This window comes from Streptomyces sp. NPDC001868 (assembly GCF_040297125.1).
GTDB lineage: Bacteria > Actinomycetota > Actinomycetes > Streptomycetales > Streptomycetaceae > Streptomyces.
On record NZ_JBEOYO010000057.1, the window covers coordinates 1 to 56797 of the forward strand.

Annotated in this window: 52 protein-coding genes and 4 pseudogenes (1 of these 56 cut by a window edge); 20 read left to right on the plus strand and 36 right to left on the minus strand. The window is 70.2% G+C overall.

What is annotated here, in order from left to right:
- The 3 genes from ABT147_RS39160 to ABT147_RS39170 all read right to left on the minus strand — a co-directional run.
- A partial coding sequence (locus tag ABT147_RS39160) for a TetR family transcriptional regulator (protein ID WP_351415607.1) occupies positions 1-150 on the minus strand: 150 nt, incomplete at its 3' end.
- Positions 151-198: 48 nt separating this feature from the next.
- Entirely contained in the window at positions 199-1194 is a 996-nt protein-coding gene (locus ABT147_RS39165; RefSeq protein ID WP_351415499.1) for an NADP-dependent oxidoreductase, read from the minus strand.
- 316 nt (positions 1195-1510) lie between these two features.
- Positions 1511-2437, minus strand: coding sequence for an NADP-dependent oxidoreductase (locus tag ABT147_RS39170; RefSeq protein WP_351415610.1), 927 nt, complete (start codon positions 2435-2437; stop codon positions 1511-1513).
- A 136-nt stretch (positions 2438-2573) separates the two neighbouring features.
- Between ABT147_RS39170 and ABT147_RS39175 the strand changes: the two genes are divergently transcribed.
- The 3 genes from ABT147_RS39175 to ABT147_RS39185 all read left to right on the plus strand — a co-directional run bounded on the left by ABT147_RS39175 (position 2574) and on the right by ABT147_RS39185 (position 4762).
- Complete coding sequence (locus ABT147_RS39175; protein ID WP_351415501.1) at positions 2574-3605, plus strand: GlxA family transcriptional regulator; 1032 nt, start codon at positions 2574-2576, stop codon at positions 3603-3605.
- Between the two features lie 284 nt (positions 3606-3889).
- Entirely contained in the window at positions 3890-4087 is a 198-nt protein-coding gene (locus tag ABT147_RS39180; protein WP_351415503.1) for a hypothetical protein, read from the plus strand.
- A gap of 321 nt (positions 4088-4408) precedes the next feature.
- Positions 4409-4762 carry a hypothetical protein gene (locus ABT147_RS39185; protein ID WP_351415505.1) on the plus strand — a complete coding sequence of 118 codons (354 nt, stop codon included), beginning with the start codon at positions 4409-4411 and terminating at the stop codon, positions 4760-4762.
- Positions 4763-4997: 235 nt separating this feature from the next.
- On the opposite strand, the gene ABT147_RS39190 is transcribed toward ABT147_RS39185, so the two are convergent.
- Positions 4998-7340, minus strand: a complete 2343-nt coding sequence (locus ABT147_RS39190) for an MMPL family transporter (RefSeq protein ID WP_351415507.1) — start codon at positions 7338-7340, stop codon at positions 4998-5000.
- 155 nt (positions 7341-7495) lie between these two features.
- Here ABT147_RS39190 and ABT147_RS39195 point away from each other — a divergent pair, with 155 nt between their 5' ends.
- The gene (locus ABT147_RS39195; protein WP_351415509.1) at positions 7496-8143 is read left to right on the plus strand and encodes a TetR/AcrR family transcriptional regulator; all 648 of its coding nucleotides are present in this window, start codon (positions 7496-7498) and stop codon (positions 8141-8143) included.
- Between the two features lie 166 nt (positions 8144-8309).
- On the opposite strand, the gene ABT147_RS39200 is transcribed toward ABT147_RS39195, so the two are convergent.
- Positions 8310-8669 carry a PaaI family thioesterase gene (locus tag ABT147_RS39200; RefSeq protein WP_351415511.1) on the minus strand — a complete coding sequence of 120 codons (360 nt, stop codon included), beginning with the start codon at positions 8667-8669 and terminating at the stop codon, positions 8310-8312.
- Between the two features lie 363 nt (positions 8670-9032).
- Here ABT147_RS39200 and ABT147_RS39205 point away from each other — a divergent pair.
- A pseudogene (locus ABT147_RS39205) lies at positions 9033-9362 on the plus strand (transposase); the annotation flags it as partial.
- A gap of 306 nt (positions 9363-9668) precedes the next feature.
- Here ABT147_RS39205 and ABT147_RS39210 read toward each other — a convergent pair.
- The 4 genes from ABT147_RS39210 to ABT147_RS39225 form a co-directional block, all read right to left on the minus strand.
- Positions 9669-11228: an MFS transporter gene (locus tag ABT147_RS39210; protein ID WP_351415514.1), complete on the minus strand. Its 1560-nt coding sequence runs from the start codon at positions 11226-11228 to the stop codon at positions 9669-9671.
- Positions 11229-11242: 14 nt separating this feature from the next.
- Entirely contained in the window at positions 11243-12292 is a 1050-nt protein-coding gene (locus tag ABT147_RS39215; RefSeq protein WP_351415516.1) for an amidohydrolase family protein, read from the minus strand.
- Positions 12293-12529: 237 nt separating this feature from the next.
- Positions 12530-13318 carry a 2-keto-4-pentenoate hydratase gene (locus tag ABT147_RS39220; protein ID WP_351415519.1) on the minus strand — a complete coding sequence of 263 codons (789 nt, stop codon included), beginning with the start codon at positions 13316-13318 and terminating at the stop codon, positions 12530-12532.
- Positions 13315-13947, minus strand: coding sequence for a TetR/AcrR family transcriptional regulator (locus ABT147_RS39225; RefSeq protein ID WP_351415521.1), 633 nt, complete (start codon positions 13945-13947; stop codon positions 13315-13317). The genes ABT147_RS39220 and ABT147_RS39225 overlap by 4 nt, the downstream gene beginning before the upstream one ends.
- 149 nt (positions 13948-14096) lie before the next feature.
- Here ABT147_RS39225 and ABT147_RS39230 point away from each other — a divergent pair, with 149 nt between their 5' ends.
- From ABT147_RS39230 to ABT147_RS39240, 3 genes are read left to right on the plus strand one after another with little or no spacing between them, the layout of a single operon-like run.
- Positions 14097-15713 (plus strand): bifunctional 3-(3-hydroxy-phenyl)propionate/3-hydroxycinnamic acid hydroxylase, encoded by a 1617-nt coding sequence (locus ABT147_RS39230; protein ID WP_351415524.1) that lies wholly within the window; start codon positions 14097-14099, stop codon positions 15711-15713.
- Between the two features lie 13 nt (positions 15714-15726).
- Positions 15727-16602, plus strand: coding sequence for an alpha/beta fold hydrolase (locus tag ABT147_RS39235; RefSeq protein ID WP_351415526.1), 876 nt, complete (start codon positions 15727-15729; stop codon positions 16600-16602).
- A complete protein-coding gene (locus tag ABT147_RS39240; protein WP_351415528.1) occupies positions 16599-17618 on the plus strand; it encodes a VOC family protein in 1020 nt (339 codons plus the stop codon). The genes ABT147_RS39235 and ABT147_RS39240 overlap by 4 nt, the downstream gene beginning before the upstream one ends.
- Before the next feature lie 678 nt (positions 17619-18296).
- Here ABT147_RS39240 and ABT147_RS39245 read toward each other — a convergent pair.
- Complete coding sequence (locus tag ABT147_RS39245; RefSeq protein WP_351415612.1) at positions 18297-19043, minus strand: IclR family transcriptional regulator; 747 nt, start codon at positions 19041-19043, stop codon at positions 18297-18299.
- A gap of 185 nt (positions 19044-19228) precedes the next feature.
- Between ABT147_RS39245 and mhpD the strand changes: the two genes are divergently transcribed.
- From mhpD to dmpG, 3 genes are read left to right on the plus strand one after another with little or no spacing between them, the layout of a single operon-like run.
- Positions 19229-20050, plus strand: coding sequence for a 2-keto-4-pentenoate hydratase (gene mhpD / locus ABT147_RS39250; RefSeq protein ID WP_351415531.1), 822 nt, complete (start codon positions 19229-19231; stop codon positions 20048-20050).
- Positions 20047-20994, plus strand: coding sequence for an acetaldehyde dehydrogenase (acetylating) (locus ABT147_RS39255; protein ID WP_351415533.1), 948 nt, complete (start codon positions 20047-20049; stop codon positions 20992-20994). Before mhpD ends, ABT147_RS39255 begins: the two co-directional genes overlap by 4 nt.
- The gene (gene dmpG, locus ABT147_RS39260; protein ID WP_351415536.1) at positions 20991-22034 is read left to right on the plus strand and encodes a 4-hydroxy-2-oxovalerate aldolase; all 1044 of its coding nucleotides are present in this window, start codon (positions 20991-20993) and stop codon (positions 22032-22034) included. The genes ABT147_RS39255 and dmpG overlap by 4 nt, the downstream gene beginning before the upstream one ends.
- Positions 22035-22262: 228 nt before the next feature.
- Here the strand turns inward: dmpG and ABT147_RS39265 are convergent, their stop codons facing one another.
- From ABT147_RS39265 to ABT147_RS39290, 6 genes and pseudogenes are all read right to left on the minus strand, one after another.
- A complete protein-coding gene (locus ABT147_RS39265) occupies positions 22263-23750 on the minus strand; it encodes an FG-GAP and VCBS repeat-containing protein (protein WP_351415538.1) in 1488 nt (495 codons plus the stop codon).
- Positions 23751-23998: 248 nt separating this feature from the next.
- Positions 23999-24082, minus strand: a pseudogene (locus ABT147_RS39270) (transposase); the annotation flags it as partial.
- Positions 24083-24198: 116 nt separating this feature from the next.
- A complete protein-coding gene (fxsT, locus tag ABT147_RS39275; protein WP_351415540.1) occupies positions 24199-26772 on the minus strand; it encodes an FxSxx-COOH system tetratricopeptide repeat protein in 2574 nt (857 codons plus the stop codon).
- Positions 26756-28042: a TIR-like protein FxsC gene (locus ABT147_RS39280; protein WP_351415542.1), complete on the minus strand. Its 1287-nt coding sequence runs from the start codon at positions 28040-28042 to the stop codon at positions 26756-26758. Before ABT147_RS39280 ends, fxsT begins: the two co-directional genes overlap by 17 nt.
- Positions 28043-28077: 35 nt before the next feature.
- On the minus strand, positions 28078-28944 hold the full coding sequence (locus ABT147_RS39285) for a macro domain-containing protein (protein WP_351415545.1): 867 nt from the start codon (positions 28942-28944) through the stop codon (positions 28078-28080).
- Positions 28941-29702, minus strand: coding sequence for a TIR domain-containing protein (locus tag ABT147_RS39290; RefSeq protein ID WP_351415547.1), 762 nt, complete (start codon positions 29700-29702; stop codon positions 28941-28943). Before ABT147_RS39290 ends, ABT147_RS39285 begins: the two co-directional genes overlap by 4 nt.
- Before the next feature lie 156 nt (positions 29703-29858).
- Between ABT147_RS39290 and ABT147_RS39295 the strand changes: the two genes are divergently transcribed.
- Complete coding sequence (locus ABT147_RS39295) at positions 29859-30554, plus strand: IS6 family transposase (RefSeq protein ID WP_351415549.1); 696 nt, start codon at positions 29859-29861, stop codon at positions 30552-30554.
- A 309-nt stretch (positions 30555-30863) separates the two neighbouring features.
- On the plus strand, positions 30864-31832 hold the full coding sequence (locus tag ABT147_RS39300) for a hypothetical protein (RefSeq protein WP_351415552.1): 969 nt from the start codon (positions 30864-30866) through the stop codon (positions 31830-31832).
- 17 nt (positions 31833-31849) lie between these two features.
- On the opposite strand, the pseudogene ABT147_RS39305 reads toward ABT147_RS39300, so the two are convergent.
- The 5 genes and pseudogenes from ABT147_RS39305 to ABT147_RS39325 all read right to left on the minus strand — a co-directional run.
- A pseudogene (locus tag ABT147_RS39305) lies at positions 31850-32023 on the minus strand (transcriptional repressor LexA); the annotation flags it as partial.
- 28 nt (positions 32024-32051) lie between these two features.
- Positions 32052-32291, minus strand: a complete 240-nt coding sequence (locus ABT147_RS39310; protein ID WP_351415554.1) for a hypothetical protein — start codon at positions 32289-32291, stop codon at positions 32052-32054.
- A gap of 130 nt (positions 32292-32421) precedes the next feature.
- Positions 32422-33342, minus strand: a complete 921-nt coding sequence (locus ABT147_RS39315) for an HpcH/HpaI aldolase/citrate lyase family protein (protein ID WP_351415557.1) — start codon at positions 33340-33342, stop codon at positions 32422-32424.
- Between the two features lie 25 nt (positions 33343-33367).
- Complete coding sequence (locus ABT147_RS39320) at positions 33368-34585, minus strand: CaiB/BaiF CoA transferase family protein (RefSeq protein ID WP_351415559.1); 1218 nt, start codon at positions 34583-34585, stop codon at positions 33368-33370.
- A 180-nt stretch (positions 34586-34765) separates the two neighbouring features.
- Positions 34766-35692 carry a LysR family transcriptional regulator gene (locus tag ABT147_RS39325; RefSeq protein WP_351415562.1) on the minus strand — a complete coding sequence of 309 codons (927 nt, stop codon included), beginning with the start codon at positions 35690-35692 and terminating at the stop codon, positions 34766-34768.
- Positions 35693-35876: 184 nt separating this feature from the next.
- On the opposite strand from ABT147_RS39325, the gene ABT147_RS39330 reads away from it, so the two are divergent.
- The 3 genes from ABT147_RS39330 (at position 35877) to ABT147_RS39340 (ending at position 40381) form a co-directional block, all read left to right on the plus strand.
- Complete coding sequence (locus ABT147_RS39330) at positions 35877-37325, plus strand: CitMHS family transporter (RefSeq protein ID WP_351415564.1); 1449 nt, start codon at positions 35877-35879, stop codon at positions 37323-37325.
- A gap of 256 nt (positions 37326-37581) precedes the next feature.
- On the plus strand, positions 37582-38913 hold the full coding sequence (locus ABT147_RS39335; protein WP_351415567.1) for a prolyl oligopeptidase family serine peptidase: 1332 nt from the start codon (positions 37582-37584) through the stop codon (positions 38911-38913).
- Between the two features lie 196 nt (positions 38914-39109).
- Positions 39110-40381 (plus strand): poly(ethylene terephthalate) hydrolase family protein, encoded by a 1272-nt coding sequence (locus ABT147_RS39340; protein ID WP_351415569.1) that lies wholly within the window; start codon positions 39110-39112, stop codon positions 40379-40381.
- A gap of 459 nt (positions 40382-40840) precedes the next feature.
- Here the strand turns inward: ABT147_RS39340 and ABT147_RS39345 are convergent.
- From ABT147_RS39345 to ABT147_RS39360, 4 genes and pseudogenes are all read right to left on the minus strand, one after another.
- Positions 40841-41152 (minus strand): annotated as a pseudogene (locus ABT147_RS39345) (dioxygenase); the annotation flags it as partial.
- Positions 41070-42044 (minus strand): nuclear transport factor 2 family protein, encoded by a 975-nt coding sequence (locus tag ABT147_RS39350; protein WP_351415572.1) that lies wholly within the window; start codon positions 42042-42044, stop codon positions 41070-41072. The gene ABT147_RS39350 and the pseudogene ABT147_RS39345, both read right to left, overlap by 83 nt.
- A gap of 93 nt (positions 42045-42137) precedes the next feature.
- Positions 42138-42848, minus strand: coding sequence for a YceI family protein (locus ABT147_RS39355; RefSeq protein ID WP_351415574.1), 711 nt, complete (start codon positions 42846-42848; stop codon positions 42138-42140).
- Between the two features lie 123 nt (positions 42849-42971).
- Positions 42972-43937 carry an SDR family NAD(P)-dependent oxidoreductase gene (locus ABT147_RS39360; RefSeq protein WP_351415577.1) on the minus strand — a complete coding sequence of 322 codons (966 nt, stop codon included), beginning with the start codon at positions 43935-43937 and terminating at the stop codon, positions 42972-42974.
- A gap of 103 nt (positions 43938-44040) precedes the next feature.
- Here ABT147_RS39360 and ABT147_RS39365 point away from each other — a divergent pair, with 103 nt between their 5' ends.
- Positions 44041-44616, plus strand: coding sequence for a TetR/AcrR family transcriptional regulator (locus ABT147_RS39365; RefSeq protein ID WP_351415579.1), 576 nt, complete (start codon positions 44041-44043; stop codon positions 44614-44616).
- A 34-nt stretch (positions 44617-44650) separates the two neighbouring features.
- On the opposite strand, the gene ABT147_RS39370 is transcribed toward ABT147_RS39365, so the two are convergent.
- The 10 genes from ABT147_RS39370 to ABT147_RS39415 all read right to left on the minus strand — a co-directional run bounded on the left by ABT147_RS39370 (position 44651) and on the right by ABT147_RS39415 (position 52900).
- Entirely contained in the window at positions 44651-45490 is an 840-nt protein-coding gene (locus tag ABT147_RS39370; protein ID WP_351415614.1) for a class III extradiol dioxygenase subunit beta, read from the minus strand.
- A gap of 1 nt (position 45491) precedes the next feature.
- On the minus strand, positions 45492-45848 hold the full coding sequence (gene ligA / locus ABT147_RS39375; RefSeq protein WP_351415581.1) for a protocatechuate 4,5-dioxygenase subunit alpha: 357 nt from the start codon (positions 45846-45848) through the stop codon (positions 45492-45494).
- Between the two features lie 32 nt (positions 45849-45880).
- Entirely contained in the window at positions 45881-46624 is a 744-nt protein-coding gene (locus ABT147_RS39380) for an SDR family NAD(P)-dependent oxidoreductase (protein WP_351415583.1), read from the minus strand.
- On the minus strand, positions 46621-46917 hold the full coding sequence (locus tag ABT147_RS39385; RefSeq protein WP_225877192.1) for a muconolactone Delta-isomerase family protein: 297 nt from the start codon (positions 46915-46917) through the stop codon (positions 46621-46623). Before ABT147_RS39385 ends, ABT147_RS39380 begins: the two co-directional genes overlap by 4 nt.
- A 4-nt stretch (positions 46918-46921) precedes the next feature.
- The gene (locus tag ABT147_RS39390; protein WP_351415586.1) at positions 46922-47638 is read right to left on the minus strand and encodes an alpha/beta fold hydrolase; all 717 of its coding nucleotides are present in this window, start codon (positions 47636-47638) and stop codon (positions 46922-46924) included.
- Entirely contained in the window at positions 47635-48681 is a 1047-nt protein-coding gene (locus ABT147_RS39395; protein WP_351415589.1) for a Rieske 2Fe-2S domain-containing protein, read from the minus strand. Before ABT147_RS39395 ends, ABT147_RS39390 begins: the two co-directional genes overlap by 4 nt.
- Positions 48682-48741: 60 nt before the next feature.
- Positions 48742-49779, minus strand: coding sequence for a PDR/VanB family oxidoreductase (locus ABT147_RS39400; RefSeq protein WP_502983243.1), 1038 nt, complete (start codon positions 49777-49779; stop codon positions 48742-48744).
- A 144-nt stretch (positions 49780-49923) separates the two neighbouring features.
- The gene (locus ABT147_RS39405) at positions 49924-50187 is read right to left on the minus strand and encodes a hypothetical protein (protein ID WP_351415591.1); all 264 of its coding nucleotides are present in this window, start codon (positions 50185-50187) and stop codon (positions 49924-49926) included.
- 71 nt (positions 50188-50258) lie between these two features.
- Positions 50259-51008 carry a PIG-L deacetylase family protein gene (locus tag ABT147_RS39410; RefSeq protein ID WP_351415593.1) on the minus strand — a complete coding sequence of 250 codons (750 nt, stop codon included), beginning with the start codon at positions 51006-51008 and terminating at the stop codon, positions 50259-50261.
- A 251-nt stretch (positions 51009-51259) separates the two neighbouring features.
- On the minus strand, positions 51260-52900 hold the full coding sequence (locus ABT147_RS39415; protein ID WP_351415595.1) for an AMP-binding protein: 1641 nt from the start codon (positions 52898-52900) through the stop codon (positions 51260-51262).
- Positions 52901-53270: 370 nt separating this feature from the next.
- Here ABT147_RS39415 and ABT147_RS39420 point away from each other — a divergent pair, with 370 nt between their 5' ends.
- The 3 genes from ABT147_RS39420 (at position 53271) to ABT147_RS39430 (ending at position 56613) form a co-directional block, all read left to right on the plus strand.
- On the plus strand, positions 53271-54923 hold the full coding sequence (locus tag ABT147_RS39420; protein ID WP_351415598.1) for a sensor histidine kinase: 1653 nt from the start codon (positions 53271-53273) through the stop codon (positions 54921-54923).
- Positions 54872-55558 carry a response regulator gene (locus ABT147_RS39425; RefSeq protein ID WP_351415619.1) on the plus strand — a complete coding sequence of 229 codons (687 nt, stop codon included), beginning with the start codon at positions 54872-54874 and terminating at the stop codon, positions 55556-55558. Before ABT147_RS39420 ends, ABT147_RS39425 begins: the two co-directional genes overlap by 52 nt.
- Before the next feature lie 143 nt (positions 55559-55701).
- Complete coding sequence (locus ABT147_RS39430) at positions 55702-56613, plus strand: SDR family NAD(P)-dependent oxidoreductase (RefSeq protein WP_351415600.1); 912 nt, start codon at positions 55702-55704, stop codon at positions 56611-56613.
- Between the two features lie 54 nt (positions 56614-56667).
- Here the strand turns inward: ABT147_RS39430 and ABT147_RS39435 are convergent, their stop codons facing one another.
- Positions 56668-56797, minus strand: the 3' end of a protein-coding gene (locus ABT147_RS39435; protein WP_351415602.1) for an IclR family transcriptional regulator domain-containing protein. 485 nt of this gene lie beyond the right edge of the window; only the last 130 of its 615 coding nucleotides appear in the window; its start codon lies off the right edge, out of view — the gene reads right to left on this strand; the stop codon is at positions 56668-56670.

Below are 56797 nucleotides of genomic sequence, written 5' to 3' on the forward strand. Positions count from 1 at the left end.
GCCGATGTCGGCCTTGTCGGCGATCTGCTGGGTCGTGACCTCATCGACGCCGTGTTCGGCGAACAGCTCAGTGGCGGCAGCGACGATGCGGTCGAGTTTCTCCTGCTTGTTCCGCTCGCGCCGTCCGACCGACTGGGAGGCGGCAGACATGGGTGGTCTCCTCGTGCGTTCTGTGCCGCCCGTCGCGGTTGCGGCGGGTCAGCTGCTGCCGATGACGGCCTTGCCGCGGATGCCGCCCTGGGACAGGGCCTGCAGCGCCTGCGGTGTCTGGTCGAAGCCGACCACCTTGCCCACGACCGGGCGCATCACGCCCTCGTCGATGAGGGTGGTGATCTGGCGGAGCTGGTCGCCGCTGGCGCGCATGAGCATGAACTCGTACGTCACGCCGAGCTTCTTCGCCTGCTTGCGGATCTTGCGGCTCAGAACGGCGACCCCCAGGCGCAGCACCGGGTTGAGGCCGGCCTCGCGCGCGAAAGTGGGCTCCGGGGGACCAGCGATCTCGATGGCTTTGCCGCCGGGCTTGAGCACCCGCAGGGACTTCTCGAGAGTCTCCCCACCGAGGCTGTCCAGCACCAGGTCGTAGCCGGTCAGGAGCTGCTCGAAGTCCTGGGTGCGGTAATCGATCACCGTGTCCGCGCCGAGCGCGCGCACGAAGTCCGCGTTGGAAGCGCTGACGGTCGTGGCGACGTGCGCACCGAGGTGCGCGGCGAGCTGGATCGCGATCGAACCGACCCCGCCGGCCCCGGCGTGGATGAGAACCTTCTGCCCGGGCCGCACGTTCCCGCGCTCCACCAGCGCCTGCCACGCCGTGAGCGCCACCAGCGGCAGCGAGCCGGCCTCATTCATGCTGATCGAAGCGGGCTTGAGCGCCAGGTCGCCCTCCGCTACGGCGATGCGCTCGGCGAACGTGCCGATGCGGTCCTGGTCGGGCCGACCGTAGACCTCGTCTCCGGGCTTGAAGCCGCGAACCGCTGTCCCGACGCTGATGACGGTGCCCGCGACGTCGTTGCCCAGGATCAGCGGCAGCTTGTAGGGCAGGATCTGCTTCAACTCACCGGCGCGGATCTTCTCGTCCAGCTGGTTCAGCCCGGCAGCCTCCACCCGGACGAGCACGTCGTGCTCCCCGACGGTGGGCTCGGGGACGTCCGCCTCTTGCAGCGGCTCCTTGTACTTGGTGATGACGAACGCTCGCATGGGGCGCTACTCCTTGTCTTCATCCTGCTTATCCAGGCGTGAGGCCAGATCGGCCAATTCGGCGTGGCATGGGGCCTCGCCTCACTCACTCAACCCGAGTGCACTCAATTATGAGTCTACTCAGGATTATTCTCAAACCGAGGACGTCCTGGGCCCGCAACGCGCCCTCCCCGGTGCCACATACCGGCCGCGAGTACCCGCCGGCAGCAGCAGGTCCCGTCCCGTTCGGCCGCGTCCGGAGCCCCGGGACCGGTCGGTCCCGGGGCTGCAGTCCGGCTCCACCTGCCCGCAGCCGACCCGGCCGGGGCGGCCGGCGTCAGGCGACGCTCAGGACGATCTTCCCGGTGGTGCGGCCCTGCTCGCCGATCTCGTGCGCCTTCGCGGCCTCGGCCAGCGGGACGACGGTCTCGACCACGGGCGTGAGCGCGCCCCGCTCGGCCAGGGCGGCGATCTCGCGCAGACCCAGGTGGTCGGGCTCGACCAGAATCCACACCGCCCGCACGTGGTCGGGGACGTCGGCGGGGACGTCGTCGGGGCCGGGCAGGGTGATCAGCCGGCCGCCCGGGCGCAGCACCGTCAGGGACCGCTCGGCGTTCTGGCCGCCGAGTCCGTCCAGCACCACGTCCACGTCCCCGACGGCGTCCTCGAAGCGGACCGTGCGGTAGTCGATCACCTCGTCCGCGCCCAGCTGCCGCAACAGGTCGTGCTTGCCGGCGCTGGCCGTGCCGATGACGTACGCGCCGCGGGCCTTGGCGATCTGCACGGCCAGGTGGCCGACCCCGCCGGCCGCCGCGTGCACCAGCACCCGCTCACCGGCGCGCACCCCGGCGGTGTCCACCAGGGCCTGCCAGGCGGTCAGCGCGGCCAGCGGCAGCGCCGCCGCCTGCACGTGGGTGAGGTTCGCCGGCTTGGGCGCGAGGTGGCGGGCCGGGGCGACGACGTACTCGGCGTAGGCGCCGGCCTGCCGCGGGAACAGCGGCATGCCGTACACCTCGTCCCCGGGGCGGAACATCCCCACGCCCGGTCCGACGGCCTCCACGGTGCCGGAGACGTCCCAGCCGACCGCCGGGACCTCGCCCCACTCGATCAGGGCCCCGCTGGCCCGGGTCTTGAAGTCCACCGGGTTCACACCGGCCGCGTGGACCCGCACCAGGACCTCGTTCACTCCCGGCTCGGGCCGGGCGACCTCACGCTCCACGAGCACTTCCGGTCCGCCCCACTGCTCCACGACCACCGCACGCATGCTGTCCGCCTCACTCTTTTCCGTCTTGATCGGATACCGGCCGCCCGGGCCCTTCCCGGTGCGACGCAGTCCACGATCCGGCATCCGCCCCCACCATGGTGTTGGCCGTCTGGCCACTATGTGACAGGATCTGGCCATGAGTGAGATGCAGTGGCCGTGCACCGACCCGAGCGCCGACGCGGCCGGGCCGCACCGCATCGCCGTCCTCGCCCTGCCGGGCGTCCCGCCCTTCGAACTCGGCATCCCCTCCCGCGTCTTCGGCAGCGTCCTGGACGCCGGCTCACGCCCGCTGTACGAGGTCACCGTCTGCACCGCCGACGGCGCCCCGGTCCTCAGCGACGCCGGGTTCACCGTGCAGCCCGCGGCCGGTCCCGAGGCCCTGGCCGCCGCGGACACCGTGATCGTCCCGCCCACGCACGCCATGCCCGAGCTGGCCCGCGGCGGCCCGCTGCCGCCCGAGGTCACCGCGGCCATCGCCGGCATCCGGCCCGGCACCCGCCTGGTGTCCATCTGCGCCGGCTCCTACGTCCTGGCCGCCGCGGGCCTCCTCGACGGCCGGCCCGCCACCACCCACTGGGGCCTCGCCCCCGAGTTCCGCCGCGCCTTCCCCCGCGTCAAGGTCGACGAGGAGGTCCTCTTCGTCGACGACGGCGACGTGCTGACCTCCGCGGGCGTCGCCGCCGGCGTCGACCTGTGCCTGCACATGATCCGCCGCGACCACGGCACCGCCGCCGCCAACCGCGCCGCCCGCATGTGCGTCGTCCCGCCCTGGCGGGACGGCGGCCAGGCCCAGTACATCGACCGCCCGGTGCCCGAACCCACCGTCGGCACCACCACCGCCACCCGCGCCTGGGCCCTGGAACACCTCGGCGAACCCCTCTCCCTGAACCGCCTGGCCGAACACGCCCGGATGAGCCAGCGCTCCTTCACCCGCCGCTTCCGCGACGAGGTCGGCATGACCCCCGTGCAGTGGCTCACCGCGCAACGCCTGGAACTGGCCAAGCAGTTGCTGGAGACCACCGACCTGTCCATCGACCTGGTCGCCCACCGCTGTGGCTTCGGCTCCGCCAACTCCCTGCGCGCCCACATGCGCACCGCCTTCGGTGTCTCACCCGCCTCCTACCGCCGCACCTTCCATACCGACGACCTGGTGGAAGCGGGCGTCTGAGGACACATCAGCGCCGCACATACCCGCTCCGCGGGTCGGCCGGGATCCGCCTGATCATCCGCTGCCGGTGCCCCCATCGCTGCCATGACCCCTTCTTCTGGCGAACCCGTGCCGACCGCGCGGCCCACCCAGTGGGCAGGCCAGGGTTTTCCACGGCCACGGTGAGCATCGGCTCGGGCAAGGACCAGGTCATGTGGTGATGCCTTCCACGCCGATGGACCGCCGCATCGCGCGCCATCTGCCACAGCCCGGAGAACCTCCGCGACGAGCGAGGCGTCTATCTGATGAGCCTGACCGAGGACGGATCCGCTCTCCCCAAGATGGTGCAGATCTGCCTCTACGCCCTTACAGGCCGTCTGGGCACTGGCACATTGATCGATTCCCGAGGCGTGACCTGTTCCGTAGCGGAGCTGGCGGAGGCCTCCGGCCTGACGGCCTCCGCAGCCGAGGACAGTCTGAACGTTGCCGAAGCCCACGGCTGAATCGCCGAAGTCGGCAGCCAGGAGTACAGGCTGACCGTGCCAGGCGAGGACATCGACATGTACGAGCACTGGCTCCTGAAGCGGAAAGAGCCGGTGGGTGATGCTGCGGCGTATCAACGGATGAGGGACCAGCTCGCTGCCGCAACACGTTGAAGGCGTCATCGTCGACGCAGAGCTTGTTGAGGGCTGATCCCTGCGATTGAGCGGGACTTCCCCAATTGGGGGAGTCCCGCGTCTTTTGACGTGCGCAGCGGCGCCGATGACCGAGAACGCCCGGCTGCTGCGCGAGGTGCTGAAGGAGGAGTGGGGTTTACCGGGCCCGTGGTCAGTGACTGGGCCTCCACCCGCTCGACCGTGGCCTCGGCGGTCGGCGGACTCGACCTGGTGATGCCCGGCCCCGACCCCCTGTGGGGCGAGCCTCTCGTGCACGCCGTCCGTGCGGGCGAGGTGGACGAGCGGCTCATCGACGACAAGGTACTGCGGCTGCTGCACCTGGCCCACCACACCGGCCGGCTCGGCGAACCCGGGCAGAACCCGGTGCCGCCCGCCCCCCCGGCGGGGTTCGGAGAGGACGGGTTCCGCCTCATTCGCGAGGTCGCCGCCCGCGCCGTGGTCGACGCCGTGCGGCAACCGGTGCGAGATATGGGTGCCGTCCCACGCATCCGCCGACGTTAGGCTCGGCAACCTGGTCCCCCGTACGGTCCGCGAGCGCGTGATGCTCACCATCTGGGTCGCGCAGATCTCCGAACAGGCCGACCAGCCGGCACGGGCAGCGCGGAAGTCGACCGCATCCTCGTCGCGGTCGGGCGCACCCCCGTGCCGTGCGCGAAACGATGCGGACGACACGGGCACCGCGGCCGACGACCGCGGGTTCGGCGTTGCCGCGAGGCACATGTTCGCCGACGGAGCGTCAGGTCTTCTGCGCGGTGGCGTGCTGGCGGGGAGTGGCAGGATGGGGGAGCGGGATCTTCTGTGCGAGTTTGTCGCCTTCGACGTCCAGGTCGGGCAGGAGGCGGTCCAGCCACGCGGGAATCCACCAGGCCTTCTCCTGTGCGAGTGCCATGGTGGCCGGGATGAACGTCATGCGGATGACGAACGCGTCGATGAGGATGCCCGCCGCCAGCGCGAATCCCGCCTGTTTGATCATGGGCTGGGCGTTGAAGATGAATCCGGCGAAGACCGAGACCATGATCGTGGCCGCGGCGATCACGACGGCGCTCGCCCGAGCGAAGCCGGAGACGGTCGCGTCGAGCGGGTCGGCGCCGTGCATGCGGGCCTCACGCATCGAGGTGACCAGGAACACCTGGTAGTCCATGGCCAGTCCATAGAGCACGCCGGTGACGATGATGGGCAGCAGGCTCACCACAGGTGCGCTCGCGTCGAGTCCGAACAGCGCCTGCAGCCAGCCCCATTGGAAGACGGCCGTGGTGATGCCGAAGGTGGCGGCGATGCTGAGCAGGAAGCCGAGCGTGGCCATCACCGGGACGACGACCGAGCGGAAGACCAGGAGCAGGACGATCAGCGAGAGCCCGAGAACGGTGGCCACGTAGAGGGGCAGGACGTCCCCGAGGCGGTCGGACACGTCGATCGCGAGGGCGGTGAAGCCGGTGATGCCGATGGTGACGCCGTGGGTTTCGCGGATCTCCCGGCTCTTGTCCCGCACGGAGGTGACGAGGTCCTTGGTGCCGTCGTCGTTCGGTCCGTCGCCGGGAATGAGGCTGAGGACGGCCACGGTGCCGGCGGTGTTCATACCTGCCAGAGAGATCGAAGTGGCGCCCTCGGTGTCCTTCAGGTCGGAGACGACCGCAGCGAGGGCCGTGGGGGTGAGCGCCCGCCCGCTGTCGGAGGAGCGCGCGACGAGCATGAGGGGGCCGTTGAAGCCGGGGCCGAAGCTTTCGCTGACCTCCTCGTAGCTCTGGCGCTGTGCGGTGTCGGGGTTGTAGCTGGCGCCGGACGGCAGACCCATCCTCATGTCGAGGGCGGGCAGCGCCAGAACCAGGGGGATCAGGAACGCCGCCGCGAGAGCGGGGTACTTGTGGCGGACCAGGTGTGATCCCCAGCGGGTGGCCCGTGTCCGTGCGGCGGCGGAGGCCTGCTGCTGGGCCGTGCGTCGGGTTCCGGCCGAGCAGATGCGCTCCTTGACCAGGCCCAGGAGCGCCGGCAGCAGGGTCAGGGCGAGCAGGACGGTGATGGCGATCGTGGCCGCGGCGGCGATGGCCATGGTGCTGAGCAGGGTGATACCGACCACCAGCAGTCCTGCCAGGGCGATGATGACGGTGCTGCCGGCGAAGAAGACCGCGCTGCCGGCGGTGCCGATGGCGCGGCCGGTCGCCTCGTGCGCGTCCAGGCCGGTGTCCAGGATGAGCCGCCGTTGCCGGTTGACGATGAACAGGGCGTAGTCGATGCCGACGGCGAGCCCCAGCATCAGGGCCAGTACGGCGGTGAGCGAGTGGATCTCGAAGACGGTGGAGAGAGTGAAGGCGCCGCCGACGCCCACCGTGACGCCGATCAACGCGATGATCAGGGGCAGGCCCGCAGCCACGACCGATCCCAGGGTGACCAGCAGGACGATGGCCGCCACCACGACGCCGACGATCTCGCCGACGCCCACGATCTCGGGTATCTCCAGCATGGCCGCCGACGGCAGGACCTCGAGGTGGGCTCGTTCGGCCTGCCGCTCGGCGGCCTCGACGGTGCTGTCGATCGTGCCGGAGGGCAGCTCATAGGTCTGCTCGTCGAACTGGAACTGCATCAGGGCGGTGGAGCCGTCGGCCGCGACGACGACCCCGGGCACCGGTCGGCCGTCCTGCAGCAGCGGGGTCGGCGCCTTGCCTCCCGTCGGCTGCCCGGCGGCTTCGGCCACGGCTGTCTGGGCCTGCAGCAGCGGGCTCTTCTCCCCCTTGGACAGTTCGGCGGCGAGGACCTTGCGGGCGTCGATGACGTGGTCGTGGCGGTAGACCGCGTCCACCGCGGCGATGAGGGCGGCGCGGCTGTCCTCGCCGTCGACCCGGGTCCCGTTCTGCGCGCGGAACACCAGCATGCCCTGCCCGCCGGATGCCTCGGGGAGGGACTGCGCCAGATCGTCGATGACCTTCTGGGCGGGGGTGCCGTCGATGCGTACCTCGTTGCTCAGTTTGACGGGGTTGACCGCGAGCAGCGCCACCACGGCGGACACCACCGCCAGCCAGCCGGCGATCACATACCAGGGCCTGGCGTAGGCGAAATGCCCCAGCCGGTACAGCAGCACAGACACAGCCTTCTCCCTTCTCCGGCGCACCCTGACGGGCACGCGCATCCGAACGAAGTGAGAGGGTACTACCAAAACGATAGGTGACTATCAAAACGGTAGGGTGCTATCAACGCACGGGTGATTGAGTAGTCTGCGGTGCAGAAACGGGAGGGTCAGAGATGCCGAACGCCGCACCGAGCACACACCGGCTCCGCAGGGTTGACGCCCGCTCCAGCGCGGAGCGCATCATCGTGGCCGGACGCAACGTTCTCGGCGCGGGTGAGGGCTCTTTGGAGCAGATCGCCGCCGAGGCGGGCGTGGGCATCGCCACGCTCTACCGGCACTTCCCCAACCGGGAGGCCCTGGTCCGGGCCGTCCTCGACGACATCCTCGAGACCGACCTCCTCCCACTGATCAACGACGCCACGGCCTCCCGCCACCCGCGCCAGACCCTCCTGGACATCGCCACCCGGCTACTCGATCTGATCACCGAGGAGCGGGGACTGGTCACCTTCGCCGCCAACTTCGCCGACGTCGCCGTGGACGCCCTCCAGCGCCTCAGCGAGTCCCTCCGCCCCCTCCTCGAGCACGCACAGGAGCAGGGCGAGATCCGTACCGACCTCACCGCGGACGACATTCCGCACTTCCTCGTCATGGGCATCGCAGGCCTCGCGCTCCCCGGCACCACACCATCCATGCGCGCACGCTTCATGGCCCTGCTCTTCGACTCGCTCAACCCCGCCGGCGCCTCCCCTCTCCCACCGGCACGCGCGGAAACGGAAGACGACGACCTCCGCGCCGCGATCAGCAGCGTCGTCCGGGACTGACTCGCGAAGGCCGCGACTGACCCCGACAGCGCCTGATCGCCGCGAGGCCGAGTAGCCGCTCTGCGACGGAGTCCGGACTCCGGGTGGGAGAGGAGGGCGTGTCCAGGTTCGGGCCGCACACCGTCGTTGCCGGAAAGCCGCATCACGGTGGGCGGAGAGGATGCCCTCAGGAAGCGGTGCCATTGAGGAGGCGGGGCTCACCGTCGATCGGCATGGAACCGTGGCACTTCGCGGCCACGTTGCCGTTCCTGTCCCGGAAGGTGACGGTCAGGAAGCCCATCGTCCTGCCACACCGGCCCACGACAGCTTCGCAGGTGAGGGGTGGGAACGCCGGTCGCAGGAAGTCCGTACTCAGGGTCGCGGTGGCCGGCATTGTTCCGAGGTCCAGCTCGGAGATCAGGGCGATGGCCAGGCCCGTACCAGCATCGTTCCCATCACAGTGGCAGAGGTCCGACGGCTCATGGACGCTCTGCGTCCCCTGACCCACCACACGACACGAACGACGCGTCCCCTCGCGTGGTCCCATTGGCGCCGTCAACACCAGGCCAGCGCTCGCCGCTGTCACTACCAACGCCGCACGCGTCCCGATGGAGTGAGTCACGAACCGGGACTCACATGACGGCCCATCAGGCCACTAGGTTCGAGAACAGGCTACTGACCAGGCCGAATGGAGAACCGCAACTGCAGTAAGTTGTCCTGCAACAACCGTGGCATGAGCGGTCCGCGGGTGGTTGAGGTCCTCGCCCGGGAGTGTAAATCTAACGGCGGATCCGACGATCATGGGAGACGTCAAGTCACTGACACCGCCGTGGAGTTGGAGACCGTGAAGCCTGCCGAGAGTGCCCAGTCCGGGCCGTCTGCGCCTGTGTCCGACGAGCAACTGGTCGCGATGCTGGTGGAGCGGGCTCGGTCGGACGGGCTGCAGCTGACCGGGCAAGGTGGGCTACTGCAGCAGCTGACCAAGCGGGTCCTGGAGTCTGCGCTGGAAGGTGAGATCGCCGATCACCTCGGCTACGAGAAGCACGATGCTGCCGGCAGGGGCAGGGGCAGGGGCAGGGGCAGGGGCAGGGGCAGCGGCAACTCCCGCAACGGGGGCCGGGCCAAGACCGTGCTGACCGACGTCGGGCCGGTCGAGGTCAAGGTCCCGCGTGACACCTCGGGCACGTTCGAGCCGCAGATCGTCAAGAAACGGCAACGGCGGCTGACCGGGGTCGACGAGACCCGCCGACCTGCGGACGCGTGCTGTGGACATCCATGTCGTCCAAGCCCGTGGCGACGTCTGCTCGGTCCGTCGGTACCCGGCGGTCGATTCGCCCGCCGGGTGTCGACATCCGCTTCGGCACGCGGCTGACGGATCGGAGCGGTACGCGGGCAGGCCTTGAGCGGCTACGACTTGGCGCGGTCTCGTCGGGAGCCGTGGCGCTGCGGCGTGGCGGCGTGGCCGGGTGGGCTCGTCGCCGGAAGGCCGCCGCGGCGCCCTGGGTGTGCGGATCCGCGGGATGCCGATGTGCCACCGTGCCGTCAGTCAGTCGGAGGTCGGTGGTGTCTTCGGTGCGCGGAACAGGCAGCCGATCGCTGCTGCCAGGACGATGATGCTGACCGCGGTCAGCGAGGCGGACAGGCCGTCCATGAAGGCGGACCTGACGCCGTCCGCCAGGGCCGCGCCCTGGGCGCCGAGTCGGTCGGCGACGTGGAGGCCGGCTGCGGCGGAGTCGCGTGCGGCTTCGGCGGCTTCGGCGGGGAGCCGGTCGAGGGAGTCGGGCAGGTTGGAGCGGTAGTGGCTGCCGTAGATCGAGCCCATGAGGGCGATGCCGACGGCCGAGCCGACCTCGCGGGTGGTGTCGTTCATCGCGGAGGCGACGCCCTGCTGGCCGCGGCCGAGTGAGCCGGTGATGGCGGCGGTGCCCACGGAGCCGGACAGGCCGATGCCGAAGCCCGCCAGGACGAGACCGCCGAGAAACGGCAGGTAGCCGGAGTCCACGTCGAGCAGGGAGATGACGAACAGGCCGGCGCTCAGCAGGAGCAGCCCGGCGGTCATGGTGGCCTTCATGCCCACTCGCCGGACCAGGTGAGGGGTGGCCTGGGAGGTGGGCAGGACGACGACGGCGACGGGGACGAGGGCGGCGGCGGCCTTGAGCGGGCTGTAGCCGAGGATCAGCTGCAGGTACTGCAAGCCGACGAAGAAGAACCCGAAGACGGCCATGAACTGCACGAGGACGGTGACGGCGCCGGCCCGGAAGCCACGGATGCCGAACAGCGCGGGGTCCAGCAGCGGGTGCTGGTTGCGCAGGCCCAGCCAGGCGTACGCGGTGAAGGCCAGCACCGTGACGACGAGGGCGGCGATCACCACATGCTCCGTCCAGCCCTGCTCGTTGCCCTCGATGATGGCGAACACGAGGGTGCCGATGCCGACGGCCGTGCACACGGCCCCGGGTACGTCGGGCGGGGACGGGTGCTCGTCCTTGGTGTCGGGCGCCAGGACGAGGGCGGCGACGGCGGCGAGGAGGGCGGCTGCGGCGCTGGTGACGAAGATCGACCGCCATGAGTACCACTCCAGCAGGGCCCCCGCGGCGAGCATGCCGATGATGGCGCCCGCCGCGGCGAACCCGGACCAGGTGGCCACGCCCTTGGCGCGCTGCTCGGGAGGGAAGGCCGCGGTGATCGTGGACAGGGTGCCCGGCATGATCATCGCGGCTCCCAGGCCCATGACGATCCGCCAGACGATGAGGGCGGTGGTGGAGTCGGCGAAGGAGGCGGCCAGGGAGGCGGCGCCGAAGACGACGGTGCCCGCGAGGAGGACGTTGCGGCGGCCGACGCGATCACCGATGGCACCGAGGGGCAGGACGAGAGCGGCCAGGGCGACGGTGTAGCCGTCGGCGATCCAGGTCAGCGAGCTGTTGGAGGCCGACAGGTCGATGGCCAGGTCGGGCAGGGCGAGGTTGAGCGCGGAGACGGAGGCGACGACCAGGACCAGGGACAGACACATGGCGAAGAGAACACCGCGGTGGCCGGCGCGGCCTGTGGCGATGGCTGCCTGGGGGGCCTGTGCCTGATCGTCGGACTTGCGGGGCGGGGCTGTGGACATCGGTGACCTGTCTTTTAGTCGGTGCCGGGCTGGAGGAGCTTGAAGACCAGGCGTGCGGCGGTGCGCTGCGCCGCCCGACGCAGGCGCACGGGGGCCGGTAGGGCCGAGGGCGGCGCCGGGGGAGTCGCGGCCAGACGGGGGAACAGCGCTTCGGCGTTGGTGCGGTTGACGGCCTTGAGCGTGGCCGCATCGACGTTGCCGTCGAGACCGCTTGCGAAGTACTGGGCGGCGGGAGCAGGGGCGAAGGGCCAGTCGCTGCCGAAGAGGATGTGTCCGGGGCGGGCGAAGGCGAGCAGGGTGGGCAGGGCGGCGGGGCTGGAGGACAGGGCGGTGTCGAAGTAGAAGGAGCGGAAGTCGTCCAGGACGTCGAGCGGGCTGCGCGCCGTGTCATTGGCGATGGTGAGGGCCATGCGGTGCGAGGAGTAGGGAACGAAGCCGCCGGCGTGGCTGAGGATGAACCGGATGTCCGGGTGGCGGCGCGGGATGCCGTTGCGGACCAGGAGGTAGGCGGCGCGGGTGGTGTCCAGCAGGAAGTCGGCGGCGAAGGCGGGGATTCCCTCCACCGGGGGAGCGGGCAGCTCGGCCGGGTGTACGAAGACCACCGCACCGCGGTCGTTCAGGGCGCGCCACAGCCCGTCCTGGCCGTCGGAGCCGAGGTAGGTGCCCCGGTTGTTGGCGAGCAGGGTGACGCCGTCGGCGCGCAGGTCGTCCAGTGCGCGCACGGCCTCTTCGGTGGAGGCGTCGGTGTCGGGCATGGGCAGGGTGGCGAAGAAGCCGAAGCGGCCGGGGTGGTCGGCGGTCAGGGCCGCGCAGTGGTCGTTGAGCCGTCGGGCCAGGTCGGTGGCCTCGCCGGGGTCGTCGAGGAAGCCGGAGCCGGGTGTCGAGACGGACAGGATCGAGGTGGTGGTGCCGATCAGGTCCATCAGTTCCAGTGCCGACTCGGCGCTCCAGTGGGGGAGAGCCCGGCCGCCGGCGTCGGCGATGCAGGCCCTTTCGAGTTGGGCGAGGTAGAAGTCGGGCACCACGTGCTGGTGGACGTCGATGCGTTGTGCCGAAGGGGACATGAAGCGGCCTTTCATGCGGTCTGCGGGGCGCGGCGGGGATCCCCTTCCCGGGCCTGGCCTTCCACACAGCCCGTCGGTCTGCGCGACGAGCGGGTCCGGGGCAGCCGGGTGCCCTGCGGCGCCGAACGGGGGACGGTGTGGCTGTGGTGGCGGATCCGGAAGGACCGGGGGCTGATCGGGAGGCGAGCGCCGGGCCGGTGTCTTCGGTGCGTCATGCGCGGTGGAGGGCAGGGGCGGTCACAGGAAGGACACGGACACGCTGCCGAGGGCGTCGAAACGGGCCTGCGCACCCTGACCGGCGCCCACTAAGGGCGCGATGGTCAGGGCGCCGGGCAGCACGACATGGCCGGGGTCCAGTCCGGCACCGAAGGCGGCGAGGGTGTTGGCGAGCCAGGCGACCGCGGCGGCCGGGTGGCCCAGGACCTCCTTGCCGCTCCCGGAGGCCACGAGGGCATCGTCGATGTGCAGGTCCACGGTGACCGCCGCGAGGTCGGGCGCGTATTCCATCGGTGTCCAGGAGCCGCAGACCAGGCCTGCGGAGCCGGCGTTGTCCGCGATGGCGTCGACGAGGGTGATCCGCCGGTCGCGGATGCGGCTGTCGACGATCCCCAGTGCGGGAGCGACCGCCTCGGTGGCGGCCAGTACGTGTTCGGTGCTCACGCCGGGGCCTCGCAGCGACCGGGTGAGGCGGAAGCAGATCTCGGGCTCGACGCGCGGGGCGCAGTAGCGGGCGGCCCGTACGGTGCCGCCGTCGCGGTGGACCATGTCGTCCAGCAGATGCCCGAAGTCCGGCTCGTGCACGCCGGGGAGTTGCCGCATCGTCGCCGAGGACAGGCGCACCTTGTGGCCGATCACCGTCGCCCCGGCGGTCAGCCGGCGGGCGATGTTGTCGCGCTGGACGGCGTAGGCGTCGGCGAGATCGAGACCGGGAAGCGTCGTGGAGAGCGGTTCGACGGGTGCCGCGTGGCGTTCGGCCTCGCGCAGCAGCCGGGCGGCTTCCTCGCGCCGCCGGCCGGGCGGGGTCATGCCTTGCTCCCTGCCGCCATGCGTGCCGCCGCGTCGTAGACCAGCTGGGCGTGCAGTTCGAACAGCGCCACGAGGTCGACGGCGTTGCCGTTGATCTCCCGGTGGACGAACAGTCCGTCGGCGCCCGCGACGGCGTAGGTCGCCAGCATGCGGACGGCCTCCTCGTCGAGGCCGGGGAAGAGGGTTTCGGTCACCTCGGCGATCTTCGCGTGCGCGATGGCGCGGACCTGGAGGAACACCGTCCGGCCGCGGGGCTCGGTGGGACGTCGTTCCAGGGCGAGCATCAGCCCCAGGCGGAGGAAGTCGGGGGCGTCGATCAGTGACTTCGCCACGTTGCCCGCCATGGCGGTGATCCGCTCCAGCGGGGTGCCCGTCTCCTCGCCCGGGAGTTGGACCGCGGCCAGCCAGGTGTCGAAGCTGCGTTCGATGACGGCGGCGATCAGGTCGTCCTTGTCCTTGAAGTGCCAGTAGATCGAGCTGGCGGGCAGTCCGCACTTGGCGCTGACCGCCGCGATCGACGTGCCCTCGTATCCCCGCTCGCCCGCGATCTCCACGGTGGCGTCGAGGATGCGCTGCCGCGACTCCACCCCGTTCGCGCGCATCTTGCGGGTCGTCTGCGGCCTCGTCATGGCAGGTGCCCCTCCTAGTGCGGTTCGCGCCGGCCCTTGACCGTCTCTGACGGCAAGCATACCGTAGCAGCCGCTCCAATTGGAGTAAGCGTTACAGCAAGAGCCGTGAGCAGGAGCCGTGCACGATGAGGGACACGAGGTGGCCTGGTGTGAGTGAGATCAGGGCCGGGACAGAAACCGAAGACAGCACCCACGACACCTACGACGTGGCGGTGATCGGTTACGGGCCCACGGGCGTGACCGCCGCGAACCTGCTGGGCGCCATGGGCCTGCGCGTCGTCGTGCTGGAACGTGACGCGGAGATCTTCAGCCGCGCCAGAGCCATCTCCACCGACGAGGAGGTCGTCCGCATCTGGCAGCGGATCGGCCTGGCCGAGCGGCTCAAGCAGGACATGCTGACCGAACGGCCCGTCGACTTCGTCGACGCGAACGGCCGGGCGTTCCTCAGCGCCCGCCCCACCCCGCGCGGCCACGGCCATCCGCCGCAGCTGTTCATCTACCAGCCCGCGCTGGAACAGGTCCTGCGCGACGGCGTCGACCGCTACCCGAACGTGAAGATCCTTCTGCGCCACGAGTGCCTGCGCCTGCGCCAGGACACCGACGGGGTGGAACTGACGGTCGTCGGTAGGGCCGACGACTCCGTCGACCGGCTGCGCGCCTCCTACGTGATCGCCGCCGACGGCGGCTCCAGCCTCACCCGCGCCCAGCTGAACATCGGCTACGAGGGCAAGACCTACGAGGACCGCTGGGTGGTCATCGACACGAAGATGCTCAAGCCCTGGCCGGACCACGACAAGCTGCGCTTCCACTGCGACCCGGCCCGTCCGGCCGTGGACTGCCCGACCCCGCTCGGCCACCACCGGTGGGAGTTCCCGATCCTGCCCGGCGACGACGAGAAGCAGCTGACCACCGAGGAGGCCGTGTACCGGCTGGTGGCCCGGTACGGCATCTCCCGCGACAGCGTCGAGGTCCTGCGCGCCACCGTCTACAGCCACCACGTCCGCTTCGCCGGCCGCTTTCGCATGGGGCGGGTCTTCCTCGCCGGCGACGCCGCCCACGCCATGCCGCCGTGGATCGGCCAGGGCATGGCCGCCGGCGTGCGCGACGTGGCCAACCTCTGCTGGAAACTCGACGCCGTCCTGCGCGGCGAACTGCCCGAGACCGTGCTCGACAGCTACGAGGCCGAGCGCAAACCGCACGTCAAGGAGGTCACCAAGCGGGCGGTGTTCGTCGGCCGGATCATCACCGAACGCCGCCTGCCGCTCGCGCGTGTCCGCAACGGCGCCCTGCGCGCCCTGGACCGCATACCGGGCTTCGGCGCCTGGATGCAGGACTCGAACTGGATCCCCGTCGCACAGTACGACGCCGGCCTGCAGGCACGCCCCCGCACCCGGGCGACCGGCCACCAAGTCCCCCAGCCCTGGGTCACCGGCCCCGACGGCACCCGCGTCCGCCTGGACGACGCACTCGGCGGCCGATGGCTCCTCCTGCACGCCCGCACGGCCTCGCCCCAGCCCGCCTGGGACCTGCCCGGCGTGTCTTCCCTGACCGTCACACCCGCCGGCTCCCGCCCGGCCGAGGACACCCTCGTCGACAGCGACGACGTCCTGCTGCCCTGGATGACCCGGCACGGCGCCGCCACACTCGCCCTGCGCCCCGACGCCTACGTCTACGCCGCGGCTCCCGGCGGTGCCCCGCTCCCGCCCCCACCTCGCGGCTTCACCCCCTCCACGACCTCCCGACCGACCGCGTCCACCGCCCAGTGAGGACCCCGGCATCATGACTTCGACACCGACCGGCCTGCCGACGATGCAGGAGAGCACGTACGACATCGGCGGACGGAAGATCTTCGCCGCCGAGACCGGGGACGGCCCGCCGGTCCTGCTGCTGCACGGCGGCGGCCCCGGAGCCTCCGGCGTCTCCAACTACGCCCGCAACATCACGGAACTGGCCAGGCAATACCGGGTCATCGTGCCCGACCTGCCCGGCTACGGCCGCAGCACCAAGGGCGTCGACGGCACCGACCCCTTCGGCCACCTGGCCGACGGCATCCGCGGCCTGCTGGACGAACTGGGCCTGGAGAAAGCCCACTTGGTCGGCAACTCCTACGGCGGCGCCTGCGCCCTGCGCCTGGCCCTGGACACACCCGACCGGGTCGACCGGATGGTCCTCATGGGCCCCGGCGGCATCGGCACCACCCGCGCCCTGCCCACTCCCGGCCTCAACAGCCTGCTGAACTACTACACCGGCGACGGTCCTTCGCGACAGAAGCTGGAGAAGTTCATCCGCACCTACCTCGTGTTCAACGCCGCCGACGTCCCGGACTCAGCCATCGACGAGCGCTACCGGGCCAGCATCGACCCCGAGGTGATCGCCGCGCCACCGCTGCGACGGCCCTCGGGACCCGACGCCCTACGCACCGTGTGGAGGATGGACTTCACCCGCGACGCGCGCCTGTCCCGGCTGCCCGTGCCCACGCTGGTGCTGTGGGGGGCGCAGGACAAGGTCAACCGGCCGTCCGGCGGCCGCATGCTCGCCGAACGCCTGCCCAACTGCGACCTGTACCTGGTCGCCAACACCGGACACTGGGTCCAGTTCGAACGCGCTCAGCTCTTCAACCGGCTGTGCGCCGACTTCCTGGCGGGCCGCCGATGAACACCGCAGCGACCCGCACCGCCTCCGTCTTCGGCGCCGTCCACCTCGGTTACATCGTCATCGAGACCAACCGCTTCGCCGACTGGCGGCGCTTCGGCACCGACGCCGTCGGCATGCACCACGACACCCTCTCCCGCGACCTGATGCGCTTCCGCCTCGACGACCAGGAATGCCGGTTCCTGCTCAGGCGCGGCCCCGCCGAGGACGTCGTCGCCACCGGCTGGCACATCGACGACCACACCGCCTTCGAACAGATCGAGGCCCGCATCCGCGCCCACGGCGTCCCGCTCGTCCAGGGCTCCGAGGAGGAGGCCGCGCTGCGCGGCGTGGAACGCCTGCTGCGCTTCCCCGGCCCCAAGGGCATCACCCAGGAGATCTACACCACCCCCCTCACGTCGGCCGAACCGCTGCGCATGCTCGCCTCCGGATTCGTCACCGGCGACTCCGGCATGGGACACATCGCGCTGACCTCCACCAGGCCCACGCAGATCCGCGGCTACTTCAACACCGTCTTCGACGCCCGCCTGACCGACTACATCGACGAGACCATCAGCGGCGTCAAACTCAAGATCCGCTTCCTGCGCGTCAACGAACGCCACCACTCCGTGGCCGTCGTCGGCACCCGCGGCCTGCCCGTCGACCCGGTCCGCACCCGCGTCCAGCACCTCAACATCCAGGCCGCGCGCCTCGACGACGTCGCCCAGAGCTACCAGCGTCTTCACGAACTCGGCTTCGACATGGCCCTGGCCGTCGGCCAGCACACCAACGACCGTGAACTGTCGTACTACGCCCGCACCCCCTCGGGCTTCGAGTGGGAAGTCGGCTGGAACCCGATCGTCATCGACGAGAGAACCTGGGAACCCACCACCCACCAGGGCATCAGCACCTGGGGCCACCTCCCCGTCGGCCAGACCATCGTGGACAAGCTCAACCAGTTCCGCCTCGGTGCCCGCTCTCTGGCCCGCCGCGAGGACACCGTGCCCGCTCTCAGCGGCGCGGGCATCGCCGATGACTGACCCCGGGCCCGGCCACCGCACCACCAGCGCAGCGGACCGTACCGGCTCGTCTTCGCAGCAGGGCGGGAAAGAGCCGTGCCGCCCGCCCCTTGCCGCTCAGCCGGGCATACGGTGCGCCGAGGCCTGGAGCGGCAACGGTGCCCCCAGCCCCATCGCGTGCCGGGGCCACGCCGCCCGCAGCCCGGGCGCCTTCGGCGTGCGCATCCGCAGCACACCGCCCCGCGCCGTCCGGTTGCCGTCACGCCCCCCGGGCCCTCCTCCAACAAGGCCCCGCCGGGGCCGGGGACGCACGGCCGACCGCGCTCGCCGGGACCGCGCCGAGCGCTGTCGCGGTGACTCCCAGCGGCAAGGCCGCCTTGAGCAGGCCACGTCGTCTCATGCCGTGCGAGTCAGCTTGTCCGGGAACAGTCATAGAACACCTCAGCGAGGGAGTGAACGGGGATGTAGGGCCGCTGGAAGGCCAGGCAGATGTCGGGCAGCCACAGCATTCGGCAGCAAGACGCGCGCCGACGTCCGGCCTCCTGTAGCGATCACTACAGCGGCTGTAGTGATCGCTACGGTAAGAGTGGCGGGGAGCAAGCGTCAAGATCGAAGTAGGTGTGATTCAGGTGCGATTTATCGGTGAGTCTGTCCGTGTGGGGTAAATCCGCCGGGCGCGGGCAGCTGCCCGGCGACGTCTCAGGAAGAGGCGCCGCGCGGCGTGCTGCTGCCGGCGCGCAGCACACGGGACAGGCCCAGGGCGGCCGTGCGCACGGCGGGCGCGAGCTGGGCGGGGTGGAACCGGGCGCGCGGCACGGCGACCGACAGGGCACCCACCGCCGTCGGTCCGTCGAAGACCGGCGAAGCGATGCAGCTGACGCCGAGGGCGGCTTCCTGCTCCTCGTAGGCGAGGCCGGACACCTGGATCTGCTCGATGGCGGTGCGCAGTCGCGCCGCGTCGGTGACCGAGTGGGGGGTGAGACGGGGCAGAGGCGCGGCCAGCACCTCGTCCACCAGCTCGGAGCCGGAGAAGGCCAGCAGCGCCTTGCCCACGCCGGTGCAGCTCAGGGGGAGTCGGCCGCCGATGCGGGAGGGCAGCGAAAGGGTCTGGTGGCCGTGGATCCGCTCGATGTAGACCACCTCGTGTCCCTCCCGGACGCCGAGATGCACGGTCTCGTGAGTGGCCTCGAAGAGGTCCTGGAGAAACGGCAGCGCCGCCTCCCGCAGATCGAGCCGACGCGGCACAAGCGAACCCAGCTCGAAGAGCTTGCCGCCCAGCCGGTAGATCTCACCGTCACGCTCGAGCAGCCCGAGCCGCACCAGGTCGGCACAGAGGCGGAACGCCGTCGTCTTGGCCAGCCCCGTACGGCTGGCGATTTCTGTCAGACGGAACGCACCACCGTCCGGGCGGTAACAGTCCAGGACGGCAGCCGCCTTGTCGAGCATGTTCCCCTGCGCACTGTTCCGTGTCATGGAACATATTTTGCCGCCGATCGCCCGCACGCCTATACCTGTCGTGGATCGACGGACGGCCATCCGCCACCTCTCCACCAGCCCTCACGCACCCCGCCCCCGGAGGTAACCCGCATGTTCGCCCCGCACCGCCGTACCAGTCCCCGCCGGAGGCGACCGTGAGCGCCCACGAGTCCGCAGACGCCGTGACCAAGGCGGCGGCCATCCTGGAGGAGGCAGCCCGCACCGGCGTCCCATGCGCCCCGGTACGCTCGCTCCTGCCGGAGGCGGACATCGAGGCGGCCTACACCGTGCAGCGCCTGCACGCGGAGCACGGGGTCACCGCCGGCCGTCGGCTCGTAGGCCGCAAGATCGGCCTGACCTCACCCACCGTGCAGCGCCAACTCGGCGTCGGCCAACCGGACTTCGGCGCGCTCTTCGCCGACATGGCGGTACCCGAGGGACAGCCCATCGCCCCCGGCCGACTCCTCCAGCCGAAAGTCGAGGCCGAGGTCGCCCTGGTGCTGGGCACCAACCTGCCGCACCCCGACCCGACCATCGCCGACCTCCTGCGGGCCACCGCGTTCGCGCTGCCCGCACTGGAGATCGTCGACAGCCGCATCGCCGACTGGGACATCACCATCGTCGACACCATCGCCGACAACGCCTCCAGCGGCCTGTACGTCCTCGGCGGTACGCCCGTCCCCTTGGACCGCGTCGACCTGCGGGCCGTGACGATGACCCTGGCCAAGAACGGCGAGACCGTCTCACGGGGCACCGGCGCCGACTGCCTGGGCAGCCCCCTCACCGCCGCCCTCTGGCTCGCCTCCACCCTCGCCGGCCTGGGCGACCCGCTGCGGGCCGGCGACATCGTCCTGACCGGCGCGCTCGGCCCGATGGCCGTCGCCACCGAGGGCGACGAGTTCACCGCGCACATCGAAGGGCTCGGCACCGTCACGACCACGTTCGCGTCCGCCCCCACGCAAGGAGCCGGAGCATGACCACGAAGGTCGCCGTCATCGGATCGGGCAACATCGGCACCGACCTGATGATCAAAATCCTCCGGCTCTCCGAATCCCTGGAGATCACCGCGCTGGCCGGAATCGACCCGGACTCCGACGGCCTCGCCCGCGCCCACCGCCTGAAGGTCGCCACCACCCACGAGGGCGTCGACGGCCTGGTGAAGCTGGACGCGTTCGCGGACGTGGACATCGTCTTCGACGCCACCTCCGCCGGTGCGCACCGCCGCCACGACGAAGTACTGCGCTCGCTGGGGCGCACGGTCGTGGACCTGACGCCCGCCGCACTCGGCCCGTACGTCGTCCCGCCCGTCAACGGCGACGCCCACCTCGACGCGTCGAACGTCAACATGGTCACCTGCGGCGGCCAGGCCACCATCCCGATCGTCGCCGCCGTCGCCGCCGTGACACCCGTTCACTACGGCGAGATCGTCGCCTCGATCTCCTCGCGTTCAGCCGGCCCCGGTACGCGGGCCAACATCGACGAGTTCACCGAAACCACCTCCGCGGCCATCGAACAGGTCGGCGGCGCGGCCCGAGGCAAGGCGATCATCGTCCTCAACCCGGCCGAACCCCCGCTGATCATGCGCGACACCGTCCACTGCCTGGTCGGCGGCTGCGACGAGGCCGCGGTGACCGCCTCGGTGGAGGACATGGTCGCCCGCGTCCAGACGTACGTGCCCGGCTACCGCCTCAAGCAGAAGGTCCAGTTCGACCGCGTCGCCGACGACGACCCCTTGCGCTCACTGCTCCCCGCCGACACGCGGCCCGCCGACGCCGCGAAGGTCTCGGTCTTCCTGGAGGTCGAGGGCGCCGCCCACTATCTGCCCGCCTACGCCGGCAACCTCGACATCATGACCTCGGCCGCCCTGCGCACCGCCGAACGCATGGCCGCACACCGCTCCACGGAGGTGGTCTCCCGATGACCGCGAACCAACCGCCCACGCAGCCGCCCGCCCTGTACGTGCAGGACGTGACCCTGCGGGACGGCATGCACGCCGTACGCCACCGCTACACCGTCGACCAGGCCCGCACCATCGCCACCGCACTCGACGCCGCCGGGGTCGCCGCGATCGAGATCGCCCACGGCGACGGCCTGTCCGGCTCCAGCATCACCTACGGCGTCGGCGCCCACACCGACTGGGAGTGGATCGAAGCCGTCTGCGACAGCGTCCACCACGCGGTGCCCACCACGCTCCTCCTGCCCGGCATCGGCACCCTGCACGACCTGCGACAGGCCCACGCCCTCGGCATCCGCTCGGTCCGCGTCGCCACCCACTGCACCGAGGCCGACATCTCCGCCCAGCACATCGCGGCCGCCCGCGACCTGGGAATGGACGTCGCGGGCTTCCTGATGATGTCCCACATGGCCGAACCAGCCGAACTCGCCCGCCAGGCCAAGCTGATGGAGTCCTACGGCGCTGCTTGCGTCTACGTCACCGACTCAGGCGGCCGCCTCACCATGGACGGCGTCCGCGACCGCGTCCGCGCCTACCGCGACGCCCTCGACCCCGCCACCGGGATCGGCATCCACGCCCACCACAACCTCGGCCTGGGCGTCGCCAACTCCGTCGTCGCCGTCGAGAACGGCGTCACCCGCGTCGACGCCTCCCTCGCCGGTCAGGGCGCCGGAGCCGGAAACTGCCCGCTGGAGGCGTTCATCGCGGTCGCCGACCTCACGGGCTGGGAGCACGGCTGCGACCTGTTCCCCCTCATGGACGCCGCCGACGACCTCGTACGCCCCCTGCAGGACCGCGAAGTCCGCGTCGACCGCGAGACCCTCACCCTCGGCTACGCCGGCGTGTACTCCAGCTTCCTCCGCCACGCCGAGACCGCCGCGCGCCGGCACGGCTTCGACACCCGCGCGATCCTCGTCGAAGTCGGCCGGCGCAAGATGGTCGGCGGCCAGGAGGACATGATCACCGACATCGCGCTCGACCTCGCAGCGGCCGGTCCCGGAAGCTGACCAGGAGCGATCGGTGCGGCACCTGCGTCCCGCTCGGCGATGCCGGTGTCACCGCTGCCGGTGGCGGGACGAAACATCCGCAGCGAGCCTTCGGCTCTCCGCGCTCCTTTGGACCGAGGCGGTGAGGCGGCCCGCGCACCTCGGCCGAAGCCGGCTCGCCCCGGCCGGACATGACGGTGGGGCGGCACCAGGCCGCCCCACCGAACCCCCGTTGCCCGATCGGCTCGCTCAGCGCAGGAGCGCGCCGAAGCGGGCGCCCGTGGCGGGCGCCGAGAGGTCGCCGGCGCCGAACGCGAGGGACGACGTGGCCGTGAGACCGGTCGCCGTGCCGCGCAGCACCCAGACCGCGCCGTTCCAGCTGTTCTCGGCCAGGGAACCGGCCGCGAGGTCGGCGTGGCCGTCACCGTCGACGTCCAGCAGCGCGCTGCTCGCGCCGAACTGGTCGTCGTTCTCGGCGACTCCGGGTACCCCGGCGGTGTCCTGGTGGAAGGTCTGCGTACCGGCGCCCGTGACACCGGAGGCGCTGCCGGGGACCAGGGCAACGGACCCGGCGTCGGTGATGTCGCCGATGTCCTCGCCCGGGATGCCGAGCGCGATGTCGCCGAAGCCGTCACCGTTGACGTCCGCCACCGAGACCGTGGAGCCGATCCCGTCGCCCTCCTCCTCCACGCCGGGGAAGCCGGGCAGGTCCTGGTCGAAGGTCTGTACGCGCTCCTCGGACAGGCCGGAGGCCGACCCGAACGCGATCTGGACCTTGCTGCCGTTCCAGTAGTTGCCCACCACGACGTCGTCGAACCCGTCGTTGTTCACGTCCCCGATGCCGGTGCCCGTACCGGTCGCCGTGCCGTCCGCGGGGACCCAGCCGCTGGTGAAGCCCGTGCTGCCGCCGCCGAGGAACAGACGGTTGCCCCACTGGCCGTCGCCCGCGTACTTCCAGGCGACGATGTCGTCCTTGCCGTCGCCGTTGACGTCGCCGGTCCGGGTGGAGCGGACGGGCCCGCTGATCGAGTCGCCGTCCTCCTGGCAGCCGCCGTTGGTGGCGCAGGACGCGTCGCCTGCGTCGTAGCCCCACCAGTCGGCCTTGTCCAGCAGCGGCAGGGTGGCGGTGGGCTGTCCGGCACGGGTGACCGGGCCCTTCCACACGGTGGCGTCGCCGCTCGCCGGGTCGTCGCCCGCGCCGGACAGGTAGGAGAACAGGGCGAGGTCCGTCTTGCCGTCGCCGTCGAAGTCGCCGGTCGTGGGGGACTGCCCGTACCCGGGTATGGCCGTGCCGCCGGTGAGTCCGGAGGCGGAGCCCCAGAGGATGACGGAGCCGGGACTGCCGCCCGAGATCACCAGGTCGCTGAAGCCGTCGCCGTCCAGGTCGCCCTTGGTGAAGTTGGTCCCGAAGCGCTGGTTCGCGGTGGCGGAGCCGGGAACGCCGCTGGTGGAGCGGCTGATGAGCTTCTTGTTGGCGGCGGAGACCCCATCGGCGGAGCCGTACGTGACGGCCACGTAGCCCGCCTTGGCCTTGCTGGAGATCGTGGCGTCCGGAGCCGACACGACCAGGTCGGCGTATCCGTCGCCGTTGAAGTCGTCCTGCGTGTCCGCGGACCCGGTGGCCGCCAGTGCCGGGCCCCCGGTGAGAGCAATGGCGCCGAATCCTCCGGCGAGCAGCACCGCGGCTGCCAGGGGTGCGGTGAGCGCGGTACGGGTTCGGCGGTGTGCTCGGGACATACGTGAGCCTTTCGAGTCGGTCGGTTCTGTACGCGGAAGGCCGCGTTCAGTGGGTACGACTCGAGCCGGGCGATCCCAGTTGTACGTCCCAATGTCATGGATTCGTAACCGAGGAGACAGGTGTGGCGCTGAACTCCCTTGTTCTCGAAGGGAGTTCAGTGCGTGTCACCGTCGATCTACCAGTCGCCTCGACCCACTCGGGGTGGTCGATGAACGGGTTCTGAGTGGCCGCTCACGGAACGGTGCCGGTTCTTCCAGGCCGTGAGCACCGGCTCGATCAACGCCCACTGCTCGTCGGACAAGTCGCTCTGGTACGGCTTGCGTTCACTCATCCCACCGATCCCAGCAGGCCGCCGGCACCGGACCGGAACGTTCCGGCTTCGCCCACACCATCAGGCGATACCAGAACCACTCATAGACTCACGAACCGCCCACAAACAAACCACCGTTAGCCAGCAGCGCCCCCCGGAGCACTGCCCAAGGCGCGCCGCATCAGGGCGGACTTGGTCTCGGGCGAGGCGCAGTGTTCCGCCTCCGTGTGGTCTAAGTGCGGCCACAACGCTTGGAGCCCTTCCGGTGCCTCGTCCCCGAGCACGCCGTCCGGCTGGTTCCGGACCGCTTCCGCCAGCACGAGGTGCGTGTGATGACGGACCGCCTCCCGCTCATCTGGGTCGACCTCCGCATGGATCACGGACTGTACGGCTCGGTGCATCCGCAGTGTCTGGGCCCGCCTGTCCACCTCTAGCAGCCCACTACGGTCCGCCTCTTGGAGAGCGGCCATGAATCTCAGCGGATCGGCCCGGCCGGATTGGCCCGCCCACAGCACTCCCGCCAGGGTCTCGCTGCGAACCAGCGCGTCCAGTGGCAGCGGGGTCGGAGCGAGCTCGCCGCACAGCTGCAGCAGCCGGACCGCGGCCGGGGATACCTCACGAAGACCGACGAGGGCGACCCGGCAGCAGGCCGTGATCGGCGATGCTGGCACTACTCCGGCTCGAGCCAGCTCGCGGAGGTAAGTCGCCGCGGACGTCTCCGTCTCGCTTAGCCAGGTTGCGGCCTGGGCGACGGCGAGCGGAAGGTCCCCCACCGCCGAGGCCACCCGGTCCGCGTCCGGCTCACCCAGCCCAGAGACCCGTCCGCGCAGCAGCTCGACGCTCTCCTCCCGGCTGAAGGCGCCGAGCTGAACGGTCTCCATGCCCTCTGCCCAAACCGCGAAGCGTGAGGTGATCAGTACTCGGCCGGAGCCGGACGGCACCAGGCCGGCCAACTCGCTGGGACCGCCCGCGTCGTCGAACACCAGCAGCCACCTGCCGTGCGGACGGTCGGCGGAGAGCGCCTCGACCACCCGGGCGCAGGCCGCGTCTACTCCGTCCAGCAGCGTGCCGGGCCACAGCGCCTCCGCGAGCCGGGCGAGCGACGCCGTCGCCGCGTGCGCCGTGGTGGCCGGAATCCACCAGACGAGGTTGTAGTCGGCCCGGAACCGGTGTGCGTATTCGACCGCGAGCCGCCGTCGACCCGCACCGGGGAGCCCGCCGTCCGGGAGCACCACCACCGACCTGCTGACCGCGAGGCTGTCGTGCAGGCGGTCGAGCACCAGGTCACGGCCCACGAAAGCGCTGTTCCGGCCAGGCACCCGCCACACCACCGGCTGCCGCGCCGGGAACCTCGGACGGGCAGGATCGAGCACCCCGTCCAGCGGGCCTGGCTGATCGAGGGCCTGGAGCACGGCCGCCGCGGCACCGGCCTCGTCCAGCCCGGTCAGGTCAACCGACACGAGACCGGCCAGTCGCGGTGGCAGCGCCACCGGCTCGACCATGACGGGCACCACCCGGGCGGCTTCGCCCGGCGCGCCGTCCGGGGCAGCCGGCATGGTGCGGGTACGCGGCGAGCCCCGGAAATTGGGGGAGACCACGACGACGGCCGGAGTCCCGGAGGGGGCGCCCGAGTCCGGCGGCAGCACCTGGAAGCCCGCGCCGCGCAGCGCCCAGCCGATCCATTCCGCCCACAACCGGTCTGCGGGAACGTGCGCCAGCACGACGGGCACCGCCCGCGTCGGGACGGGCAGGGTGAAGGAAGCCAGATGCCGCTTTCGCAGACTCTCGTCGAGCACCGGCAACCGCTCAACCAGACCATCCGTGATCGCCGATGTGAGCCGCTCGTAGGCGGTCAGGAGGCTGCCCGGTTCGCCCGAGACGTCACCGAAGACGGCGAGGATCTCCTCGCACCCGTACTTCGGCTGGTCGGGGATCGCGACTTCCGCCCAGTACCGGTCGGCGGCCGCGCCCGACAGACCCGACGGCAGGCCCTCGAAGGAGTTCCTGGCCCGCTGCCGTCCGGCCGCGAGCCTCGACATGTCGGGCCCGCCCACCCGCATGGGCACGGGCAGGATCCGGATCTCCCAACCCGGGGAATTGTGACCGATGTACCGGGCCGTCCTGGCCGCTCCCTCGATGCTCTGGACGTTCAATGTGAAGCAGCTGACCAGCACGTCGGGCAGATCCACGGTGCAGATCTCGACGGTGTTGCTCAGCCCGGTACGGCTGTCGATCAGCACGTAGTCGTAGTTGCGCCGCATGTCCTCGCGCAACGCGCTGAGAAACGGGCCGCCTACGTAGTCCCAGGAGAGAGAGGCCAGCGTGTCGAGATATTCCGCGTTCTGCCGGCCGGCTGACAGGAAATCCAGGGAACCGCCGCCCGGGAAGGCCCACTCGACTGACAGGGCGTGCGGGCGCACCCGCGCGGTTTGGGCGTATAGGTCCCTGCCCCTCGGCCCGCGGTTCCTGGCCAGTACGGCGTGATCGGCGAAGAGGTCGACGATTCCGGTCGTGGAGCCCAGCGCGGCGGGAGGCAGGAACGGGTGGAAATAGTGGTGCAGTCCCGGGGCTTCCAGATCCCAGTCGCAGGCCAGCACCCGATGGCCGTTGGAAGCCAGGATCCAGGCGATGTTGGCGACGGCCATGGTGCGACCCACTCCACCCTTGTACGAGTAGAAGGTGACGATGCGTCCCTCACGGCCTCCGGTCACCGTGCGCCTCCTGCTCGTGCCGCATTCCAGCCGCGGGTTCGGGACCATCGGCGTGGAAGGAGGGCCGTCTCGGTGGGGTCGGCGGGTAGGACGGGGCATGCGTCGCGAACTGCGCGCTCATCGCCTTCGCGAGCTTCGGGAAAACCTCGCTAAACATCTCCGCCGTGGCCAGTCCCGTGACCGCGGCCCGGGAGACGGCGCGGCTGCGCCTGCTCATGACCGGCGCCACGGTCTCCAAATCCGGTGGGCCGGGATCCTCCTCGTCCCGTACGCCGGGTTCAGGGGCGCTCCCGGGGACCATGGCCCCGACCCATGGGGGGACGTCAGAGTCCAGGGCCGACAGACGTTCGCGCCGCTCCGGTTCGAGCAGCGCCCCCCGGTCCACCAGCAGCACCGCGGGTCCGGAAGAGGACCCACCGGTCAGCAGATCCTCCGGCGACACGTCGTCGAACGACAGGACGGTCGCCCGGTAGTCGAGGTTACGGGCCAGGTAGGCGGCCAATTCGGCGAGCGGCCGTGCGTGCTCGTACGGATTCCAGTCCGGCACCCCGGACTTGTCACCACCCCGGTCATCGCCGTCGCCCGCGCCCTCTCCCTGGGAGGAGACAATGACGATCCTCAGCGTCTGCTCCTCGCCGGACGCGCCGAAGGCGCTCGGCAATGTGTCGAACGACGGGCGGCGCCCGGGAGCCAGTGTCGTCTCCTCTGCGACCTGCACGATCCGTTTCGCCAGCTGGTAGACGGCCCTCTCGTACTCGTTTCGGAGGTAGTTCAACTTGATGAGCCCGTAGAAGCCCTCCGCGGCGTAGTCGGCTCCGAAACCGCTGTGGTTGAACTGCAGCGCGGCCGCAGTGAAGGGCAACTGAGCCGGGTGAACCGGCACCCACAGGGCGGGCACGATTGGTGCCACCTCGCCGAACGAGCGGGCCGTTTGCAGTGCCATGCGCTGGGAGAAGGCGTACCACTCCCTGCCGCACATGTCGCTTTTGAAGTAACGCGGGGAGTACAGGGGGACGAACACCCGGCAGGTCGCCAGGGCCTCCGCCAAGCGTTCGCGCCAGCCCTCCCCGACGGTCGTGGTCCGGTCTATGAAACCCACGGGGGATCCCACGGGCTCGGCCGTCATCTGCAGGATGTGATCACACAGATCGCGGAAGAGCCGCCACACCCACATGTCTGGATCCACGTCGCCCTGGATACCGCGCTTCGGCGTGTGGGCGTAACTGAGGAAGAAGTAGGGCGCCCTGTTGTAACCGCGCGGATCGTCCATCGGTGACGCCCCCTCGTTTCGGCGACCGGCCCGGGTCACAGGCTTCGCAGAAACATGCCGAGTTCCAGCATGTCCACTTCGTCATAGTCCCCCGGATGCACCACAACCGTGAGGGACTTACAAACGACACTCTCCCGCGACCTGGTCACGAACGACAGCAGGATGAGTTTCAGCAGGGCCTTGTGGTCCATGCTGTCGATGCGGGCCAGGCCCGCCCCGATGACCGGCATGGCGACCGCTTCCCGCCGCCCGTGCAGATGGACGGCGGTCCACAGCTGCCAAAGGGTGTGCCAGAGTTGGTCCGCTCCGGAGGAGATGACCAGGTCGTTGCCCATCCGCCCGTATGCGGCGCAGAAGAACCGCCGGCCCGGCCCGTCAAGCACGGCGATGGTCCCAACGGGATAACGCACCAGCTTGCCCGCTCGCTTCGCCGACCGCTCCTCCAATCCCGTCGGGTCGACCTCGCCGAGCGCCGCGGCGAGGTCGCCGTCCAGGCGTGCGAGGTCCCCGGCGTAGACACGGTGCAGGAACTGCCCCTGGACGCTTCGCCGGACGATCAGCCGCTCGTCACTCGTGTCGGTGTCGAATACGTCGTTGAATCCAACGACCAGGTGCGACTCGCGGTCGAAGAGATCGCCGACCTGCACAGTCACCGTAAAGCCCGGACCGGTGAACTCGCGGCTGACGGTGGACCGCGGCCAGGACCGCAGCACTCCGCCGATTGTGGCCAGCCCGGCGATACCCAGCAACGCCGGCCAGCGCGGCAGGGAACTGTCCGGCCAGAACGCCAGGTACAGCTGGGTGGCTCCGGACAGCAGACCGAATTGCACAGCCCATTCGCGAGCCAGCAAACGCAGACCCTGCGGCGTGCGGAGGAGTACGCGCAGGCTGTGGCCGATCACCGTTCCCTCCGCCGTTCCTTGTCCAGGGGCGAGAGCTGTGACTCCCCGCCGGACGCAGCCTCCTCGACGCCACCGGCGGGCGTCACGCTCACATCGTCGAACAGGCCCATGAACGGCGTCCGCCGGGGGTTGTCCGGACTCAACGCCCGCACCGCCCGTTCCAGATCGGTGATCCTGTTCACCTGCTCCCTGATCAGGAGCAACAAATCGTCCAAGATCTCCTCTGCGGGCCGCGGCGGTGGCGCCTCGGACTCCTTCCCGGCCGCGGGGCGCTCGGCGATCTCCTGCAGACCCGCCTGCATCCTGGGCCAGATCATCTCGAAGAGCTCGTTGATGGCGACCTCGTCCGCCGCCGGCTCGCACCTGGCGTTGATCGCCTTGACCATGGCCAGCACATCGCCCTCCGACTCCGCTACCACGGCCTGGAACTGCTGCAACGGGCTGTCGACCAGATCCCGCGGTGTCGTGGCGCCGAACAGGAACGGGATCACCTTGCCCTCCGAGACCTGGCGCGACAGCGCCCCGGACTCGAAGTTGATCCAGGGCGCGTCGCGGTTGGACCGATTGACGCAGACGATCCCGAACGAGCAGCCCTCCAGCTGTTCGGCGATCCGCTGCAGACCACGGTCCCCCTTTCTGATGTCCTCGGAGGAGACGAACGGCTTGATCGCCGCGTTGAACCGCGGCAGCCATTTGTGGAGCAGCTTCGCGCACTCCTTGGCGGGCTCACCTGACCAGCTCAGAAAGATCTTCAGCACGTCTGCCCCCCGGCCCCGTCCGTCCCCAAGGGCTACCCGCACCGCGCGCCGGCTACTCGGGCTCCCCGGGAGCGCGTGACTACTCGCACAGGCGCTGTCACGTTGGCTGGTAGGTGGGATGATCGCCGGGTTGATCATGGTGGAGGGGGATCGTCCGTGGGGAGCGCGTCGCCGTCGTACAGGGGTCACAGGTACCCGGTCGAGGTGATCTCCCACTGCGTGTGGCTGTACTTCCGCTTCCCGCTCAGCTTCCGTGAGGTCGAGGAGCTGATGCTCGAGCGCGGGATCGTCGTCTCCTATGAGACGGTCCGCCGCTGGTGTGTGAAGTTCGGGCAGTCCTACGCAGGCGTGCTGCGCCGCCGACAGCCCCGGCCCGGTGACAAGTGGCACCTGGACGAGGTATTCGTCAAGATCAACGGTGAGCAGAAGTACCTGTGGCGGGCCGTCGACCAGGGCGGCAACGTCCTCGACATCCTCGTGCAGAACCGGCGGGACACCGCTGCGGCCAGGCGCTTCTTCCGCCGGCTGCTCAAGACGACGGGCGCGGTGCCGCGGGTAGTCGTCACGGACAAGCTCCGCTGCTACGGCGCCGCCCACCATGAGGTCATGCCCTCGGTGGAGCACCGCTCCCACAAGGGCCTGAACAACCGGGCCGAGAACAGCCACCAGCCAACGCGGCAGCGCGAACGCGCGATGAAAGGCTTCCGCAGTACCGGCGCAGCCCAGTGGTTCCTGTCCGCGTTCAGCGGCATCTCACCCGACTTCCGGCGCCGCCGCCACCTGATGACCGCTCCCGGTTACCGAGCCGAGATGACCATCCGCTTCACGATCTGGGACCAGGTAACCGGCTGACCCGCAGCGGCCTGAGCAACAGGCCCGGAGCCCGACTGAACCATGCCTCGACACACCGTCAGGTCCTACCCACCCAACAACGTGACAACGCCGCGTCATGGTGTCTTCTCGTCAGCCGTTCGCGGATCGCTCGTAACGTACAGGTTTACATCTGCCGATTGCCGGGTGCCGTCGGCAGAGGGCGCCACTCCCGTCGCGGCGGCGAACGCGGGGCCGTCCCCCGTCCCCCGTCTCCTCTGAAGTGTCGGGAGCGGGCCTTGGTGGAATGACACCGGAATCGGCTGGTGGACGGATACGGGGGATGGGCCCATGGGCTACGAGGAACTGATGACCGCTGCCGTCAAGGAGCATGTCGCCGCCGAATGCGAGCGATGGTTGCGGGCCGGACTGTCCACCGAGCGTTGTGATCGGCCGGCTGCCGAGGCCGCCGTCGCCGCCCGGTATCGGGCCCATGGGCTGCCCGCGCCGGAGACCGTCGTCTGGATGGACTCCCCGCTGGGCGGCGCGCTGGCCTCCTGGGTGTTGCGCCGCGGCTTCGAGGACCGGCTCGACGGGACGCTGTTCACGAATGCCGCCGTGGGGCCGCCGATACAGCTGGTGCCGGAGTTCGCCGAGCAGGCCGAGCGGCGGCTCCGCGAGCAACTCCCCTCGGGGGGAGGCGGGCAAGCGAGGCGGCGGCTGGCCGGGCCGTTCGGGGACGCCCGGGTCGACGCGCAGACGGCGCTGGTCGAGGCTCTCGGCGCACCCCTGAGGGACTTCCTCGGGCTGACGTGGGAGAGCGGGGAGTCCGGTGCCTATGAACTGAACGAGGAGATGGAGAACGTACTCGAACACTCGATGAAGCCGAACAAGGTGCTGAGCAGTCTCGGATGGATGGGCTACCGGAACATGATCGCGAACCTCCGCGGTCCGATCCCGACGCACATCGTGCAGCCCGAGGTGATCATGGACGTCATCACCCCGCCGCCTCCGCCGAGCCGCGAGGAGATCTACCTCTGGGAGGAGTTCGGCGGCGGAATGGACTCCTGGTCGTCGTACGCGGGGGACCTGATCCACTGGCGGTGCATGCTGTCCGCCGCCGGGCTGCCCGCGTCACCGGCCCTGGACGCCGAACGGGACGCCCTGTACCGGGCCGACAGGTGGTGGCCCCTGGAGGACGCGGTCGTCCTCACCGAACGGCCCGTCGTCCTGCGGTACAAGGGGCCTGCCCCGGACGCCGTCGACCCGACGAACGTGCTGATCAGGTATGCGGACGGTTATCAAGTGGAGAGGGCGTAGGGCGACGGCCGGCCCGAAAGGAGTGCATGGGCCGGTACCTTCAGCACAAACAGCTCACCGTCGCCGGCGAGCTGGCGGGGGAGGGGGAACACGTCCTCGACCGATTCCTCGGCGGCGATACGGCCGACGAGCGGGACGTATGACGTGGTCGGCGGGCTGGTCGGCGGGCTGGTCGGCGGCGTCCTGGGTTTCTGTCGCGGCGCTCATCCAGTCGGTCGGCTACGGAGCTGCCTTTCGGAAGCGAGACAGCAGGGTCCGGGCCGGCAGGGCGCCCGGGTCGAAGAACTGCGTGGCCAGAGCGGGCGGCACCGCCGGTCCCTGCATGCGGACCTCGTGGCAGGTGAAGCAGAACGCCGCCTCGAACAGCGCCAGATCGAGAGAGTCCTCGTAGACCCGGACGCTCCGGCCCGGCGAGAAGCCGCAGCGGTGCTGTTCACTGCCGGGCAGGCTCTCGATCAAGGCCAGGGCGGTGGCGGCCCCGCTCCCGGCCCAGTGGGCAACCGGGGTGCCGGGGTACAGGACGTCCCGCCTGGTGGGAGGGCGGAGATCCGTACGACCTCGATCACCACCGACTACGGGCCAGAGCCACTCACCGTACAGACCCCCCATGTCGTTCCAGAACAAGGCGGGCCGTACGGGCCATGGCCTCGTCGACCATCTCACCGTGGAACGTCACGGCGCCAGTGCCTTCTCTCTGTGCCGCCTCGACCGCCGCGATCAGCTCTGTGCAGCGGGCGAGTTCGGCGGAACCGGGAGAGAACACCTCGTTGATCACGGGGACATGGGAGGGGTGGATCGCCATCATGCCCTCGTAGCCGAGGGAGCGGTTCTGTTCGGCGAAGGCTCGTAGCCCCGGCAGGTCGCCGATGCGCGTCCACAATCCGCTGACCGGGCACGGCACTCCGGCTGCTCTGGCGTCCAGCAGAACCCGGGAGCGCAGTGCCGCCGTTTCGGTTCCCTCAGGGCTCCAGCGGTAGCCGACGGCACGTTCCACGTCGCCGCCTGGGGCGGTGAGAGCGCCCAGGTAGGCGATGCGCGAGGCGGCTCGGGCGATGTCGTAGGCCTCGCGCAGGCCGCGCGCCGTCTCCAGCAGGGGCACCAGGGCGACCCGTCCCGGTGGCAGGCCCTGTTCCTGTTCGCACCAGCCCAGCAGCCGGTCGGCAAGCCTCACGTCCTGGGCGCAGCGGACCTTGGGGAGCACGATGCCGGCGAGCCCGGGTCGTAGGACCGCGCGCAGTTCCTCGGCCCCCGCCCAGCCGTCCAGCGGGTTGACACGGACGAACAGCGCCATCCGTCCCGCCTGCTGGGCCGACGTGGCGGCGGCCCGTGCGACGGCGTCGGCCACCTGTGCGCGGGCGGCGAGCTTGTCCGCGGCGGGCACCGCGTCCTCCAGGTCGAGGATGGCCGCGTCGGCGCCCGCCGCCCGGGCCTTGGGCAGCCAGTCGGTTCTGGTACCGGGGACGAAGAGCAGGGAGCGCAGCGGGGGCCGGTCGACCGTTTCCGCGTCCACCTCGGCAGGGCTCCTGGAAGACTCCTCAGATGACATGGCTCTTCTCCAGGTCGGCCAGCTCGTCCGCGCCGAGTCCGAGCCACTGCCCGTAGACCAGGTGGTTGTCCTGCCCGAGGGCGGGCCCCGTGCGCCAGACCCGCCCGGGGCGCTGCCGGAAGTGCGGGATCACCGCCTGCATACGCACCGGACCGAGATCGGGGTCATCGACGGTGATGATGTCTTCGCGTTCGGCGTAGACGGGGTCGGCGGCGATGTCCGCGGCGTCGAACACCGTTGAGGCCACGACTTCGGCACGGGCGAACTCCTCCAGACACTCGCCGGTGACGCGCTCCGCCACCCAGTTCCGCAGGTCCTCGTCCAACTGTTCGCGTCGGTCGTACTGTTGCTGAGCGGTGGTGAACTCCTCCTCGGGGAGTCCCAGCAGGCGGGCGATGTTGCGGACCGATCGCGGCGTCGCGGAGGTCACCGTGATCCACTCGCCGTCGTGGGAGCGGTAGGTGTTGATCACGGCCCCCGGGGCGACCGCCAACTGGTTGCCGGAGCGTTCGGGTACTCGTCCCAGCTGGTCGTGGACGATGACCTGCCATTCGACCAGACGGAACAAGGACTCGAAGAGAGCGAGGTCGATCCACTCGCCGTCGAACCCGGGGTCGTGGTCGCGGCGGTGGAGGGCGGCAAGGACGGCGTAGGCGCCCATCAGGCCGGTCACGGCGTCGCCGTGCGAGAAGCCGGTGTGCACGGGCGGGCCGTCGGGAAAGCCGGTCAGGTGTACGACTCCGCTGCGCGCCTCACCCACCTTGCCGAAGCCGGGGGCGTCCGCCTGTGACGAGGTGGCACCGAAGCCGGAGATCTGCAGCAGCACGGCCCGGGGATTGATCCGGTGCACGGAGTCCCAGTCGAGTCCCCAGCTGCGCAGGCGTCCGGCGCGCAGGGTGACGATGACGACGTCCGCCCAGGCGACGAGCCGGTGGGCGACGAGCCGGCCGGCCTCGTGGTGCAGATCGAGGGTGACCGAGCGTTTGTTGCGGCCGGCGACCTTGAACCACAGGGGAACACCGTCGCGTCGGGGCCCCATGGCGCGGGCCGCGTCCCCGGCGCCGGGGGGCTCTACGTGTACGACGTCAGCCCCTTGGTCGGCGAGCATCGAGCCCGCCAGCGGACCGGCCACCACATGGGCGAACTCGACCACTTTCAGGCCGTGCAACTGCCCGCTTCCAGTGGTGTTCCGCTCGTCATCCGACACCGCTTCAGCTCCCTTGCCCTGCCGTTCCGCGTGGGTCCCCGACAGCGTCGTCCGCGTTGGTGCGGCACGGCCGTCGCCGTTGTCTTCAGACTGCCGGAGCGCAGAAATGCCTGTCGAGCAACAGAAGGCCATGAATCAATGCGGAGAACGCATGAATCGAGGAGTGGGCGGTAGGTGGCCTCAAGCCCACGAAACCCCGGGCGGAAGCGGGCGCCCCTGGAGGCGGAACTCTTCGAGCGTCTGAAGGAACCGCTCCGTCACGGTCGGCAGCGTTCGTCGGGCGCGCAGCGCGATGTCCAGGCGCCGGTCCACCACAGGGTCCACCAGAGGACGGCAGACGACGGGTCCGGCACCCATCAGCGGGAGCACGAGGGCGGGCATCGCCGACACCCCGAGGCCGGCGGTCACCAGTCCCCCCACGGTCGCGATACTGCCCGCCTCGGCCGCCGGTTGCGCATGCGCGTCGATCTGGGCGAACGCCGCGTCCGTGAGCCGCCGAACGCTCGAGTCGCGCCCGACGGCCAGGAACGGCTGTCGAGCCAGGTCCTCCCAGGCGATCTCCTGGCGGTCGGCGAGCGGGTGGCCTTCCGGCAGCACCGCGACGAAGCGGTCCCTGACCAGGGGGCAGTGCTCCAACTGCTCCGGCGGGTTGCGGACGGTGGTGATCGCGAAGTCGGCGTCACCGGACAGGACCCGGTCAAGTACCGGCCGCTCCAGGCCGTCGAGGAGGCGTACCGCCACCTGTGGCCGCCGCTCGCGGAATTCGGAGATCACCTGCGGCAGGAGCACCGCCGCGACGGAGGGAAGAGTGGCCACGGCGACCGTTCCCGACTCGCCGAGCAGGTATCGCCTGAGCTCCTGCATGCCCGCCCGGTGAGCGGTGACGATCTGCTCGGCTACACGCAGGGCCTCGGCACCCGCCGCGGTCAACTGCACGTTACGGGTGTCCCGTTCCAGGAGTTGGACGCCGAGCTGCCGCTCCAGATCCGCGACCGCGCGGCTGAGCGAGGACTGGGACACGTGCATCTCCGCGGCGGCCGCGGTGAAGCTCGCGGCCCGGGCGACGGCCGTGTACGCCGCCAGTTGACGCAAGGTGGTGGCCTCCATGGCCGCCGAGCATAGGCGGCCCCGGCTCGGATTGATGCACTTAACGCATGGACAGATCTCGGTTTGATGCTGGACACCGATCCGCCGCTGCTCCGAAACTCTCGCGTAACACCTCGGCCTGCTCCCTCCGCCCAACTCCAGCCCACCGCCGCCGAGGGCCGTCCCCGAGAAAGCGAGCGCCGCCATGCCGGCAGCCCTGGGCTTCGCCACGATCGCCGTTCTCCTGCTGCTCACCATGACCAGGCGCGCCTCGGTGCTGGTCGCTCTGATCCTGCTTCCGGTGCTGGCGGCGCTCATCGGCGGATTCGCGGGCGATCTGGGCGAGTTGATTCTCGGTGGGCTGTCCAGGGTGGCTCCCACCGGCATCATGATCGCCTTCGCGGTCCTGTACTTCAGCCTGATGGTGGACGCCGGGCTCTTCGACCCCCTGATCCGCGGTCTGTTGCGCGTGGCGCGTGGTGACCCGTTGCGGATCACCGTCGCCACAGCCGTTCTCACGCTGTGCGTTGCCCTGGACGGAGACGGTGCCTCCACCTTCCTCATCACCGTCTCCGCGCTGCTGCCGGTCTACCGGAGGCTCGGTATGAACCCCCTCGTGCTGTCCGGGGTGGTCTGCCTGGGCGCGGGCGTGATGAACATGGTCCCCTGGGGTGGCCCGACGGTACGCGCCATGGCTGCACTGAAGCTGGACAGTTCCGAGGTCTTCAACCCCGTGCTGCCCGCGATGGGCTTCGGTGTCGCCTGGGTGCTGGTGGCCTCATACCTGCTGGGCCGCCGGGAACGCAACCGTCTTGCCGCGCTGTCCCCGCGGGGTCCGGCCACGGACGTGCGTGAGGGCGAGGACGAGCGGGACGGCCGTGAACCCGCCGCTTCGACGACGGCCACGGCGACCACGGCGGCCACGGAACCCGAGTCGAGTCGGCACGCCACTGCCGCGACGGCTGACGGGGAGCGTCAGACCCTCCGGGCTCCCGGGGACGGGCCCGGGACCGTCCGGGTGCCGCCGCTGCCGCGGACCTGGCTGAACCTCTTCAATCTCCTGCTCACCGTCGCCCTCGTGGTCTGCCTGATCCAGGAAGTGATGCCGCTTCCGGTGCTGTTCGTCCTCGGGTTCGCGATCGCGCTGCTGGTCAACCACCCCACCTGGGAACAGCAACAGGCGCTGCTCGACAAGCACGCCAAGAGCGTGGTCCTGGTCACCACGATGATCTTCGCGGCCGGCGTCCTCACCGGGATCCTCACCGGCACCAGGATGATCGACGAGATGGCCGAGGCGCTCGTCTCCGTCGTCCCCGGCTCCCTCGGCTCGCACCTGCCCGTCGCGGTGGCCGTCACCGGCATGCCGCTGAGCCTGGTCTTCACTCCGGACGCTTACTACTTCGGCGTACTGCCCGTACTCGCCGAGACCGCGCAGGGCTTCGGCACGGACCCGGCCGAGGTCGCCAGGGCCGCCGTTCTCGGCCAGATGACCACGGGGTTCCCGCTCAGTCCGCTTACCGCGTCCACGTTCATCCTGGTCGGCATGAGCGGTGTGTCGCTCGGCGAACACCAGCGCTTCATCTTCCGCTGGGCCTTCGCCACCACCCTGGTCATGACCGCCGGCGCCCTGCTGACCGGTGCGTTCCCCCTGTGACCGGTGACCCGGGCCCCGGCCCTGGCCCCGGCCCGAGCGAAGTCCCCGCCGGCGGCGGGCTCCCGGCAGCCACCGCACATGCCGCCGGCCTCCAACATGGCGCCCGTTTCCGGAAGTTCGGAACAGGCGAGCAAACGGATCCATACAGACCAGGCACCCGGCCCGGGTGCCCCACCGACCGAGACGAGGACGCATGGGACGGATCACCAGACGTACGGCGCTCGCAGTCACAGCAGGTGCGGTCGCGGCGCCGGCCGTGAGCACGGCAACCGCCTCGGCCGCCGACACCACGACAGCCGCCCCCCAAGGACGGCAAGCGACCTCCGGGAACAACCCGGTCCTGCGAACGGACCTCGTCACGCGGGTGACGCCGAGGAACAACTGGCTGGTGACAGCCCTCGCCCTCCAGTACTCGTACCGCATTGACCTACGCGGCGGGGTGATCCCGCCCTCGGCCTTCCAGGTGGAAGCCACCGTGGGCGGACAAACGGCGGCTCGCACGGTGACCCGGGTCTACTCCAGCACCACCGCCGAAGTGGACGACCGATCTCGCCCCGGACGGCCGGGGGACCGCCTGATCATCGAACTCGACCCGAACGACTCCAACGCGCGGGCATCGGGCACCGACCCCCTTCCGCTCGAGCGCGCCTACTCCGTCAGACAAGTGGCGGACGTGCACACCCCGGAAGGCGAACCAGTGCTCAAGGCCGGCCCGTTCGCGAGCCGGAACGACGACGTCGTCACTCCCGTCGTCGACGACTTCGCCGCCGGTTCCCTCACCGACTCCGCAGGTTTCGAACTGGCCTTCCGGCTGTACCGGCCCGAGGGATTCCTACGGAACCCGCAGACGCGCAAGCGGTACCCGCTCGTCGTCACCCTGCACGGCGGTGGTGAGGTCGCGGACAACAACATGACCCAGCTCACCTCCAACCGGATCGCGGTCACGTTCGCCAAACCGGAACGACAGCGCCGCGACCCCGCGTTCGTCCTCTCCCCGCAGATCCCCCTGCCCCGTCCCATGGACGGACCCGACGGCACGGACTGGACCGACGCCAAGGTCCAGGCCGCTCTGATCGAACTCATCGACACCTTCGTGAGCGAGCACTCCCAAAACGTGGACACAGCCCGGCTCTATCTCGTCGGCCTGTCCTCGGGCGGGCGCGGTATCTACAGCCTGCTGGCGAAGCGACCCGACGTGTTCGCGGCCGCCCTGCCCACGGCCGGCTGGGGCGACTCGGCCACCATGGACCGGATCACGCACATCCCGATGTGGGCCGACCACTCCGTCGACGACCCGGTCGTGCCCTACCGGGAGGGCCGGTTCGGCAAGCCCGGCACCTGGACCCTGATGAACGCGCTGGAGAGCGCCGGTGCTCGCGTCGCCCGTGGGCAGTGGGCCAATGATCTGCCGAAGGCAGAGTTCGAGGCCCGGTCCCGGGCGCTCCTACGGCGGGCCCGGGCCACGCGCAGTCACGTACTGTTCACGAGCTACACGGCCGGAACGACACCGGTGAACCCACACCTGTCATGGGCCCAGACGTACGAGAACGACGTGGTCATCGACTGGCTCTTCGAACAGTCCCGGTAGCCGCCCAACGCGGCGCCCCTTCCTTTTCCTTCCGCACTGTGAGACATCGTCTCCCGGCGAATCCGGCAGCCCTCACAGCGCGGGCGCACCCCGCTGTCCGGTTACCGCGCTCTCACCGCTATCCGGAGGTAAAGCAATGCGTCCATCAAGTCGTTCCACTCGCACGACCGTGCAGTCACGGACCCGACCCCGTGCCATGACGGCGCTGATCTCCCTGGCGACCGTCGTCGGTCTGGCGCTGACTCTGCTGACAGCGGCCGCCCCGCCGGCCGCCGCCGCCGACTTACTGTCCCAAGGCAAACCCGCGACCTCCTCGTCCACCGAGAACGCGTCCACTTCCGCGTCGGCGGCGGTGGACGGCAACACCGCAACGCGCTGGTCGAGCACGTTCGGCGATCCGCAGTGGCTGGGAGTCGATCTGGGCGCCACCGCCACCATCAGCCGAGTGGTGTTGCGCTGGGAAGCCGCGTACGCCCGCGCGTTCCAGATCCAGACCTCCGACAACGGCACCGCCTGGACCACCGTCTACTCGACCACGACCGGCACCGGCGGCGTGCAGACCCTCGACGTGAACGGCAACGGCCGGTACGTCCGCTTCCACGGCACCCAGCGCGGCACCGCCTACGGCTACTCGCTGTGGGAGTTCCAGGTGTACGGCTCCAGTGAGGGCACCCCTCCGGGCAACGAGATCCCGGACCCGACGACCGCTTCCCTGGAGGCCACCAACGGGCCGCTGACCACCGCCACCTACACCGTTCCCAGCCCGAGCGGGTACGGCTCCGGCACGGTCACGTACCCCACGAACAGTGGCTCGTACCCGGGCGTCGTACTGATGCCGGGCTATCAGGGCACACAGCAGAACCTGCAGTGGCTCGCACCTCGCCTCGCCTCCTGGGGCTTCGTCGTCATCAACGTCGGCACCAACACACTGACCGACAATCCCGAGTCGCGCGGCCGCCAGATCACGGCCGCCGGTACCCAGTTGCTCGCGCTCGGCAACGCCGCCGGCAACCCGATATCCGGGAAGGTCGACGGCACGCTCGGCGCGGTCGGTCACTCGATGGGCGGCGGTGGCGTCATGGCGGCCCTCCGGGACGACGCGCGCTTCAGGGCGGGCGTGCCCACGGCCCCGTACTACCCGAACGCGAACTTCTCCGCAGTCACCGAGCCCACGTTCTTCCTGACCTGTCAAAGCGACCCTGTCGCCCACGGCAACGACTACGCGGTGCCCTGGTACAACTCCATGTCCGGGGCCGAGAAGTCCTACATCGAGGTTCCGGGCGACCATCTGTGCCCGATGACGGGCTACGGCAACAAGGCCAAGCAGGGCAAGTGGATCGTGTCGTTCCTCAGCCTCTGGCTGCGTGCCGACACCCGTTTCAGCCCGTTCCTGTGCGGTCCCGTACGTGACGCCGACAAGTACAACACAGCCCTGGTCACGCGCTGGATGGACACCTGCCCCTACTGACCGGCTCGCTCGGAGCGCTCCGCGGCCCGCCGACGCGGCGCTCCGAGCCGCGGCGGTGAGCGCCGCCATGCCTGCCGCGTCGAGCTCGGCGACGGTGGGCCGGGATCCGGCCGTCAGGTGGAGGCGCGCCTCTTTCAGCAGGTGCAGGGCCTCGGCGGTGCGGCCGGTGTGGCGCAGCGGGGTCGCGGCCGCGCGGGCCGCGGCGCCGGCCGGGCCCTGCTCGGTGCTGTGCGCGGCCCCGGCCAGGAGCAGCGGCAGCACTTGGTCGAGCCGCGTGCAGGCCGCCGGCGGCGAACAGGCGGCGGCCTGCGGCGACGTCGCCGGCGGACAACCGCAGTGCCGGGGCCGCCCACGCTGCCGCCGGGTCGGCGAGGATGCCGGCCCCCAGTGCAACTCCCGCCAATGGTTCAGCTGGACGACGAGCGTGCTCAGACCGAGGACGTCGGAGGCGAGGATGAACTCCTGGTGCTTGTCGTCACTGATCCGGCCGGTCGCCGTGAGCCACTCGACGGCCGCCGCCCACTCCTCCTCCGTCAGTCGGACCTCGCGGGTCCTCGATTCGTTCCGGACTCGACCGCTGTGCAGACGATCGTCCGTACAGCGGACACAGTGGTCATGTCCGCTGCCAAGAGATGAGTGGCCCGTCACCGACCGGTGACGGGCCACGGGACCGCGAGGATCGGAGAGGTCAGAACATCGTGTTGTCGTTGGCGGAGGTGGCCGGGACGTCCTGTACGACGTCCCAGTGCTCGATGATCTTGAGCTCGCCATTCTTCTGCTTCTTGACCCGGAAGATGTCCACGACGGACTGCCCACGGTCCTCGGGACTGAGGCGGTAGTGCGCGTGGATGGCGACGTAGTCCCTGTCGGCGATGACGCGCTTGCGTTCCACGATCAGGTTTGGGAACTGGCGGAAGAAATTGGTGAACTGCTCACGCAGGCCGGCCGAGCCGCTGGGGATGGTCGGGTTGTGCTGGTAGTACTCCGGCGCGAGGTACTTGACGGCGTCGGGGTTCTTGTCGACGAGGAGGGTGTCGAAGTAACTGGTGGCGATCTTCTCGCTGAGAGACGTGCTCCAGCGCGGGCCGCTGGGCTGGTTCGTGTGCGGGTTGCTGACCGTGCCGAACATGTCGTTGCCGTTGACGGTGGTCGCCGGCACGTCCTGGACCGTGTCCCAGTGCTCGGCGATCATGCCGCTCTTCGGGTCGAAGCGGAAGATGTCGACCACGGCCGTGCCACGGGTGCCGGGCTCGTAGACGGGGTTGGAGTGCACCAGGACCAGGTTGCCCTGGGCGAGGACCCGCTTGACGTTGTACTGGTGGTCCGGGAAGCGCGCGGTCCAGTCGCGGATGAAGTTCTTGATCGCTTCACGGCCGTTGGGGGCGGCCGGATTGTGCTGGATGTAGTCCGCGCGGATGTACCGGTCGGCGACCTTGAGGTTGCCCTCTTCGAAGAGCTGGGTGAGGACGTGAACGGCGACGCGCTTGTTGCGCTCCTGCGTGGCGGGGCTCGCGTGCGAGGCGTCGAGGCCGAGGCTCAGGCCGGTGTCGGACGGCGCGGAGGCGGTGGCGGCGGGTGCGAAGCCGGCCACAGCTCCTACGGTCGCCGCGGCGAGGAGGGTGGCTATGGCCTTGCGGGGAAGCCGGCTGGTGCTGTTCGACATGGGGGGTCTCCAATGATGTGCGGACGGCGGGGAACGCGTCGGCGGATGTTCGGTGGGGGATCGGGAGTAAAGGGTGAGGGTGCCCGTGTGGGCTCAGGCGCGGTCGAAGGCGAGGAGGAACTCGATGCTTCCCTCGTCCTCCACCGCGATCCCGCCGAAGTCGGGTGCCTCGATGCCGTAGTCGGCGAAGGTGACCGGAATGGAGCCGTTGACGCGGAAGCCCTCGGCGGTGCGCTGGGCGTCGAGCTCGAAGGAGACCGGGTTGGTCTCACCGTGGACGGTCAGCTCACCTGAGGCCTTGGCGCTGACCTGCTCGCCCACCGCCGGAGCAGAGCCGAAGTCGACGGGCTCGGTGAGCTCGAACGTGGCCTCCGGGTAGCGCTCGGTGTTCATGACCCGGCCGCGGAACTGGCCGTCGCGCTGGTCGGAGTCGCTCTTCACCGAAGCAAGGTCGACGGTGAAGGATCCGCTGACCGCCCGGTTGCCCGCGATCTCCAGCTCTCCGGTGACCTTTTCGGTACGGCCCACCGCCGTGACGTTCTGGCCGAAGAGGACCTCGTCGACCCGGTAACCGGCCTGCGAACCGCTGCCCACCCGCCAAGCGCCCTCGACACCCTGCTCCCCGGAACCTGTGGAACCGCCGGAGGAATCTGAGCCTGGCGGGTTGTCGAGCGAGAGGGCGGCCGGTGGCTTGTCCTGGACGTAGTTGATGTAGACGTAGGGGCCCGCCGTGCCCAGCACGGCGGCGGTGGCCACACCGGCGATGAGCCAGCGCTTCCAGTGCCTGCGGATGCTGCCTGCCATGGTGTCTCCATGTGTTTCGTAATTCAACTGAAGTTTCAAGTATTTGGTCGCGGGTCGCCCTGGGACGTGAGGGGTCGCTACGGGCGTGCGCGGGCTCAGCCGTGGGCGGCGAGCGGGATGGGGTCAGTCCAGGAGTTGCTCGGAGACCTGCCAGAGCCGCTCTGCCGCCTGCGGATCCAGGGCGTGCGGTGCGACCCCGGTGTTGGTGCCCGGCTGGTGCAGTGGTGCCTCGTCGCAGTCCTCGAAGTACCGGCCGCTGATGCCGTCGAGCAAGGGTGAGGTGGCCAGCAGGACGGAGGTCGCGGCGCCCTGTTCGACCGATTTGAAGGACATCTCGGGCAGGGGCGTTCCTTCGCCGAGGAGGGCTCGCAGGTGGGTCATGAACAGGCCCATCTGGGCGTCGTCCATGTAGCGTCCCAGGTTGGTCTGGATCCCTCCGGGCATCAGTGCGTTGGCCGTGATCCCGTCCGCTGCCCATCGCCGGCTGGCCTCGACCGCGAACAGCACGTTCGCGGTCTTGGACTGGCCGTACGCCAGCCACGGGTCGTAGGGCCGCTCGGTGAAGTGGAGGTCGTCGAAGACGACGGGTGAGAACAGGTGTCCGCTGGAACTCACCGACACCACCCGGGCACCGCCGGCCGCCGCGAGTGCCTCGTGCAGCCCGGTGGTCAGGGCGAAGTGCCCCAAGTGGTTGGTGGCGAACTGCAACTCCCAGCCCTGGGGTGTGCGGCTCTCCGGGGCCGCCATGACACCGGCGTTGTTGACGAGGATGTGCAGCGGGCCCTGCCAGGCGGCGGTGAACGCGCGGACGGACGCCGGATCGGTCAGGTCCAGCGCGGCGACCCGTACGCCTTCGGAGCCGGTGGTGGCCCGGATGTCCTTTGCGGTGCGAGAGCCGGCGGCGGTGTCCCGCACGGCCAGCGTGACCTCCGCGCCGGCGCCGGCCAGCGCTCGGGCGGTCTCCACGCCGATGCCGGACGCCGCCCCGGTGACGACAGCGCGGCGGCCCGTGAGATCGATGCCCGCGATGACATCGGCAGCCGTGGACTCGCTGGTGAACGGAGTGATGATGCCTGTCCTCGTGGCCATTCTCGCAATGCTCCCTGTTTGCTACTCTCAAACCGGAGGTGCCTCCGATTGCTTCCAGACCTTAAGCGGAGGGTCCTCCGATTGTCCAGGAGGAAGGAAAGCTGTGACCGCCACCACACGCGGACTGCGTGCTGACGCGCGACGCAACCGGGAACGCCTGCTCGAAGTCGCGGGGCGCGCGTTCTCCGAGACCGGCACCGACGCGTCCCTCGAGGCCATCGCCAAGGACGCCGGCGTGGGCATCGGCACGCTCTACCGGCACTTCCCCACCCGCGAGGCCCTGCTCGAGGCCGCCTACCGCAACGAACTCGCCCGGGTCTGCGACAGCGTCACGGAACTGCTCGCACAGCTCCCGCCCGACCAGGCCATGCGGAGGTGGATGGACCTGTTCATCGACTACCTGGTCACCAAGCAGGGCATGGCGGACGCGCTGAAGGCCGTCATGGCCTCCGGCGACGAGGATCCGTTCGCCGAGAGTCTCGACCGGATCAGCACGGCCATCAGCACACTGCTGCACGCCGGGGCCGAAGTGGGAGTTCTGCGTTCGGACGTGGACCCGCTCGATGTCGGGTTCAGTCTCGGGGGTGTCCTGCTGATCACGAGCGACAAGGGGCTGCGCGACCGAGCGGGCCGCATGCTCGACCTCCTGCTCGATGGCCTCCGCTACCGCTCCGGCTGACGCGTGGCGCCGGCTCAGCTGGGCTGACGGCCTATCACCGGCTCAGGTTCTCGAACAGCACCATCCCGGCCGCCGTGTTGGACGCCGGTACGTGGTAGGCCTCGTACACACGGCGGATCCGGGGGCCCAGCGCGCCGCGCATGATCAGCCACATGATCAGTTCGATGCCCTCGGAGCCGGCCTCGCGGATGTATTCCTCGCGCGTCAGCGCGGCCAGTTTCTCGGGGTCGTGCTCGATCGCGTCGAGGAACATCCGGTCGAAGTCCTGGTTGATCAGTCCCGCGCGGGCGCCGGCGAGCTGGTGGGACATGCCGCCGGTGCCGAACACGGCGACCTCGAGGTCCTCGGGGAAGGAGCGGATGGCCTCGCCGAGTGCCCGGCCGAGGGCCAGGCACCGCGCGGCGGTCGGCTGCGGGTACTGGATGACGTTGACCAGGAGGGGGACCACCGCGCACGGCCAGCGTTCGCCGGGGTCGGGGCAGTACACCGACAGCGGCACGGTCAGTCCGTGGTCGACGTCGAGTTCCTGGTAGACGGTGAGGTCGAAGGAGGCGTCGATCAGGCTCTTGACGAGGTGGTCGGAGAACTCGGGGGCGCCCGAGACCACGGGCACCGGGCGGCTGCCCCAGCCCTCGTCGGCCACCCGGTACGACTCGGCCGTCCCGAGCGCGAAGGTCGGGGTGACGCTCATGTCGACGGCGTTGGCGTGGTCGTTGTAGATGACGACCGCGATGTCAGGGGTGTGGCGGGCCATCCAGGCCCGCGCCGGTGTGTATCCGTCGAACAGCGGCTTCCAGTACGGGTCTTGCGTCTTCCCGTGGTCCATGGCCGCACCGATCGACGGCACGTGCGAGGTCGCCAGACCCCAGATCACCTCAGCCAAAGTTCCGCCCTCCCGCTTTCAGCGCCTGCGCGAACTCCTCGGTGGTCATGCCGGTGAACACCCCGCCGAGGTACTGCATGGACTTCTGGTCGACCATGGCGAGCTTGAAGACGTAGAAGATGGAACCGCCCAGCTCCATCATCCGGTTCCAGTCCCGCCGCAGAACGGCGTCCCGCTGCTCGGCCGTGAGCCCGTACTTCTCGCAGTACGCGGCTTCGTCGGCTGTGAACCTCTCCCGGTTCTCGGCGTCCTTGAGGGACCCGCAGAGCCGGTTCAACGCTCGGCCGCGGCGGTTCTCCGCGGCGTCGAAGACGTAGGTGCCGGGGACCCGGGGCGTGGTGCTGGACATGCTGTTCTTCTCCTCTCCGGTGTGGGTGACGGTCAGTGCAGGAGCCCGCCGCCGTCGCAGACGAGCGTCTGGCCGGTGACCATGGACGCGTGCGGTGAGACGAGATAGGAGACCAGCCCCGCGAACTGCTCCGGGGTGACGAACTCCTTGATCGCCTGCCGGCTCATGGTCGCGGCGAACACCTCGTCGCCGGAGTGCGCCCGGGTGCCCGGGGTGGCCACCTGCGCGGGCGCCACCGCGTTGACCGTGATCCGGTGCTCGCCCAGTTCGCGTGCCATCACCCGGGTCATCCCGATGAGCGCGCCCTTGCTCGCGACGTAGGCGAGCTGGCCCGGGGACCCCGTGAAGAAGGTGCGGGACGCGACATTGACCACCCGCCCGCGGTGCGGGCTGCCGCGCAGCCAGGGCACGCACGCCTGCACCATGAGCAGCGGGCCGACGGCGTTGACGGCGAAGAAGCGGTGCATCTCCTCCGGGGTCGTCTCCAGCAGCGGTGCCCGGCCGGAGAGCAGGCCGGCGTTGTTGACGAGGACGTCGACCCCGCCGTACGCCTCGGCGATCTCGGATACGGCCTGGCGGGTCGCGGCCGGGTCCCCGACGTCGCAACGCCAGGCCCGGCCGCCCGGGATCGAGCTGGTGTCGTCGGGTTCGTCGACGTCGAGGGCGGCGACCGTGAAACCGTCCCCGGCCAGTCTGCGGGCGATGGCGAGCCCCAGGCCGCCGGCGGCTCCCGTGACCACGGCGACCCGGGGGCTGCGGTTCGCCGGGCCGGTCATGGTGCCTTCTCCTGCGGATGGGTGGCGAGTGCCTCGACGGTGATGTCCATCCACTTCCACATCGGCAGGGAGACCAGCGCGTCATGCAGTTGTGCCGGGTCGGCCGCCTCGTACAGGCCGATGGTCGCGTTCCGGCCAGGCACCCGCCACAGCCGCTTGAGGATGCCGGCCTCCCTGAGCTGCATGGCCCGTTCGCGCTCGCCCTTGCGCAGCTCCTCGCGTACGTCGTCGGGGGTGTCCGGGGGCAGGGTGTTCTCGGTGCGGACGAGGAATTCCACGGGGATGTCCTTCACGGGGTCAGGCTGCCGCGATCTCCAGCAGCAGTTCGGCGAGTCGGCCGGGGGCGGTGACCATCGCTTCGTGGCCGGTGGCGATCTCGTGGACCGGCCAGCCGCGGGCGGCGGCGCGCTCGGCGTGCGGGGTGAACACCCGCATCCAGTCGGTGCACTCGACGAAGGCAGCGGGGACCTGGTCGGCCTTGCCGGTCAGCCGCAGTGGCTCGGTGTAGGTCAGCCACGGGTGCGGGGTCAGTCGCGGGCCGAGCCAGTCGAGGTCCGCCTGCTCCTCGACGCCGAGCACGCTCAGCGAGCGCACCGGGATGAGCCAGCCGAACCCGGGCCCGGCCACGGACTCCCGGTAGTGCCCGGCGATGGTGTCGGGCAGCAGATCGATCGCCGCGTCACCGTCGTCGCCGACGAAGGCGTCGAGGTGGACCCGCTTCGCAAGCCGGTCCGGGATCCGGTCCGCGACGCCGGTGACGACCTGGCCCGCGTAACTGTGGCCGACGAGCACGACATCCCGGGCGTCGTGGGCCTCGATCAGCGCCACCACGTCCTCGATGTGCGTGCCGAGTCCGATCTGCGGACTCAGCAGATGGGCGCGGTCGCTCACCCCGCTCAAAGTGGGGGTGTGCACCTCGTGTCCGGCCGTGCGCAGCAGCGGGGCGACACGCTGCCACACCCAGCCGCCGTGCCAGGCTCCGTGGAGCAGTACGAAGACGTGGCGGCCGCTCATGCGGACGCCCGGGGACGTGTGCCGTCGGCCTGCCGTTCGCGGGTGAGCATCTTCGCCACCGCCCGGCGCCCGCGGAGTGCGGCGAGATCGGACTTGATGCTGGACTCGGCAGTGCCTCCCGGGTCCGTGGCGTACATGATCTCTTGCGCCTCCAGGGCGTCGACGTCCTCCTGCATCACGGCCAGTTGCTGCTCGTGCTGGAACTTCGTGAGCTCCTGGTCGTCGATGAGGTAGTCGCGGCCGAGCGCGTAGAAGTCGTGGGTCTCGTTGCCGCGTCCCGGTGTCAGCCCGTAGAGCACCTTCATGTGGAAGCCGTCCGGCTCCTCGGTGCCGGTGGCCGCGACGCGGATGTTGAGGACGAAGATGCCCGGCGGGTAGAAGTCGCCGTCCTGCCAGCGGTCCACCGGAGAGGTCAGCCCGCAGGACTTCTCGTAGAACGGCGGCGCCTCGATGCCGGTCATACGGCGGCTGAAGCCGACCCGGTCGCCGTCCACGGTCACGTCGATCGGGGTCGCGGCGACGGCGGCGTTTCCGATGCTGGTCGGGTGCAGGAACGTCTCGTGGGTGAGGTCGAGCAGGTTCTCCAGGAGCAGCAGGTGCCGGGCCTTCAGCGGGACGACGCCGTGCACATGGGTCCAGTTCGGGTCGGTCAGCCACGAGGTGTCGGGCAGGAGGCTCTCGTCGGCCAGTTCGGGGTCTCCGGGCCAGATCCATATGGCGCCGTCCCGCTCGACCAGGGGGAAGCGACGCAGTGCCGCCTTGGGCTTGTCGGCCTGTTCGGCGACCCCGACGCACACGCCCTGGCCGTCGAAGCGGTAGCCGTGGTAGTCGCACTGGAGGGTTCCGTCGTCGTCGAGGTGGCCGAGCGACAGCGGGTACTTGCGGTGGGGGCAGCGGTCCTCGACGGCCGTGACGGTCTGGTCGGGCAGCCGGTAGAAGCAGACCGGGAGGTCGGTGATCCAGCGCTGCGTGAGGGTTCGGCCGATCTCGTCGGACCAGGCTCCCAGGTACCAGCCGTTGCGCACGTGCTGTGTCAGTGTCATGGCGGTCCTTCCTTTGACGTCGGCCCAACAGGGCAGTGCGACTGTTGAATTGACGGGGTATCAGAGATCCAGAACGAGGCGTCGGCCCCGCGCGCGGGAGACGCAGATCAGCATCGTGTCGTTCGCTGCCCGCTCGTCGTCGGTGAGCAGTGAGTCGCGGTGGTCGACCTCGCCCTCCAGGACGGAGGTCTCGCACGAGCCGCAGATGCCTTCCTCGCAGGACGACAGGACAGGGACGCCCGCCTGCTCCACGGCCTTGAGGACCGACAGCCCGGGCGGCACGGTCAGCGTCGTCCCGGACGCCCGCAGTTCCACCTCGAACGGCTGCTCGGCCTCGTCGTCCGCCGGCTGTCGCATGGCCGCCGCGGCGAACCGCTCGACGTTCAGCGCTCCGGTCGGCCAGCCGGCGCAGTGTGCCTCGACCGCGTCGATGAGCCCCGCGGGGCCGCAGCAGTACACCAGGGCGGACCGGTCGGGATCGCCGAGGAAACCGGCGAGGTCGAGCAGACCGTACTGGTCCTGCGGACGTACGGTCACGCGCTTGCCGTAGCCCTCCAGTTCGGGCAGGAACGCCATGGACGCGCGTGTGCGGCCCCCGTAGAGCAGGGACCACTCGGCCCCCGCCGCCTCGGCCTCGGCGATCATCGGGAGCAGGGGGGTGATGCCGATCCCGCCGCCGACGAACAGGTACCGGGCCGCCGGCCGCAACGGGAAGTTGTTGCGCGGGCCGCGCACCCGGAGTTCGCCGCCCTCCACGAGGTGGTCGTGGATCCACTGCGATCCGCCGCGTCCGTCGCGCTCTCGGAGCACCGCCACGCGCCAGCGGGCCGTGTCTTTCACCGGGCCGCAGAGCGAGTACTGCCGGGTGACGCCCGTGGGCAGGACGACGTCGATGTGTGCTCCCGGCTGCCAGCACGGCAGCGGTTCGCCGGAGCTCATTGCGAGTTCCAGCGACACGACACCGTCCGCCACCGTCTGGCGGGCCAATACGGTGGCGGTGCCTTCGAACTCGGTGCCGCGCCGGACCGCGGACGGCGTTCCGGCCTCGGCGAAACCGAGGGTGTGCGTATCCGGGGCGGCGGTCGGGGGGCTCGTCACGTTCGTCATCTCCTCGGTACGGTCGGCAGGGATCGCTCCGGCCGCGGTCGGCGGCGCCACGATCGACGCTAGCCACCGGACAACGCCCAGGTCATCGCTCGAATGACCGGACCGGGGCGGCGCATGGTCGTGGCCCCGACTACGTCATCCGTCGCGCGAGCCGGGTGTCCCGGCATGCCCGTCGGGCCGCGGAGCCTGGTCGAGATGGATCCGCACCTGGCGGTCGTCCTCGTTCCAGAGGGCTTCCACGACGGCGTGCAGCCGTCTGACGTCGGTGCGCCACATCGGTACGCCGTAGCGGTCGTCGCGTGTCAGCGTGTCCTCGGCGACGGCATCGGCCAGCAGGCTCCGGCGGTCGTACGTCGGGGCCGGTCCGTTCGCTCCGTCGGGTTCGTCCGCGAACTGCACGTAAAGGGACGTGTCCCGGAAGGGAACCCAGATGTGCGTAACCCCACGGACACCCGTCCCGCCCTGCGCCGTCACGCCAGAACACCCGTCGTCTGCGGGTAGAGCCGCACGTACGCCTCTCCCATGGTTCCGTGCGCGAGGCCGAGATTGGGGCCGGCGTTGCGTTTCAGCTGGACACCGCGCCGCTTGGCGAGGTCGGTGTAGTAGTCCCACATGTGCTGCTGGGCGGCCAGGCACTCCATGGCCTTGCGCTTCTTGTCGAAGACCGGGGTGATGTCCAGCAGGACGTTCGGCTTGAAGTCGCACTGCTCCGGCTGGTGCGGCTCGAAGAAGAACACCGGGGGAGCGCCGAGCGGTTCGCCGGGCGCGTCGTAGCCGACCGCCTGGGCCAGCACGCGTGCCTGGAGCGCCATGTGGGCGGCGGCCGGATGGTCGCCGTTGTAGGGGTCGGCGAGGGTGTGGGTGAGGACGACCGCGGGGGCCACCTCCCGGTACACGCGCACGATGCGGTCCACCAACTCCGGTGTCTCCAGCAGTGGGTAGTCCCCGGCGTCCAGGAACTCGATCTCCGCGCCCAGGGCGGCCGCGGCGTTCGTGGCTTCGGTGCGGCGCAACGCCTTGATCTCGTCCAGGGCGAGACCGTCCCGCCAGGCACGGGCGGACTCGCCGCGCTCACCGAAGCTCAGGCACAACACCTTTGCGCGCTGACCGCGTTCGGCGGCGAGGGCTATGGCGCCACCGGCCCTCCAGACGAAGTCGCCCGCGTGCGCGCTGATCACCAGCAGCGCCCCTTCGGACGGAGTGGAGGCGTGGGAGGTCATCAGGACTCCGTAGGTTGTCGGGTCGCCCGGGCGGGCCGGGTGTGGCTTGTCGGGACTTGTCTGCGGTGGCTTCCAACCGACGGCACGTCGAGCGGAACGAGGAGGGGCGAGTGAGCAAGTGACAGGCTCAGGTCTGGGCAGGCATCGACGCCGGCAAGGGCCACCACCGGGCGGCGGTGGCCGACGAGACCGGCGCGATCCTGTTGTCGAAGGAAGAAGGTCGGCACCGCGCGCTGAGGCGGGCGCCACGGTCACATTCCGTCGCCCGAGCCGGCTTCCTGGGCCGTCTTCCTGGCCCAGGCGGTCTCGAGCTTGCCGGTCGGGGTCCGCGGCAGTCTGTCCGTCAGGACGAGGGAACGCGGCACCTTGTACCCGGCGAGACTCTGCCGGACCAGGTCGCGCAGTTCGTCACCGGTGACGGTACTGCCCGGCCGGACCGCCACGACGGCCGCCACACGCTCGCCCCAGGTCTCGTCGGGGACGCCGACGACGGCACAGTCCGTCACCTCGGGATGCCCCAGCAGTACGTTCTCCACCTCCTGCGGGTGCACCTTCTCCCCGCCCGTGTTGATCACGCCCGAGCCGCGCCCGAGGAACCGGATCGCGCCGTCGGCCTCAAGTCGAGCCAGGTCGCCGGGGATCGCGTACCGGACCCCCTCGATGGTGCGGTACGCCTTCGCGCTCTTCTCGGTGTCCTTGTAGTAGCCGAGCGGCATGGGCCCGCAATAGGCGAGGACGCCCGTCTCGTCGCTGCCTGGTTCGAGAAAGCGGTCATCGGAGCCGATCACCCGCGTCGCCGGAACGGGGCGGAAACGCGAGGGCAGATCCTCTGCCGAGGAGGTGATCGCGAAGGCGAAAGGGCCCCCTTCGCTCGATGCGATGGCTTCGGTGATGGTGACGTCGGCACGTTCGTGCAGTGCCCTCTTGAGCGGATCGCTGAGCGCGGTGCCGGAGCTGATCATCCTGCGCAACGAGCGCAGGTCGTGCGGCGTGCCGGCTTTCTCAGCCCGCAGGAGTTCGTCGACGAGCGGGCGGCACACGGCGTTGCCCGCGATGACGGCCGTATCGACCCGCTGCTCGGCGATCATGTGCCAGACGTGTTCCGGGGCGAGGCCGCCCGCTCGTGCGGTGACCGCCCGGCCTCCTGTCATCAGGGCGCCCATGGTGTTGAACAGCCCGGTGGCGTGCATCAGGGGTACGACGGGCATCGTGGTCGGCGCGCGGCCTTCGTGGCGTGCCTTGACGGCGACGGCCACGGCCTCGTCGAGGCTTGCGGGGAGTTCGGTGACTCCGAGCGGGTGGTAGAACGGGACCACGTGGGCGCGCAGCAGGTCGCTCAGCTGCCAGATGACGCCCTTCGGCTTGCCCGTGGTCCCGCCGGTGTACATGAACAGCTGGTCCGTTCCGGGCCGTCGCCGATGCTCGCGCGGCGCGTGCGCGGTCAGCAGCTCCTCCAGTTCGGGCACCGCGGGCCCGCCCGGACCGCCGGCGGGCGGCTCGCCCACCCTCACCAGCAGCTTCAGTGTGCGCACATGCTTCGCGGCATGCGTGACGCGGTCGGCCAGGGCGCCGCTGAAGACGACCGCGGTGGCGTCGGCATCGGTCAGGAGTTCGGAAAGTTCCTCGCCGGTGTAGCGGTAGTTGGCGTTCACCGGTACGGCACCGAGCTTGAAGGCGGCGAAGACCGTCTCCAGGTAGGCGGCGCCGTTGTACAGATAGCAGGCCACGGTGTCGCCCTCGCCCACCCCGGCGGTTTCCAGTGCGGCGGCCAGTCGTGACGCGCGCTCGTCGAAGTCGCGGTACGTGGTCTCACGGCCGGGTTCCGTGATGGCGACGGCGTCGGGCAGCGCGCGGCAGACCGCCTCCCAGATCGTGCCGATGGACACGTTCACGTCTCGGACCTCCTCGTCCTCGATGGCTTACGCGGAGCGCACGGCCGAGCAGGCCGCTCGTAGGGCCCCGCGGATCCTTTGGGGGGAGTAACGATCCGCGGGGTGTCCGCTCAACCTAGTCAGGTGCCCTCCTCGCGGGGAACGCGAGCAATGACTGAAGCGGCTCGGCGCTTCGACCTGCCGACGAACAGGTCGAATGACGTAGGACCACCTTGAATACGCCGGGCTACGATGCTGTGGCCGGGCGCAAGTCGCCTTCGTCCCCGAACCGGCCGACGTGTACGACGCAGGCCTGCGGTTTTCGAACGCGCCCCTATCGCAAAGCAGGTCTGCGGGGCGGGTTCTTCGTCGATGTCGAGGGAGATCGGTCATGTCCGCGTCGCCGCTCGTGGGGTGGGACGACATCGCCGCCGTCGCGCCGGACGGCCTCGCCGTTCTGGACTGCGTGGGCCGGTTCGTACGGCTGAACCCGGCGGCGGCCGCGCTGCTTCGGGCGGACGCAGAGGGCGACCTCATCGGTGCGCCGTCCCCGTTCACCCTGGTGGAGGGAGCCGCCGAGTGCCGTGCGGGGCTGCTGGAGGTCCGGTCGGACGAGCAGGTGGCCCACTGGGAGCCCGTCCGCGGACCCCGACGCGAGTTCGCGTACCGCGCCCGCAGTCTGCCGGCCGACCCGAAGTTCACGGTGGTGTCGTTCCGCGACGTCACCGACGAATGGCACCGGCAGCGCAGGGTCGCGGCGATCGCCCGGACGTCGATCGCACTGGCCTCGGAGGGCTCGCTCGGCTCGACACTGGACGCCGTGGCCCAGCAGATCGTCCAGGCTGACGGCCTGGCCGGCGTGCAGATCCTCACCCTCGACAGCACCGGCCGGGAACTGCGGCTGATGGGCTCCGCGGGACTGCGCCACTGGGACGTGTTCCTCGACCGTCTGCTGGAGTGCCGTGACCGGGGCGCCCGGCTGTACATGCTGGACACCCTGAAGGAACGCAAGCCGATCGTCGTCCCGCACCGCTGGGCCCAGATCCTCGAGGACCCGGCCTGGGAACCGCTGCACGCCTACCTCGGGGAGCTGAACTGGGACTCCTTCGTCAGTGTGCCGTTGATGGCGCGCGGTCGTCCCGAAGGGGTGCTGAACGCCTACTTCGCCCCCGGGCAGGAGATCGGGAGCCGGACCCTGGAGTTCCTCGCCGCCATGGCGGAACAGGCCGCCCTCGCCGTCGACTACGCCACGCTGCTGCAGCGTGAGCGCGAGGGCGCCCGCCGCAACGAGCGGCAGCGCCTCGCCCGCGACCTGCACGACTCGATCGTGCAGCAGGTGTTCTCCATCGGCATGCAGGCCAACGCCGTGGGAGTGCTGGGCGCGCGGGACGAAGCGGTGCCGGCGGAAGCGGTCCGCGCCTTCGCGGACGAGGTCGGGGCCCTCTCGCGAACCGTCCTCGCCGACCTCCGGGCCATGGTGCACGAACTGCGTCCCGCTTCTTCTCTCCGGCTAGGCCTTGAGGATGCGGTGACCGCGCTCGTCAAAAGCACCGTGAACCGGACGGGCCTCAGCATCCGGCTGGAGTGCGGACGACAAGTGGACACGGTCGAACCGGAACTGGCCGAGGACATGTACCGGATCGTCGGGGAGGCCATCCACAACGTGGTCAAGCACGCGGAGGCCACCACCGTCACCATCCGCCTCGCCGTACACGACCACACCCTGACCGCCGCCATCCGCGACGACGGCCGCGGGATCACGGAATCCGGCGGGCGACGGGCCGCACAGGAGAACGAGGACGGCGAGGCGGCCACTGCCACCGGACACCACGGCTACGGACTGAGGACCATGCGGGAAAGGACAGAGCGATGGGGCGGCACCATGAGGATCAGATCCGGCGCGAGGAGCGGCACGACCGTACGGGTCGTCATACCCCTTCCCGTACGAGTGCAGGAGTCGCCCCCGGGCTCGGAGGGATCAGGGAGCATCCCATCGGCGGTTCCGCTCCGGGAAGCGGAGAACCCCGCCCGGTCCGGGTCCTGATCGTCGACGACCACGCCGTCGTACGCCGCGGAATCCGCGCCTACCTCGAAGTCCTGGACGACATGGAAGTGGCCGCGGAGGCCGCCGACGGCCAGGAGGCACTCACCAGGCTCGACGCGATGGCCGCTCACCAGGAACTGCCGGACGTGGTCCTGATTGACCTGCTCATGCCCAAAATGGACGGGGCGACGGCGATCGGAGCGATCAAGCAGCGCCACCCTGGTCTCCGCCTTGTGGTGCTCACCAGCTTCGGCGAGATGGAACGCGTTCATGCGGCGCTCGCGCAGGGGGCCGCCGGCTACCTGCTCAAGGACGCCGACGCAAGTGAGGTGGTCGCCGCGATCCGCGCGGCCGCCCGGGGCGAGGTCTTCCTCGATCCCGCGGTGGCCAGAGGACTCACCCAGGAGATCGTCTCGCCGCCGACCGGGCTCGCCTCGCTCACCGGCCGGGAACGCGACGTCCTCGTCCTCGTCGCCGAGGGGCGGTCGAACCAGCAGATCGCCGACGAGCTGGTGATCAGCGAGCGCACCGCCCGCACCCACGTGAGCAACGTCCTGCGCAAACTCCGGCTCACCTCCCGGACTCAGGCCGCGTTGCTCGCGGTGCGTCAGGGACTGATGCCACCGAGGGGATGATTGCCGTACCGACCGCGACGGATGTCCCGGAACGCCCGGGACACAGGTCGGCCGCGGATGCCGTCATCAGCCGGATCCTCACGGGCCCTGGACGTTCCTACGCTCAGGGGGTCGCCGTACCGACCCCAGCTCAGGAGGACAGCATGCTCGACGGCAAAGTCGCCATCGTCACAGGTTCGGGCCGAGGCCTGGGACGTGCCTACGCTCGCGCGATGGCCGCGGCGGGTGCCGCCGTCGTCGTGAACGACCTGGACGCCGACGTGGCCACGGAGACGGCCGACCTGATCACGGCCGCAGGCGGAACGGCCGTCACCCATGTCGGTGCGGTCGGAGGTTCCGAGTTCGCCGACGCGCTGGTGCGGCGCGCGGTCGACGAGTTCGGCCGACTGGACGTGATGGTCACCAACGCCGGTGCGCTGCGCGACCGGACCCTGCGCAACACCACCGACGACGACTTCGGCCTTGTCGTCAACAGCCATCTGCGCGGTACGTTCACCTGTGGTCGCGCGGCGGCTGCCCGCTTCCGCGAACAGGGCGAGGGCGGTCGTCTCATCCTGGTGGGATCACCGGCCGGGCAGCGCGCCAGCTTCGGCCAGACCGCGTACTCGGCGGCCAAGGGCGCGATCGTCGCGATGACGCGCACCTGGGCGCTCGAGCTCGCGAAGATCGATGTCACCGTCAACGCCATCGTGCCGACCGCGCTGACCCGCATGGTGGCGACCATGCCCCGGGTCGGTGACCTCGTGGCGAAGGTCGATGCAGGGGAGCCCGTTCCCGACGCCATCCGGCGGCAGGGGCTGGGATCGCCGGAAGACGTGGCACCGGTGATCGTGTACCTCGCGTCCAAGGAGTCGGCCCACGTCACCGGACAGGCCATCGCGGCGGGAGGCGACCGGATCGCCCTGTGGACGCACCCCCGTGAGGTCGAGGAGCGGTTCGGGCAGGGCGGCTGGACCGCCGGATCGGTCGCGGAACTCTTCTCAGGCGCCTATGCGGACCGACTCCAGGACTTCAGGCCCACACCCCTCGATCTGGAAGCCGTTGAGGAGGCGTGACGCGCACGCGGCCCCTCCTACGGCCCTCAGGTCCGTGCCAGGGGCAGTGGCCGCTCAGGTCTGCGGGACGGCGGCGACGCGGGCGAAATCCGCGCTGACGTCTCCCGCGGTCTGCGACAGCAGCGGTAGATGCTCCTCGACAAGCCGCTCGACCGATGTCTCGGCCGCGTGGCAGTTGACGTTG

Excerpts from the sequence above, each read along its gene's own strand:
- ABT147_RS39165 (WP_351415499.1), bottom strand. The coding sequence starts at position 1,194 with ATGCGAGCGTTCGTCATCACCAAGTACAAGGAGCCGCTGCAAGAGGCG.
- ABT147_RS39170 (WP_351415610.1), bottom strand. The coding sequence starts at position 2,437 with ATGCGTGCGGTGGTCGTGGAGCAGTGGGGCGGACCGGAAGTGCTCGTG.
- ABT147_RS39175 (WP_351415501.1), top strand. The coding sequence starts at position 2,574 with ATGAGTGAGATGCAGTGGCCGTGCACCGACCCGAGCGCCGACGCGGCC.
- ABT147_RS39180 (WP_351415503.1), top strand. The coding sequence starts at position 3,890 with ATGAGCCTGACCGAGGACGGATCCGCTCTCCCCAAGATGGTGCAGATC.
- ABT147_RS39195 (WP_351415509.1), top strand. The coding sequence starts at position 7,496 with ATGCCGAACGCCGCACCGAGCACACACCGGCTCCGCAGGGTTGACGCC.
- ABT147_RS39200 (WP_351415511.1), bottom strand. The coding sequence starts at position 8,669 with ATGGGACCACGCGAGGGGACGCGTCGTTCGTGTCGTGTGGTGGGTCAG.
- ABT147_RS39210 (WP_351415514.1), bottom strand. The coding sequence starts at position 11,228 with ATGTCCACAGCCCCGCCCCGCAAGTCCGACGATCAGGCACAGGCCCCC.
- ABT147_RS39215 (WP_351415516.1), bottom strand. The coding sequence starts at position 12,292 with ATGTCCCCTTCGGCACAACGCATCGACGTCCACCAGCACGTGGTGCCC.
- ABT147_RS39220 (WP_351415519.1), bottom strand. The coding sequence starts at position 13,318 with ATGACCCCGCCCGGCCGGCGGCGCGAGGAAGCCGCCCGGCTGCTGCGC.
- ABT147_RS39225 (WP_351415521.1), bottom strand. The coding sequence starts at position 13,947 with ATGACGAGGCCGCAGACGACCCGCAAGATGCGCGCGAACGGGGTGGAG.
- ABT147_RS39235 (WP_351415526.1), top strand. The coding sequence starts at position 15,727 with ATGACTTCGACACCGACCGGCCTGCCGACGATGCAGGAGAGCACGTAC.
- ABT147_RS39240 (WP_351415528.1), top strand. The coding sequence starts at position 16,599 with ATGAACACCGCAGCGACCCGCACCGCCTCCGTCTTCGGCGCCGTCCAC.
- ABT147_RS39245 (WP_351415612.1), bottom strand. The coding sequence starts at position 19,043 with ATGCTCGACAAGGCGGCTGCCGTCCTGGACTGTTACCGCCCGGACGGT.
- ABT147_RS39255 (WP_351415533.1), top strand. The coding sequence starts at position 20,047 with ATGACCACGAAGGTCGCCGTCATCGGATCGGGCAACATCGGCACCGAC.
- dmpG (WP_351415536.1), top strand. The coding sequence starts at position 20,991 with ATGACCGCGAACCAACCGCCCACGCAGCCGCCCGCCCTGTACGTGCAG.
- ABT147_RS39265 (WP_351415538.1), bottom strand. The coding sequence starts at position 23,750 with ATGTCCCGAGCACACCGCCGAACCCGTACCGCGCTCACCGCACCCCTG.
- ABT147_RS39280 (WP_351415542.1), bottom strand. The coding sequence starts at position 28,042 with ATGGACGATCCGCGCGGTTACAACAGGGCGCCCTACTTCTTCCTCAGT.
- ABT147_RS39300 (WP_351415552.1), top strand. The coding sequence starts at position 30,864 with ATGGGCTACGAGGAACTGATGACCGCTGCCGTCAAGGAGCATGTCGCC.
- ABT147_RS39325 (WP_351415562.1), bottom strand. The coding sequence starts at position 35,692 with ATGGAGGCCACCACCTTGCGTCAACTGGCGGCGTACACGGCCGTCGCC.
- ABT147_RS39330 (WP_351415564.1), top strand. The coding sequence starts at position 35,877 with ATGCCGGCAGCCCTGGGCTTCGCCACGATCGCCGTTCTCCTGCTGCTC.
- ABT147_RS39340 (WP_351415569.1), top strand. The coding sequence starts at position 39,110 with ATGACGGCGCTGATCTCCCTGGCGACCGTCGTCGGTCTGGCGCTGACT.
- ABT147_RS39350 (WP_351415572.1), bottom strand. The coding sequence starts at position 42,044 with ATGTCGAACAGCACCAGCCGGCTTCCCCGCAAGGCCATAGCCACCCTC.
- ABT147_RS39355 (WP_351415574.1), bottom strand. The coding sequence starts at position 42,848 with ATGGCAGGCAGCATCCGCAGGCACTGGAAGCGCTGGCTCATCGCCGGT.
- ABT147_RS39360 (WP_351415577.1), bottom strand. The coding sequence starts at position 43,937 with ATGGCCACGAGGACAGGCATCATCACTCCGTTCACCAGCGAGTCCACG.
- ligA (WP_351415581.1), bottom strand. The coding sequence starts at position 45,848 with ATGTCCAGCACCACGCCCCGGGTCCCCGGCACCTACGTCTTCGACGCC.
- ABT147_RS39380 (WP_351415583.1), bottom strand. The coding sequence starts at position 46,624 with ATGACCGGCCCGGCGAACCGCAGCCCCCGGGTCGCCGTGGTCACGGGA.
- ABT147_RS39390 (WP_351415586.1), bottom strand. The coding sequence starts at position 47,638 with ATGAGCGGCCGCCACGTCTTCGTACTGCTCCACGGAGCCTGGCACGGC.
- ABT147_RS39395 (WP_351415589.1), bottom strand. The coding sequence starts at position 48,681 with ATGACACTGACACAGCACGTGCGCAACGGCTGGTACCTGGGAGCCTGG.
- ABT147_RS39410 (WP_351415593.1), bottom strand. The coding sequence starts at position 51,008 with ATGACCTCCCACGCCTCCACTCCGTCCGAAGGGGCGCTGCTGGTGATC.
- ABT147_RS39420 (WP_351415598.1), top strand. The coding sequence starts at position 53,271 with ATGTCCGCGTCGCCGCTCGTGGGGTGGGACGACATCGCCGCCGTCGCG.
- ABT147_RS39430 (WP_351415600.1), top strand. The coding sequence starts at position 55,702 with ATGCTCGACGGCAAAGTCGCCATCGTCACAGGTTCGGGCCGAGGCCTG.